Annotated in this window: 50 protein-coding genes (2 of these 50 cut by a window edge); 12 read left to right on the top strand and 38 right to left on the bottom strand. The window is 62.8% G+C overall.

Annotated elements, in window-relative coordinates:
• The 3 genes from trxB to KF691_05175 form a co-directional block, all read right to left on the bottom strand.
• On the bottom strand, positions 1-262 hold the beginning of the coding sequence (trxB, locus tag KF691_05185; protein ID MBX3388830.1) for a thioredoxin-disulfide reductase. It extends 722 nt beyond the left edge of the window; only the first 262 of its 984 coding nucleotides appear in the window; the start codon lies at positions 260-262; the stop codon falls past the left edge of the window.
• A complete protein-coding gene (locus tag KF691_05180; GenBank protein ID MBX3388829.1) occupies positions 259-1,809 on the bottom strand; it encodes a hypothetical protein in 1,551 nt (516 codons plus the stop codon). Before KF691_05180 ends, trxB begins: the two co-directional genes overlap by 4 nt.
• Positions 1,810-1,900: 91 nt before the next feature.
• On the bottom strand, positions 1,901-2,869 hold the full coding sequence (locus KF691_05175; protein ID MBX3388828.1) for a sigma-70 family RNA polymerase sigma factor: 969 nt from the start codon (positions 2,867-2,869) through the stop codon (positions 1,901-1,903).
• 357 nt (positions 2,870-3,226) lie between these two features.
• Between KF691_05175 and KF691_05170 the strand changes: the two genes are divergently transcribed.
• On the top strand, positions 3,227-4,066 hold the full coding sequence (locus KF691_05170) for a UvrB/UvrC motif-containing protein (protein ID MBX3388827.1): 840 nt from the start codon (positions 3,227-3,229) through the stop codon (positions 4,064-4,066).
• A 36-nt stretch (positions 4,067-4,102) separates the two neighbouring features.
• On the opposite strand, the gene KF691_05165 is transcribed toward KF691_05170, so the two are convergent.
• The 7 genes from KF691_05165 to KF691_05135 form a co-directional block, all read right to left on the bottom strand.
• Entirely contained in the window at positions 4,103-5,953 is a 1,851-nt protein-coding gene (locus KF691_05165) for a cation:proton antiporter (protein MBX3388826.1), read from the bottom strand.
• Positions 5,950-7,863, bottom strand: a complete 1,914-nt coding sequence (mnmG, locus tag KF691_05160) for a tRNA uridine-5-carboxymethylaminomethyl(34) synthesis enzyme MnmG (GenBank protein ID MBX3388825.1) — start codon at positions 7,861-7,863, stop codon at positions 5,950-5,952. Before mnmG ends, KF691_05165 begins: the two co-directional genes overlap by 4 nt.
• Positions 7,864-7,890: 27 nt before the next feature.
• The gene (locus KF691_05155) at positions 7,891-8,856 is read right to left on the bottom strand and encodes a DnaJ domain-containing protein (protein ID MBX3388824.1); all 966 of its coding nucleotides are present in this window, start codon (positions 8,854-8,856) and stop codon (positions 7,891-7,893) included.
• Between the two features lie 99 nt (positions 8,857-8,955).
• Positions 8,956-10,176 (bottom strand): FKBP-type peptidyl-prolyl cis-trans isomerase, encoded by a 1,221-nt coding sequence (locus KF691_05150; GenBank protein MBX3388823.1) that lies wholly within the window; start codon positions 10,174-10,176, stop codon positions 8,956-8,958.
• Between the two features lie 104 nt (positions 10,177-10,280).
• Positions 10,281-11,249 carry a malate dehydrogenase gene (gene mdh / locus KF691_05145; protein ID MBX3388822.1) on the bottom strand — a complete coding sequence of 323 codons (969 nt, stop codon included), beginning with the start codon at positions 11,247-11,249 and terminating at the stop codon, positions 10,281-10,283.
• Positions 11,250-11,306: 57 nt separating this feature from the next.
• On the bottom strand, positions 11,307-12,071 hold the full coding sequence (locus KF691_05140) for a hypothetical protein (protein ID MBX3388821.1): 765 nt from the start codon (positions 12,069-12,071) through the stop codon (positions 11,307-11,309).
• 90 nt (positions 12,072-12,161) lie between these two features.
• The gene (locus KF691_05135) at positions 12,162-12,851 is read right to left on the bottom strand and encodes a hypothetical protein (protein ID MBX3388820.1); all 690 of its coding nucleotides are present in this window, start codon (positions 12,849-12,851) and stop codon (positions 12,162-12,164) included.
• Between the two features lie 252 nt (positions 12,852-13,103).
• Here KF691_05135 and KF691_05130 point away from each other — a divergent pair, with 252 nt between their 5' ends.
• A complete protein-coding gene (locus KF691_05130; protein MBX3388819.1) occupies positions 13,104-13,775 on the top strand; it encodes a flavin reductase family protein in 672 nt (223 codons plus the stop codon).
• On the opposite strand, the gene KF691_05125 is transcribed toward KF691_05130, so the two are convergent.
• The 3 genes from KF691_05125 to KF691_05115 form a co-directional block, all read right to left on the bottom strand.
• A complete protein-coding gene (locus KF691_05125; GenBank protein MBX3388818.1) occupies positions 13,770-14,441 on the bottom strand; it encodes a hypothetical protein in 672 nt (223 codons plus the stop codon). The two genes, KF691_05130 and KF691_05125, sit on opposite strands and share 6 nt — an antisense overlap.
• 67 nt (positions 14,442-14,508) lie before the next feature.
• On the bottom strand, positions 14,509-15,930 hold the full coding sequence (locus KF691_05120) for a hypothetical protein (protein ID MBX3388817.1): 1,422 nt from the start codon (positions 15,928-15,930) through the stop codon (positions 14,509-14,511).
• Positions 15,931-16,025: 95 nt separating this feature from the next.
• Complete coding sequence (locus KF691_05115; protein MBX3388816.1) at positions 16,026-17,258, bottom strand: glycosyltransferase; 1,233 nt, start codon at positions 17,256-17,258, stop codon at positions 16,026-16,028.
• Positions 17,259-17,460: 202 nt separating this feature from the next.
• On the opposite strand from KF691_05115, the gene KF691_05110 reads away from it, so the two are divergent.
• From KF691_05110 to KF691_05095, 4 genes are all read left to right on the top strand, one after another.
• A complete protein-coding gene (locus KF691_05110) occupies positions 17,461-18,222 on the top strand; it encodes an NAD(P)H-hydrate epimerase (protein ID MBX3388815.1) in 762 nt (253 codons plus the stop codon).
• Between the two features lie 75 nt (positions 18,223-18,297).
• On the top strand, positions 18,298-18,768 hold the full coding sequence (locus tag KF691_05105) for a bifunctional nuclease family protein (GenBank protein MBX3388814.1): 471 nt from the start codon (positions 18,298-18,300) through the stop codon (positions 18,766-18,768).
• Positions 18,765-20,099, top strand: coding sequence for a tRNA pseudouridine(13) synthase TruD (gene truD / locus KF691_05100; protein MBX3388813.1), 1,335 nt, complete (start codon positions 18,765-18,767; stop codon positions 20,097-20,099). The genes KF691_05105 and truD overlap by 4 nt, the downstream gene beginning before the upstream one ends.
• Entirely contained in the window at positions 20,096-20,761 is a 666-nt protein-coding gene (locus KF691_05095) for an HAD-IA family hydrolase (GenBank protein ID MBX3388812.1), read from the top strand. Before truD ends, KF691_05095 begins: the two co-directional genes overlap by 4 nt.
• 11 nt (positions 20,762-20,772) lie before the next feature.
• Here the strand turns inward: KF691_05095 and KF691_05090 are convergent, their stop codons facing one another.
• The 5 genes from KF691_05090 to KF691_05070 form a co-directional block, all read right to left on the bottom strand.
• Entirely contained in the window at positions 20,773-23,133 is a 2,361-nt protein-coding gene (locus KF691_05090) for a thioredoxin domain-containing protein (protein MBX3388811.1), read from the bottom strand.
• A gap of 54 nt (positions 23,134-23,187) precedes the next feature.
• Positions 23,188-24,192, bottom strand: coding sequence for a hypothetical protein (locus KF691_05085; GenBank protein MBX3388810.1), 1,005 nt, complete (start codon positions 24,190-24,192; stop codon positions 23,188-23,190).
• A gap of 109 nt (positions 24,193-24,301) precedes the next feature.
• The gene (galE, locus tag KF691_05080) at positions 24,302-25,327 is read right to left on the bottom strand and encodes a UDP-glucose 4-epimerase GalE (GenBank protein ID MBX3388809.1); all 1,026 of its coding nucleotides are present in this window, start codon (positions 25,325-25,327) and stop codon (positions 24,302-24,304) included.
• A gap of 72 nt (positions 25,328-25,399) precedes the next feature.
• Positions 25,400-26,503 (bottom strand): prolipoprotein diacylglyceryl transferase, encoded by a 1,104-nt coding sequence (gene lgt, locus KF691_05075; GenBank protein MBX3388808.1) that lies wholly within the window; start codon positions 26,501-26,503, stop codon positions 25,400-25,402.
• 21 nt (positions 26,504-26,524) lie between these two features.
• Entirely contained in the window at positions 26,525-27,310 is a 786-nt protein-coding gene (locus KF691_05070) for a TatD family hydrolase (protein MBX3388807.1), read from the bottom strand.
• A gap of 64 nt (positions 27,311-27,374) precedes the next feature.
• Between KF691_05070 and KF691_05065 the strand changes: the two genes are divergently transcribed.
• Complete coding sequence (locus KF691_05065) at positions 27,375-28,307, top strand: NAD(P)H-hydrate dehydratase (protein ID MBX3388806.1); 933 nt, start codon at positions 27,375-27,377, stop codon at positions 28,305-28,307.
• 23 nt (positions 28,308-28,330) lie between these two features.
• Here the strand turns inward: KF691_05065 and KF691_05060 are convergent, their stop codons facing one another.
• The 8 genes from KF691_05060 to KF691_05025 form a co-directional block, all read right to left on the bottom strand.
• Positions 28,331-28,945 carry a type II secretion system protein gene (locus KF691_05060; GenBank protein MBX3388805.1) on the bottom strand — a complete coding sequence of 205 codons (615 nt, stop codon included), beginning with the start codon at positions 28,943-28,945 and terminating at the stop codon, positions 28,331-28,333.
• Positions 28,942-31,812, bottom strand: coding sequence for a hypothetical protein (locus tag KF691_05055; GenBank protein MBX3388804.1), 2,871 nt, complete (start codon positions 31,810-31,812; stop codon positions 28,942-28,944). The genes KF691_05060 and KF691_05055 overlap by 4 nt, the downstream gene beginning before the upstream one ends.
• An 86-nt stretch (positions 31,813-31,898) precedes the next feature.
• The gene (locus KF691_05050) at positions 31,899-32,570 is read right to left on the bottom strand and encodes a prepilin-type N-terminal cleavage/methylation domain-containing protein (GenBank protein MBX3388803.1); all 672 of its coding nucleotides are present in this window, start codon (positions 32,568-32,570) and stop codon (positions 31,899-31,901) included.
• Positions 32,571-32,639: 69 nt separating this feature from the next.
• Positions 32,640-33,866: a type II secretion system F family protein gene (locus KF691_05045; GenBank protein ID MBX3388802.1), complete on the bottom strand. Its 1,227-nt coding sequence runs from the start codon at positions 33,864-33,866 to the stop codon at positions 32,640-32,642.
• Between the two features lie 114 nt (positions 33,867-33,980).
• Positions 33,981-35,036 (bottom strand): PilT/PilU family type 4a pilus ATPase, encoded by a 1,056-nt coding sequence (locus tag KF691_05040; protein ID MBX3388801.1) that lies wholly within the window; start codon positions 35,034-35,036, stop codon positions 33,981-33,983.
• Positions 35,037-35,235: 199 nt separating this feature from the next.
• A complete protein-coding gene (locus tag KF691_05035; protein MBX3388800.1) occupies positions 35,236-36,165 on the bottom strand; it encodes an SGNH/GDSL hydrolase family protein in 930 nt (309 codons plus the stop codon).
• 70 nt (positions 36,166-36,235) lie between these two features.
• A complete protein-coding gene (gene rnhA, locus KF691_05030) occupies positions 36,236-36,742 on the bottom strand; it encodes a ribonuclease HI (protein ID MBX3388799.1) in 507 nt (168 codons plus the stop codon).
• On the bottom strand, positions 36,739-38,658 hold the full coding sequence (locus tag KF691_05025) for a glycogen/starch synthase (protein ID MBX3388798.1): 1,920 nt from the start codon (positions 38,656-38,658) through the stop codon (positions 36,739-36,741). Before KF691_05025 ends, rnhA begins: the two co-directional genes overlap by 4 nt.
• A 77-nt stretch (positions 38,659-38,735) precedes the next feature.
• Between KF691_05025 and KF691_05020 the strand changes: the two genes are divergently transcribed.
• Entirely contained in the window at positions 38,736-41,813 is a 3,078-nt protein-coding gene (locus tag KF691_05020; protein ID MBX3388797.1) for a hypothetical protein, read from the top strand.
• Position 41,814: 1 nt separating this feature from the next.
• Here KF691_05020 and KF691_05015 read toward each other — a convergent pair whose 3' ends face one another.
• The 4 genes from KF691_05015 to KF691_05000 form a co-directional block, all read right to left on the bottom strand.
• Positions 41,815-42,774 (bottom strand): NADPH:quinone reductase, encoded by a 960-nt coding sequence (locus tag KF691_05015; GenBank protein MBX3388796.1) that lies wholly within the window; start codon positions 42,772-42,774, stop codon positions 41,815-41,817.
• 74 nt (positions 42,775-42,848) lie between these two features.
• On the bottom strand, positions 42,849-44,360 hold the full coding sequence (locus KF691_05010; GenBank protein ID MBX3388795.1) for a sigma-54-dependent Fis family transcriptional regulator: 1,512 nt from the start codon (positions 44,358-44,360) through the stop codon (positions 42,849-42,851).
• Positions 44,361-44,387: 27 nt separating this feature from the next.
• Complete coding sequence (locus tag KF691_05005) at positions 44,388-44,924, bottom strand: crossover junction endodeoxyribonuclease RuvC (protein ID MBX3388794.1); 537 nt, start codon at positions 44,922-44,924, stop codon at positions 44,388-44,390.
• A gap of 30 nt (positions 44,925-44,954) precedes the next feature.
• The gene (locus KF691_05000) at positions 44,955-45,563 is read right to left on the bottom strand and encodes a riboflavin synthase (GenBank protein MBX3388793.1); all 609 of its coding nucleotides are present in this window, start codon (positions 45,561-45,563) and stop codon (positions 44,955-44,957) included.
• Positions 45,564-45,781: 218 nt separating this feature from the next.
• Between KF691_05000 and KF691_04995 the strand changes: the two genes are divergently transcribed.
• Both KF691_04995 and purH read left to right on the top strand, forming a co-directional pair.
• Positions 45,782-46,972 (top strand): PQQ-binding-like beta-propeller repeat protein, encoded by a 1,191-nt coding sequence (locus KF691_04995; GenBank protein ID MBX3388792.1) that lies wholly within the window; start codon positions 45,782-45,784, stop codon positions 46,970-46,972.
• A gap of 30 nt (positions 46,973-47,002) precedes the next feature.
• Complete coding sequence (purH, locus tag KF691_04990) at positions 47,003-48,607, top strand: bifunctional phosphoribosylaminoimidazolecarboxamide formyltransferase/IMP cyclohydrolase (GenBank protein MBX3388791.1); 1,605 nt, start codon at positions 47,003-47,005, stop codon at positions 48,605-48,607.
• Between the two features lie 20 nt (positions 48,608-48,627).
• Here purH and KF691_04985 read toward each other — a convergent pair whose 3' ends face one another.
• From KF691_04985 to gluQRS, 3 genes are all read right to left on the bottom strand, one after another.
• Complete coding sequence (locus KF691_04985; protein MBX3388790.1) at positions 48,628-49,881, bottom strand: serine/threonine-protein phosphatase; 1,254 nt, start codon at positions 49,879-49,881, stop codon at positions 48,628-48,630.
• 115 nt (positions 49,882-49,996) lie between these two features.
• Positions 49,997-50,527 (bottom strand): DUF192 domain-containing protein, encoded by a 531-nt coding sequence (locus KF691_04980; protein ID MBX3388789.1) that lies wholly within the window; start codon positions 50,525-50,527, stop codon positions 49,997-49,999.
• On the bottom strand, positions 50,524-51,543 hold the full coding sequence (gluQRS, locus tag KF691_04975; GenBank protein MBX3388788.1) for a tRNA glutamyl-Q(34) synthetase GluQRS: 1,020 nt from the start codon (positions 51,541-51,543) through the stop codon (positions 50,524-50,526). The genes KF691_04980 and gluQRS overlap by 4 nt, the downstream gene beginning before the upstream one ends.
• A 95-nt stretch (positions 51,544-51,638) precedes the next feature.
• Here gluQRS and KF691_04970 point away from each other — a divergent pair, with 95 nt between their 5' ends.
• Together KF691_04970 and KF691_04965 are read left to right on the top strand one after the other, a co-directional pair.
• Positions 51,639-51,980, top strand: a complete 342-nt coding sequence (locus KF691_04970; GenBank protein MBX3388787.1) for a 4a-hydroxytetrahydrobiopterin dehydratase — start codon at positions 51,639-51,641, stop codon at positions 51,978-51,980.
• A 403-nt stretch (positions 51,981-52,383) separates the two neighbouring features.
• On the top strand, positions 52,384-53,022 hold the full coding sequence (locus KF691_04965; GenBank protein MBX3388786.1) for an HNH endonuclease: 639 nt from the start codon (positions 52,384-52,386) through the stop codon (positions 53,020-53,022).
• 3 nt (positions 53,023-53,025) lie between these two features.
• Here the strand turns inward: KF691_04965 and KF691_04960 are convergent, their stop codons facing one another.
• The 5 genes from KF691_04960 to gyrA all read right to left on the bottom strand — a co-directional run.
• Positions 53,026-53,730, bottom strand: a complete 705-nt coding sequence (locus KF691_04960) for an ABC transporter ATP-binding protein (protein ID MBX3388785.1) — start codon at positions 53,728-53,730, stop codon at positions 53,026-53,028.
• Positions 53,731-53,924: 194 nt separating this feature from the next.
• Positions 53,925-54,281: an STAS domain-containing protein gene (locus KF691_04955; GenBank protein MBX3388784.1), complete on the bottom strand. Its 357-nt coding sequence runs from the start codon at positions 54,279-54,281 to the stop codon at positions 53,925-53,927.
• 51 nt (positions 54,282-54,332) lie between these two features.
• Positions 54,333-54,686, bottom strand: a complete 354-nt coding sequence (locus KF691_04950; GenBank protein ID MBX3388783.1) for an STAS domain-containing protein — start codon at positions 54,684-54,686, stop codon at positions 54,333-54,335.
• A 10-nt stretch (positions 54,687-54,696) separates the two neighbouring features.
• Positions 54,697-55,779: a PilT/PilU family type 4a pilus ATPase gene (locus tag KF691_04945; GenBank protein ID MBX3388782.1), complete on the bottom strand. Its 1,083-nt coding sequence runs from the start codon at positions 55,777-55,779 to the stop codon at positions 54,697-54,699.
• A gap of 40 nt (positions 55,780-55,819) precedes the next feature.
• Positions 55,820-57,671: the 3' portion of a DNA gyrase subunit A gene (gene gyrA, locus KF691_04940; protein ID MBX3388781.1), read on the bottom strand. Its footprint extends 917 nt past the window's final position; the window shows 1,852 of its 2,769 coding nt (coding positions 918-2,769); the start codon falls outside the window, past its right edge; its stop codon occupies positions 55,820-55,822.

The raw sequence follows: 57,671 nt of genomic DNA, 5'->3' as shown, positions 1-57,671 counted from the left end.
GCGTGCCGAAGTGCTCGGCCTGCTGCTGGAAGAGCGACATCATCTCGGGGCCGGCGACTCCTTTCGGAAATCCCGGGTAATTCTCGACATCCGTTGTGAGCATCAACTGCCCCCCGGGGAGAACCGGACCCGGATCCTGCTTGGGGATGCCGACATACACGAGCGGCTCCAGCTGCGCCCGCGCGGCATAGATCGCCGCGGTCCACCCCGCCGGCCCGCTGCCGATGATCACGACCTTTTCGACCCGGCCGGATTGGTTCACTTGAGCTCCCCGATCTCGCTGAGGTATTGGCGGTACAGACTCAGCTCGCTCGGCCAGATCAGGTAATCAACATCGGGTGCGATTTCGACCGTGTTCTGCACGCGCTTCGCCCAGCCCTTTCGGTTGTCTGCACCCCAGCTGTAGATGACGGCCGTGTCGTTTTTCAACTTGACCGAGAAGTTGTCGCCGTTTTCCGTCACGATGTTGATCTCGTGCGGCGGAGGGGTGACGTTCGGATCGACAACCTGATCTCGGATCGGCACGAAGTATTCAAGCGGAGGCCGATTGCCGCGGGCGAGTTCGGGATTGAACGGATCGATATCAAGCCTCGTCATCCATTCGGGGGCCACGGACGACAGCCTCGGCGGGAACGCCCCCAAGGCGTAATAGGTCCCGACGATCGCCAGGGCCGCGCGGGTCCCCACCATCTCCGTGCGAACTGCCTGCCTGAGGTTGAACAGTTTCGACATGTCCGGCACGGTGGCCTCGATGACGGCAAAGGTTGCCTTGTCGAGCTTGTTCCGCTCGAACTCGAGGGCGTTGAGATTGTGGAACCAATCGAGCGGCCAGCGCTGGGTGTAGTCCTCGGAGGTCTTCCGAATCTCTTCGATCGTCGCAGCGCGATCGGCGTGCCCCGCACCCGCGCTCTTCCATTCGGCGGCCTCGCTGAAGAGCCTCAACGGCTGCTCGGACGAAGTCAGCGTCGCCATCGTCGTCGGGAAGGTTTTCTCGTTGATACCGCCCTTGGGAGTTGTGACGATCGCGACGGTTTGCTCGGCACCGATGAGGTCGCCGATCGGAAAGAGAATTCGATCGGTCCGAGCCTCGCCCTTCTCATCCAAGGCGTTGATGATCGCCGCGATCTGATCGCGGGTTAGAAGCCGCTTACCCCGGAAATCGACGTACGCGATATCGCGGATGCGTTCGAGCGATCGCACCATCGTGTCAAGGCCCCAGCGTGCTTCGCGAAAGAATTGACGGTCGGCGAGCTGGCGGCCGAGAATGACCACACGCCCCATCAACTTCACCGCGTCGAAGACTTTTCCTTCGGCTTGGAGCCGCGTCGCCTCGATGTTGGCCAGAATGCACAAGTCGGTCAGTTTCGGGAGGTAGAGAAACTGAGCCGCGGCCAGGAGCGGCGGGTCACCGAGTTCGGTGTACATCTTGGCCTTCACGATCGCCGGCGTCACGGCGGCAACGCCGTACGGCTGACCCCACGCCATCGGGGCTCCGCTTGATTGCGGCTCCGTCGCTTTCATGAGGGCCTCGATCGCCGCGCGTTGGGGCGGCTTTTCCGCCCATTCCACCGCCTCTTTCCACCCTTGCATTCCGGGAACGATCAAACGGGCACGCTGAATATCGCGGACACCATCCGGAGGCGCCTCCATCGCCATAAGGGCGGGAATCAGAATGGTGTCGCTGCGCTTCGCCGACGAAATATTCGCGTAGAGCGCGTTCACCCGCGAGACGTAATCCTGAGCCCGTGCCAGCGGCACCGCCAGCGCCACGGACAATGCCAACAACATCCGTACGAGTCGAGTCTGCATGAACCGATCGTAGCCAAAGGCACAATCGTCCGCAAAAAACAAAGCCGGGGCCTTTGCCCCGGCTGTTTGTTCTCATGTTGGAATCTCGTGCTCAGCCCGCGCGGCTGCCTTCAAAGCTCGAGGCCGAAAGCCGAACCTGACGGGGCGGCGCAGCCTCGTCGCGCCGGCCGGCTTCCCGCTCGCCTTCGCGGAAATACCGGCTGGGGCGCTCGTCGTTCAAACGCTGATTCAGCTTCGTTAAGGCTTCATCCACGATCTGGCGGACACGCTCGCGGCTGATGCCGACTTCCTCGGCAACTTCCTTCAGCGTCAGCGGCTCGCAGCCGTCAAGGCCGAAGCGCAACCGCAGAATACGGGCCTCGCGATCGTCGATCGTTTCGAGCAGCCGACGGAGCGTCTCGAGCTCGTCGTCGCGCAGAATGTTATCGTGCGGTGTTGAGTGGCGCGAGTCGGCGAGGATGTCGCTCATCTTGAGCAGATCGCCGTCGATGTCACGCGCGTCGCCGCTGGGGCTCTGGAACGCCTTGACCGCACGCTTGATGACGCGGAGCTTCTTGACCGGGAGGTCCATGGCCTTCGCCAGATCCTGCAGGCTGGGTGGATAGCCCAGTTCCTGCTCGAGCTTGCGGGCCGCGAGCTTCCACTTGGCGATCAGTTCCACCATATAGGCGGGAACATGCACGGGCTGCGTCGCGTTGACCAGAGCACGCTTGATCGCCTGTTTGATCCACCATGAGGCGTACGTGCTGAATCGAGCGCCTTGGGAAGGATCGAAGCCTTCCACCGCTCGAAGCAGGCCGATGTTGCCTTCTTCGATCAGGTCGGAAAGCGGCAGGCCTCGGTTCGAATAGTTCTTGGCGATGGCCACAACGAGGCGAAGATTCGCGCGGATCATCCGCTCGCGCGACTTCGGGCAGTTTTCGTTGATGATCGCCCAACCAAGTTCCTTCTCCTCGTCTGCCGTGAGAAGCTTGGTCCGATTGATTTCCTGAAAATAAACGTGCAGGTCAGATTGGACCTGAACAGAACCCTGACGGGTTCTTGCAGTACTTCCTGCCACTGTTCTACCACCTTCCGGGGCACCACACCCCTCTCGTCCACTCCTCGGCCCGGCCACACAAGCCCGGGCACACCACACAGAAGGCTACGCAAGGACACCGACAAAGGTTGCAATCGACGTTGAGCATCGAAGACATCACCTCGTTCTGGTTCTTTGCGCAGCTCCTCCTACTTGAACCATGACACAGACTGCGCCAAATGCAAATCCGGCAGCCAGAAAAAGCGAAAATTTTCACCAAACCGTGCAGCCCGACCTGCCGAAATCACCGGATTGTTCTTCGTACACCGTCTTCACCCTATCGAATTTCGAACATCCCGGAGGTTTCAGGACTAGATTGCTAGGGTTGCCTTGTTCCCGATGAACCACGACCTCAGCAAACTCCTCGAAGAATGGGCCTACGAGCCGGGCTCGATCAACGCCCGCCTTATTCAGGGCGACGATGGCCAGCCCCGGATCCAGATTCGGGTCGACCTGGGGATTCTGCAGATGTACCCCACCGGGCGCCCCGACGGCGAACGCCCCCACGGGTTTCCGAGCCTGCTCGAGTACTTCGAGGCCCAGCTCGACTCCAAGGCGGAAGAGGAAGAAGGCGCGACTTCCGAACGCTTCTCGCTCGATCAGGAGGATTGCCGCCTGCTCCGAGAAGAAGCCGTGCAGTACTACCACCGTTACCTCGCGCTGCTCGCGCTCGAAGACTTCGAGGGCGTCGTCCGCGACACGACGCGCAACCTCCGTGTTCTCGACCTGTGCGCGACGCACGCGGAAACCGAAGCCGACCGCAGCGTTCTGGAGCAGTTTCGTCCTTACATCCTGATGTTGCGCGCCCGAGCGATGGCGAGTCAGGCCCTGAAGGACAACGAGCCCAAAGCCGCGGTCTTCGCCATCGATCAGGGACTCGAATCGCTTCGCCAGTATTTCTCGAGCGTGGGACAGCCGCAGATGTTCGACGCTTCGGCGGAAGCCGACATGCTGCGCGGCATGCGCGAATCGCTGGTGCCCAAGTTGCCGGTCAGCCAGCACGCCGAACTGCGCACGCGTCTGGCCGAAGCGATCGAAAACGAGAACTACGAGCTCGCGGCCATTCTTCGCGACGAGCTCAAAATGATGGGCAAGACCGCGACTCCGCTTCCGGCGTCGGCAACCCCCGAGCAAGGCAGCAAGCCGCCGGACGAGAAGAACGACAAGCCGGCGGAGTAGGACAAGGGCGCTTCGCGCGCTCCATGCCCGGGAAGTTCAGGCTGATTGAGCCTGAGGTTCGAGGCCGGGGCCGCGGCGCTCTTGCAGCTTCTCGAAAATTTGCTTTTCCATGGCGTCGGCCGTCACAACTTCTTCGACGACCGCGTGATCCGCCCCCGCTTCGTACGCGCGGAACGCGCCGCTCAAGAACCCGGTGCGGCAGGCGATAAACGTGGTCGCCGAGAGCCCGCGTGCGATCGCGATCGCACGGAGCGTCGATTCATCATCCGGGATCGTGATGACCACGGCGTCCGCCTCGCGAGCCCCGGCGGCTTCGAGAACCTCCGGGTTCGTGATATCGCCGTACAGAATCGAGCGCCCCAGCCGTCGCTGCCTGCGGATTGTCTCCGGATTGAGTTCGATGACGGTGTACGGGACTTTGTGAACATCGAGACGCGCCGCAAGACTCCGACCCACCGGCCCGAAGCCGGCGATGATGACATGGCGCGCGTTGATCGTTTCGCGCCTATCGCCATCGCTGTTTGCGGGGGCCGCGGCTTCAGTCTTGATCCGAACGCTGAACCGACGATTCCACGGAGGCGGCCCAACCCTTTGCATCCGGGTCGCGAGCGGGTGCGCGTACGCGAACAGGAATGGCGAAAGGATGAGCGAGAGCACGACGACCGCGATCAGGGCGCCCATCGGTCCGCCCGAAATGATCGGCGATGGCGACGTCTGCCCCGCCGCGGCGAGCAGCACGAGGCTGAATTCTCCGGCGTTGCCGAGGTAGATCGCCGTGATGATGCCGAGCGGCGCCGAGCCGCCGAGCGCCCAGACGGCAACCCAGTTCACGAAGATTTTGATCGCCATCAACGCGACGACGCCCGCCGCGATCGGCCCGAGATACGGGATGATCTCGTGCACGTGGATGCCAAGGCCGACGGTCGTGAAGAAAATCGCCATGAGCAGATCGCGGAGCGGCTCCAATTGCCCGGCGAGCTGCGTTCGGTAGGGAGTGAGCGCGAGCAAAAGACCCGCGAGGAAGGCTCCAAGTTCCGGGCTGAAACCGAGCAAGCTGGTGGTGACCGCCGCCGCGAGCGCGATCGCGGCCGAACTGACGAGCACCAGCTCCTTTGAGCCCACACCTGATTTCCCGGTCGAGCCACGGGATCCGATATCCGCGAGGAATTCGAGCACGATGGGGAGCGCGTACCGCCCGATCATCAACAGCAGCGTGACGCCGGCGAGACCGATGAGCACCGAAAGACCGGTCTTCGCGAAATCGGGCGGCGTCATCTCCGCGCCGTGGCTTGAACTCGCGGCGTTCCACGCGGCAACCGCCGGCATCAGCCCGAGCATCACAATCGACAGGAGATCCTGAGCGATCGAAACCCCGATGCACAGACGGCCGTGGGTCTGGTGCAATTCGCGCCGCTCCTGCAAGACTCGAAGCACGACGGCCGTGGAGGAAATCGACAGCGCCATGCCGACGGCGAGCGCTGCCGGTGCCGAAAGTCCGAACAAAACACCGGTACCCCACAGCACGAGCGCCACTGTGAGCGTCGCGGTCAGACCGAGCCCGAAAACCGAGATCATCGAACGTCTGAGCGAATCCAATTCCAGTTGCAGTCCGATGGTGAACATCAGCAGCACCGTCGCGAACTGGCTGATGTTCTCGACTTCTCCGAGTCCGATGTCGTAGCGCTGTCGGATCGCTTGCGCGAGGATGGAGACGAGCGCTCCGGCGATGATGTAGCCCGGAATGATCTGGAGCCGCAGCCGGCGAAAGAGCGTCGCGACAAGGGCCGCAGTCACCAGGATGACGACCAACCCCACAGCGGTGTTGCCGTGCGCCGCCTCGGCGTGGACCGCTTGCTCAGCAAGCAAAAAGGCGCTGCCGGCGATCAAGCGGTCACCTGTCCCGCCTGATCTCCAAGAGCTTTCTGGCGTTGCACGAGCACGGCGAGAAGCGTCACGTCGGCGGGCGTAATGCCCTCCAGCCGGCTCGCCTGGCCGAAAGTCTGCGGACGAAACTTGTCGAGCGCCAATCGCGCTTCGGTCCGCAGGGGTGTCAGCGCGCTGTAGTCGATTCCTTCCGGCAAGCGGCGTCTCTCCATTTCAAGGCCTCTTCGGATGTCTCCCTGCGCACGCTCGATGTACGGCGCGTAGCGCCGCTCAGCGAACACCGTTTCCCAGACTGATTCGGGAATCGAGCTATCCGTTCCGTTGGCCGTGAGCAGGCTCATCAGTCTGATCGCGTCGAACTCAGGCATCCGTACGAGTTTCGCGAGCGGCTCGCCGTTCACGGAGGTTTTTTCAACCTGCTCGTCGACCCGGCGGCGGTGCGCCGCTCTCTTCTCGAAACGGCGCCAGCGCGTTTCGCCGAGGTCTGTTGCGAGCAAGCCCAATTCGCGGGCAACCGGCGTGAGACGATCGGCGCTGTTGTCCGCCCGCAGAATCAAGCGGTGCTCGGCGCGGCTGGTGAACATCCGGTACGGCTCGACCGGCGTCTTGGTCACAAGATCATCCATCAGCACGCCGATGTACGCCTGCTCGCGACCGAAGGTGAATGGCGAGCGTCCGAGCGCGCGCAAGGCGGCGTTCAGACCCGCGACGAGGCCCTGTGCCGCGGCTTCTTCGTATCCGCTGGTCCCGTTGATCTGCCCGGCGAGAAAGAGGCCCTCGACGAGTCGTGTCATTCCGGTCGACGCGATCTGGTGCGGGCGCACCATGTCGTACTCGACCGCGTAGCCGTAGCGGTAGATTTCTGCGTTCTCGCATCCCGGCATCGAGCGAACGATTCGGTCCTGAACATCGGCGGGGAGGCTCGTTGAAATGCCGTTGCAGTACACCCAGTCGTCGCGAAGCGACTCGGGCTCGAGAAACACGCCGTGGGTCGACCTCTCGGCGAATCGCACGACCTTGTCTTCGATCGACGGGCAATAGCGCGGACCTACCGACTCGATCTGTCCTGAGTACATGGGCGCCCGGTGCAGGTTCGCCCGGATGAGTTCATGCGACTCCGCCGTCGTCCGCGTCTGGCGGCACTCGATCTGCGCGAGAACCGGGAAGCGCATCAGCGACGGCATCATTTCATACGCGTGATCCGACCCGGAAAGACCCGAGAGATCGCTGAACGGAATCGGCTTGCAGTCGCCCCGAGCCGGCTCAAGTTCATCCCACCGGATTGTGCCTCGCTTGAGCCGGGGAGGAGTTCCGGTCTTCAGGCGTCCGAGCTCAAATCCGAGCGAGCGGAGCGCGCCGGAAATACCGACGGCGCTCGCTTCTCCGTAGCGTCCGCCTTCAACCTTGCTCTCGCCGGTATGCATCAGCCCGCGCATGAAAGTTCCGGTCGTGAGAACCACGGCAGGGGCCTCAAGCCGCTCGGCCCCGACGCGGATGCCGCGAATCTCTCCGTTTTCAACAAGCAATTCATCGACCGTGCCTCGCACGACTTGAATTTCGCGGCGCGAAGCGATCATCGCCTGCACGCACTCTGCATAAGCATGCTTGTCGCACTGTGCGCGCGGCCCTCGCACCGCCTGTCCTTTACTTGTGTTGAGAACCTTGAACTGGATACCCGTGGCGTCGGTCGCGAGGCCCATCAGCCCGCCGAGCGCGTCGATCTCGCGGACCAACTGGCCCTTGGCAAGCCCGCCGATCGCCGGATTGCAGCTCATGACACCGGTTTTCGACGGGTCGATCGTGACAAGCGCGACGCTTTGTTCGGCGCGCAGCATGTTTGCGGCCGCCCACGCCGCCTCGACACCGGCGTGACCGCCGCCGATCACGATGACCTGGAATCGCCGCTCGCTCATCGGGCCAATCGTAGGTGAAGCGCCCGATCACTCCAGCCGCACATTGCCCTGTTTGGCGCCGATCCGACGAATCGCTTCTTTCTCCTGATCGTCGAGCGACTCGGGCTTGGGAGTCACGATTCGCACCACGGCATAGAGATCGCCGGGGTCTCCCTTCGAGGGCTGGATTCCCCTCCCTCGCAGCCGAAGCTTCGCGCCGCTCGATGTACCGGGCGGCACGCGAAGCTCCACCGTTCCGTCGAGTGTCGGCACGCTCACGCTCGCTCCCAGGGTTGCCTCCGCGATATTGAGCTGCAGGTCGAGCGAGAGGTCGTTTGCCTCTTCGCGTCGAAAGATCGGATGCCCGCCGACGCGAATGTTCAATACAAGATCTCGATCGCCGGCCCCTTTGCGCATACGCACCTGTTGCCTGTCACGAACCCCGGCGGGGATGTTGACTTCGATTGTTCTGGACTTGCCATCGAAATTCAGACGCAGTTCTTCCGGCCCGCCCTTGGCGGCGCCCATGAACGTCAAAAACAACTCGTGTTCGAGCGGCTCGGGCTCCGGCGCCTGACGCGGGCGGCCCTTTGCTCCGCGCCCACCGACGCCCGCGCTGCCTCCGAATGGGCCGGCGCCGAACGGATCGCGCGTTCTGCCGCCTCCGAAGAACGTTTCGAACATCGAGCCGAGTTCTTCCGGATCGATATCGACTTGATCAACGCGGACATGCTGCCCGCCTTCCCACGGCGTGCGCGGGCCCGACCCGGGTGTGCCTGCTTCGGCCGCGGCCGAACCCGGCACGACGCCGAACTGGTCGTAGTAACGGCGCTTCTTTTCGTCGGAAAGAACGTCGTACGCCTCCTGCACCTGCGTGAACTTCGCGCCAGCGTCGGCGGACTTGTTCACGTCGGGGTGGTACTGGCGCGCGAGCTTGCGGTACGCCTTCTTGATTTCGTCCTGCGAGGCCGACTTGGCCACACCGAGCACGCTGTAAAGATCTTGATCGCTCATCCCTTGCCACAATCCGAGGTGTGCGCGAGAAGTCGCGCGGCAAAACGATAGTCGGCCGGGCGAGAGGCCCGGCCGACCATTGATGGACATCAGCTTGGCTTACTTCGGCTGCGGATTCGCGGGCTGCGGAGGAGTCTCATGGATCGGCTGGCCGTCTGGGCCGATGCGTTCGAGCCCCTTGATCGTTCGCGGATCTTGCCCGCCCACGGTTGTCGGGATGGACACGTCCTTGACGGTCGGGTCCTTCAAACGCATGACTTCAAAGTCAAAGTAAAGATCCGCATAGGGCGGGATGCGCGTACGCATGTTGCCGTACTCGCCGTATGCCTGTTCGTACGGGATGTAGACGCGCCGGATCGTTCCGACGTTGGCGCCGAGCAGAGCCTGGATAAAACCGGGAATGACCTGCTTTTCCGTCACGTAGAACGACAAAGGGTTCGGGGGCTGACGATCGAGCGAGCTGTCGAAGCGGAAACCATTCGGGAGGAACCCGAGATAGTGCACCGTGATCTCGTCGCCCATTTCGCACGAGCGCGAGTCTTCTCCGCGCCGATACTCGATCACGAAAACGTTTCCGTCGCGGGTGAACGTCCGAACCGGTGGCTCGAACTTCTTGAATTCGAATTTGCGGTCGTTCTTGGCGCCCCAAACAACCTGTCCCTTGCTGTCGAAACCCTTGTCGGCCGTGACGATCCGGTCGGGCGTGATTGTCGCCTCGCTCGTCATTTCGACCGCGCCAAGATGACCGGTCGGATACGGATACGGGCTCTTGCCGGAATAGCCGTCTCCTTCAGCGGTCAGATCGAGGTCGATGGTCGCGACGAGATCCTGACGCGAGACCGGGGGAAAGACATCCGGATTGGCCCAAAGGCCCACGAGTGCGCCACCAATCTGACGCCGCGGCTCATAGGTGCGAAGACGAAGACCGTCGCCGTGGCGGTAGACCTGGTAGAAGGCCTGCCGGTACGGCGCTTGGAGGGCGTCAACGCGTGCCTGCTCGACGTAAAGGAGATCCTTCATGTCGGGCGAGCGGCAGGGCGCGACCATCATGGCGACTTCCACAGCCTCTTTCGGATCTGCCCCTTCCGGGAGCGGCGCCGTGGACTTCCAGCTTCCGATCAACATCTTCGCGACCTTCTCGATCTCCGGGTCGCTCCACGTGATCGGCGGCAGCGGCTCGCGAACCTTGGTCGGCTGCGCGGGAGCGGCCTCCGGCGCCGGCGTGGCGGGCTGGCTGTTCGCCGCGGGTTCGTCCGCGACAGCGAAACCGCCCATCATGAGAAACGTGGCGGCCATGGCCATTTTCGAATGCTTGTTCATCCGGGTCTCCTGAATCCTTCCAGCGCGTTCGTACTTGCTTTCGTTCGGCGAGCCCGATCGAAAAATTCAGCCGAAGTTCTCGGACAGCGTCCGGAACCCGGTTATCACGCCAGTTCGGGGAACAACTTCCGCACGACGCCAACCAAATCCTTCACATGGCTGATCGACTCGTCCATGAACTTCTTCTCGGTCGCGTCCATCTTGAACGACAAGATCTTCTCGACGCCCCCGGCGCCCAGAACGGCCGGAACGCCGACAAAGTAACCTTTACCCTTCTGACCGGGAGCGACGCCGAATTCATCTTCGCAGTACGCGGCAGACGGAATGATGCGCTTCTTGTCCTTCACGATCGCCTCGACCATGTCGATCGTGCCGCTGGCGGGGGCGTAGAACGCGCTCGTACCCATGAGTTTGACGATCTCGCCGCCGCCGACCTTGGCGCGCTCGACCGCCGCGTTGATTTTCTCCGCAGGCAGAAGATCGCTGATCGGAATTCCGTTCACGCTTGTGAGGCGCGGCAGCGGGACCATGTCGTCGCCGTGGCCACCGAGCAGGACGCCCTGGATGTCCTCGACGCTGACGCCAAGCTCCATGGCGAGGAACGTCTTGTAGCGAGCGACGTCGAGCGCGCCGGCCTGACCGATGACGCGGTTGGCGGGGAATCCGGTGACTTTCCACGCAACGTACACCATCGCGTCCAGCGGATTACTCACGACGATCACGATCGAGTTCGGCGCGTATTCCTTCACTTTTTCGGCCACCGACTTCACGATACCGGTGTTCACCTGCACGAGATCGTCGCGGCTCATGCCGGGCTTGCGGGGAAGACCGGCGGTGATGACGACGACTTCGGAACCAGCGATGTCCTTGTAGTCGCTGGTGCCGATGATCCTCGAGTCAAAGTTCTCGATCGGACCGCAGCAGGCAAGATCGAGCGCCTTGCCCTTCGCGACTCCTTCTTTGTCGGGAATGTCGAGAAGGACAATGTCGCCGAGTTCCTTGGCGGCTGCCCAGTGAGCACAGGTGCCTCCGATGTTGCCCGCACCGATGATCGAGATCTTCGAACGACGCATAGTGCCTCCGCGAAAGACCGCGACGAACAGCGCGGCCGGTTGAAAATTGGGGGGCGACTATAGGGAACCGCGCGTGTTGACGACCTCGCTCGTGCCCTCTCGGCTCACGTGGACTTGGCAGGAATCCCGATCCGCCCCGGCCGAATCATCGATCGGAATCAGGATTTCGGCGCCGACCCCGGCTTTCCCCTGCGTCGCTGCGACCTGGAATGTTCCGCGAGAGTTCGATGTTTCGTAGACCTGTCTCATTCGGCGTACCCGACCCCACAAGCAGCCGGGCAAGAGTGCGCCAAGATCCAGCAATTCTTCTTTCGCAAGCGGCCGTCCGTATGCGGGACCGACGAAGAGAACTGGCAAGCCCGCGCGTACACGCTTTGAAACCGGTGCCGCGACCATCGTGCCCTGAAATCTTCGGCGCTCGCGCCAATCGCGGAGCGGTTCCGAGCCGACCGGCATTTGAAACGGATCGGATTCGGGAACATATTCGTATCCCGCTTCGTGCGTCGCACGCAAGGCTTTTTCCGCTTCGGCGACGACGTGCGCTATCTCTTGCGGCATTGCGTCCGGTCGCCAGATCGACTCGATTTCGGCGCGAAGCGTTCGTGCGATGAGTGCCGCGCGATCCTGACCGGCGCGGTATTCGTCACCCGGCAGGCAATCCATATGCTCGAGCGCGTGGGCCAGTGCCTGAAGTCCGATGATCGCAGGGACGCTCCTGCGCAGCAGCCCCAGATTGCCGGTTTTCGGCAGCGCGCCGGCGCTTCGGGCGAAATCGCTCCACACCGCCAGCAGGCCGGACCATGTCGTCGCCCTGGGATCCATTCGCAAGCGAAGATAGCACGATTGCGCGACCCAAAAACGAAAAGGCCCGCACCGAAGTGCGGGCCCTTGAAAAAATCCGCAGACACTCAATCAGGCGCGACGGCGGCGGGCTGCAACCAATCCACCGAGACCGAAGAGGGCCAAGCTGCCCGTCGACGGAACGATCTGGCCGCTGACCTGAGTCGCGACGTTCTGCATGTCGACGTCGGTGAAGAACGCACCGCCGTTGAAGATCAACTGCGTCAGGGCGCCGGTGTACGGCATGGGCGACGGAAGGTTGGTATTCCAGTTGGTGCTGGAAGCATCGGTGCCCGTGAAAATCGCGTTCGGCGTGATCACGACGTTGCTGAGCGTGCCGTTGAACGCAATGCCGATCGTCGGCTGGAGCGACCAGAACCCGGAGAGGTTGCCCGCGACGGTGTTGCCGAGCGCGTCGGTCGCGACGAAGTTGCCTGCACCGAGGCCGGTCGTGGCGCTCGTGCGGGTGAAGCTGATATTGATCATGAAATCAGCGAACGTCGCGAGGCTCTTGAAGCCCGCAGCGAACTTCGACTGACCCGCTCCCGGGACCAAGCGGCTCACCGAGCCGTCGGTCTGCAGGCCGCCAACGCCCTGGTCAACGGCGACGGCGGAGAAATTGCCTGCATTCAAACCGGCAGCCGTGTAGGTGCCCTGCAGGTTGTTATAGCCGAAGGTAACGAGAGTGGTCGCGGCCTGAGCGACGCTCACCGTTCCGGCGGCAGCAGCCGCAAACAAAGCCAGAGTCTTGACTTGACGCATCTTTTTCTCTCCTCCACTCTCAATTGAGGGTGTCGATAACGACACCCAATACGGGCTCTCTCGTACCCGCGCGAGCAGTATCGCAGGTACACCACGGGGTTTCAAGGAGAAAATACTGCTCCTAGATCAACATGCCTCAGAATCCAGACAATGCAAACAGAACAGAGTTGGGGCCGAAAGAATTTCGCCGCTCAGACTCCAAACGACATGGTTCTCGGGCCGGTTTTGCCGGTTTCACCCATAAACTCGCCGGTGACGCTTGCAGAACCCCGTTTTATTGATCCCTTGCAACTCGAGCCTTCGGAACGTTACAAGTTGCTGATTGGAGGAGTACTACCCCGCCCAATCGCGCTCGTGTCGTCCATGTCCGTGAGCGGCGAGCTCAATGTCGCCCCCTTCTCGTTTTTCTGCGGCGTGGGCTCCGATCCGATGACGCTCCTGTTCTGTCCGGCCACAAGGCCCGACGGTGAGGACAAAGACACGCTCCGGAATGTCCTGCCAAGATCTGAAGGTGGTACGGCGGAGTTTGTCGTCAACGTGGTTTCACATGCGCTGGGGCGGAAAACGGCAGCGAGCGCCGAACCGCTTCCATACGGGCACTCCGAATTCGAATTCGCCGGTCTGACCCCCGCGCCCGGCCGCCGCGTCAAGGTGCCCCGAGTCGCTGAATCCTTGCTCTCGTTCGAGTGCGTCACGCGCCAGGTCGTCCGAACCAATCCGGGTGTTCCTGCTTCTGGAAATATCGTGATCGGAGAAGTCGTCGGCGTGTGCGCCGCGCCGGGACTCATCAACGAGCGTCATCACGTCGATCCCGTGATGCTCGATGCGATCGGTCGGATGGGCGGCATCACATATGCAACAACTCGCGACCGACTCGACATCCCACCCGGTGCCGCGGCGTTGAAATCACAACCCGAGTCATGAAGCTTTGGCGGCCTTCACGCGCGCCGCGAGCGCGGCATCGATCAGCTGGCCGGTTCGCTGCACACGGTACGCCTCGCTTTGCCAAATGCTCCCGGCGCTCGGCGGAACGTCGATCGAGACGCCGCGCGGCGCGAACTGTTCACGAGCCGATTGCGACGAGGGCTGACTTGCCATCGCCTGCGACAAAGGCTGATTCGCCATCGCCAGCGGCGAAGACTGATCTCGAGCGCTCTCGGGTGCGGCGGACAGATTCACCCGATTATCGAGCGACTTGACTGGCATCGCCAGACTCTGCGGCTGACCCGCCCAATTCGAAGGCATTTCTTCGGGCGAAAGCGGACGCGCATTGGCGGGCAGTCCACCGAGATAGAACGTCGTGCCGGCGGGAACAGTCGGCATCACCATGCCGCGAAACGACGTGTAGTTCGAGCGCGGAAAGACGGCGACGGTCGCGCCGTTTTGCCGGGCAAAGTACTTTTTTCCGTCGATCTCGACTTCGTACACACGATCAAATCCGGATGGCTGGCGCAACCCCGGCGAGAGCACGCGACCCGGACCCGAGAGCGGGCCCATGTCGGCGACGCCCTGCTCGACGGGCTTCAGGGCGGGTTGGCGAGAATCCTGAGCCCGGCCCCAAGCCCCAAAGAGCCCGAAAACAGCGAGCAAGGTGGCACTTCTGCATTTCACGCGGATACCTCTATCGGCTATGAGATCAGGGCTCTTTGCCTCAGCGTTACTTGAAGGTTACTCGCACCACAACAGACAGTGTTTCTTCCGGGCCCAGGCTGCTCAGATCCTTTCCCGAAGCCTGCCAGCGATAGATCGCGTTCATGAGCGGATCGTCCACGTTCGGATTCCCCGTCGCCGAGCCGTTGATGAATTCCGCCCGCTTCACGCGACCCGTTCGCTGAAACGAGATGCGCACGAGCGTATCGCGAGGCGGCGCCGTGAGCAGAGTTGTGTTCGTGAAATCGGCGCGACGCGTGCGGATGTTCAACCCTCGACCCGCCTGCACACGGCCGTCGCGCATGGGCGTTTCGACGATCTCTTTCGTGAAAGCTTCGGACTCGCGATCGGATCGAATTCCCTTTTGCTTCGATTGTCCGCCGGTCGCGGGGGTGGGCTGTGAATCCGGAGTCGCGTTTGACGACGGGGCTGCTTCACTGGGAGAAACTTCCTCATTCGAAGTTGGCGCCGCGGGAGCCATATCTTTCGACGGCGACGTTTCGTCGCGCTCTTTGAGGGGGTTCGCCGCCGCGACTTCCTTCACTTCCTTGTCTGCCTCACCTTTCTGATCGTCGGCGCTCATTTTCGCCGACTCGTTTTCGCGGACTTCGCCTTCTCGCTCTTCACCGGGTTTGGCTTCGGGCTTTTCCGGCTTGTCGTCTACGACTCCGTCGGGCTTGGGCGCCTCGACCGGCTTGACCGCATCCGGGCGGGCACCCTCAACTGATTTCTCAATCCCCGCGCGCGGAGCGAGCGGATCAGGATTGTCAGACTTTTCACCGGCCTGCCCAACTGTGGGAGAGGCTTGAGCGGGTGCACTGCGCGCCGGGGCTGGCGCTGCTTCCTCTGCCTTTTTCGGCGTCGCGTCTTCCGCGAGTTTTTCTGTTGCGGGCTTTTCTGCCGGGGCCTTCTCGGCCTGGGGCTGGTCCGGGGAAGGCGGGTGCAGATCCATCAGGTCCGGCGGCTTCGACGCGGCGGGCGATGCGCTCGAACTTGCTGTCGGCGCCGTTTGACCCGAACCTGGGGTGCCCGGGCTGCCCGGCGAAGCAGCCCCGGGGTTGCCGGGATCAAGAGTCATCGCCGCCTGATTGGTTTCACCCTGACGACCCGAAGGCGAGTCGCCTTCCAAGAAACCGAGCCAGGTATCGCTGTCGATTTGCGAATTGTCGATGCCGAATTTCACATCGCGATCCTGAGGTTTTTCCTTCGGGATCGGTGGCGGTCTCGTCGGATCCTCGGGCGGCTGGGGCTGCTCCAACTGGCGCAATTGATGGGGTAAGCCGGTCACCGGCTTGAGCGAGGCCAGCGAGACCCGAACATGTGATGGGTCGATTTTGACGTGCTGGAGCCCGATCAGCGCAGCGATATGCGCGCAGGCCGAAATCGCGAGCCCGATCAGAAAAGACGTGTTTGTCCGGCTCTCAGCCATCGTGTGCGGAATAGGGCGAGAACGTGATCTGCAAAATGGTACGCGTCGGATCGCCCGAGAGGTTCACCCGAATATCGCCCAGACTCCCGCTTCGATCATCGCGCCGGCCGAACGTAACTCTTTCCCGCCCATCCGGTTGGAATGCCGGTCCGCAGGTTTGCCGCGGCACGCCGCAGGAGCGCAGCGAGTTGCAGGCTGCCGACGGGCCACCAGAGCAAAATCGCGACGCGCTTCCACCAACGAGCAACGCCTCCAAGGACCAGAAAGCGATGGATCGCGCCGGCCCACACGACAAGCCCGAGGATTGCAACCCCGGCGGAAATCGCAAAGAGCCACGGCCACGGCGAAAGGCGCTGCGCCAGCACGACCAGCGAACCGGCCAAACCAAGCAAACAACCAACCGGCTCGAGGAATCCGCGCACGGTGGTTCCGATCGACCAGTTGCGCAGCCGGCGCGGTTTGCGCTTGGCGGCTTCGATGAATATCCGAGTCCAGCCGCGCTCGAACGCGATCGGATCTGGATACATCCTGCACGTGAGCATGCGGCCCGCGCGGATGACGTGCACTTTGAGCTTCTCGCGCCACAGCGCCCGCGCCATCGCAAGGTCTTCCAGCAATTCTTCGCGGAATGCCGCGTGCGTGCCGATCGCTTCGTACGCGCTCCTCCGGATCAGGATGAATTGGCCGTTTGCAAACGGCCGGCGCCGGTGTTCGCGGCTGGCTTTTCTGGGGGGATAGCGCACGAGAAGTTCCATTGAGGCCGGCGCCTGAATCCGGCGCTCAAAGCCCCGATCGAACGTCAGCGTGCTGAGCAGCGTGAGTGCATCCAGCCCGCGGTGTTCGAGCAGGTGAACGCACGAACGGATGCAGGTTCGATCGAACACCGTGTCGGCATCGGCGAACAGGAGCAGTTGATCGGGCGCGAGCGTGCGGGACACGAGCGCCGAATGGATCGCGTGCACTTTCCCGGCCCAGTCGCGCGGGCACTCCGAAACCTCGACAATCTCAAATCGTTCATCCGAATTGATCGTGTCGAGCGCGACGGAAAGCGTGTTGTCGGTGCAGCGATCAAGCGCGAGCGCCACGCGAAAATTGGGGTAGTCTTGCCCGCGCAAGGAAGAGATCAGTCCGGCGATGACGCTCTGCTCGTTGTGCGCCGGCACCACCACGATCACCGGCGGGTGCGGCACACCGATGCCGATGCCGTCTTCGGCGCTTCCCAGCGCCGCTTCGGTTCGATTCATCGCGGCGAGCGCAAAGCCCCACCAGAGAATCGCGCCGACCGCGGGCACCGCCAGCAGGCCGGCAATTGTGATATGGAACCACATGCCCATCCCACAGAGCCTAGCAGGCTGTTGAAAAACTCCAACCAGTCGCAATTTCGAACCGCCATCTACCCTCGCGACCCGGGTCTGAGGGCCAGAAAGTTGTCTGCAATGCGTCGGCGCAGTAGGCACAATCAGAATTTCAACAGCCTGCTAGCGGTGCAAAGTGAACGGGGATTTGCGGGCGCGTTACGCTCGGAGCTCGATGCAAAAGTCACATCGCCGTTCCGCCCCACGCCTGGTTGTTCTCTCGACGCGCGCCGCGCGCGATATCGACCGCCGCTGCGCAGCGCATTTCGGCATCTCGACGCTCGTGCTCATGGAAAACGCGGCGGTCAACGTCGCCGCAGCGGTCCAGCTTCTGACGCAAGAAATGAAGGCTCCTCGAGTCCTGTTCGTCGCGGGAACCGGGAACAACGGGGGAGACGCTCTCGCGGCGGCACGACACACCTCGAACTCGGGCGCGGAGGTTTCGATTCTTCTTGTCGGGAATCCGGCAAGGCTTTCGCCCGAAGCGGCGATTCAATACAAGACGTGCCGCGCGATGAAACTCCCGATCTCGATCGCAAAGCACGCGCTCGAGCCCGCCCTGCGCTCAGCGCGGATGCACCTGGGCCGATTGGTGCCCGATGTGGTCGTCGACGGGCTCTTCGGCACCGGACTTTCGCGGCCCGCCGAGGGAAACGCGCAATTGGCGATCCGTGCGATCAACGATTTCGCAAAGCGCGGATCGCGCGTTTTCGCGATCGACATCCCAAGCGGGCTCGACGCGGGAACCGGCAAAGTACTCGGCGATGCCGTTTTCGCGGACGTGACGGTGACTTTCGTTGCGCTGAAAGAGGGGATGCTTATGCCGGAGGCGATCGAACATCTCGGGCGAGTGATTGTTGCCGACATCGGCGTGCCGCGGGTCTTGATCGAGCGTCTGGGGCGCAGGGTCGGCGGGGGCCGCTCCGCGAATAAGTGAAAGCGCGTCTGGTGGTGCGATTTGACTTCGCCCCGGCGGCGACCACGATTGAGCATATTGTGTCCCGGAGGCGGTATGGCCGTTCGCATGGAATTGAGCCGCATCCTGATCCGCGAGCTGAACGACATGCAGCTCATCGAGTTGCGGGAGGTCGCGCCGGAAGGCGCGGATCAGTCGGACGTTCGCTCGTTCCCGATTGTCATCGGGCTTCCCGAGGCGACGGCGATCGAGCGCCGGCTCAAGGGGATCCAGATCAAGCGTCCCCAGACACACGACCTTCTCGCGAACGTGATCGGCAACATGGGCGGCGAGCTGGTGTCGATCACGATCAACGATCTTTCCGATCACACATTCTTTGCGACACTGGACGTGAAGTCGGGGGATGGACAGATGCTCCACATCGACAGCCGCCCGAGCGACGCGATCGCGCTCGGTGTTGCCGAGGGCGTTCCGATTTATGTCGAGGAGCATGTTCTCGAGGCGGCGAGCAAGGACCCCGAACTCGAGTCGCTGGATGACGACTCGAGCGAAGAGGACGACGAGTGAGCGACGCGCCGCAGCCTCCCCGAACACAAGTGCCGGATGGCGATCCGCACGTCGCGCCGGTCGTATACGTCACGTCAGATATTCCCGGAGTCGGGGGCGTAATCAAGCAGCGCCCCGAAGACTTTCTGGTTGACGAGACCGCGGCGTATCAGCCCTCGGGCGCCGGCGAGCACATCTACCTCTACGTTGAGAAAAGGAATCTCTCGACTCTGGAAGCGGCGCGGATACTTGCTTCGCACTTCGGGGTCGCTCCGGATTCGGTCGGCTTTGCGGGCATGAAAGATCGCGTGGCGATCACGCGGCAACTCTTCTCGGTTCACGCCCCCGGCAAGACGCCCGAAGATTTTCCTCAGCTCGTGCACGACCGATTGCAGATCCAGTGGGCCGACCTGCACACCAACAAGATCCGGCTCGGTCACCTCACGGGGAACCGGTTCAGCATCCGCATCCGGAGCGCCGGCGTCGGCCGGGTTCGAGACGCCAAGGCGAGCCTCGACCGTCTGGTTGCATTCGGACTGCCGAACCGGTTCGGACCGCAGCGATTCGGAAGAACGCTGAACAATCACCTGATCGGGCGCGCGTTGATCTGTGCTGACTTTGACGAGGCGATCAGGCTGCTGATTGCGCCTGAGCGTGCGACGACGCCGGCGCATACGAAAGCCAAGGAATTGTTTCTGGCCGGAAAATACAGCGAAGCGCTCGCGGAATTGCCTCACACTTCCTACTCCGAACGGAGCGTGCTTCGCGCCCTTTCGAAGGGCGTTCGGGCGTCGCGGGCGATCAAGACGCTTGATCGGTCCACGCTGCGGTTTTTCCTTTCCGCGTTTCAATCCGCCGCATTCAACAGTGTCCTGGACGAGCGGCTGCGAGCCGGAACACTGAACGAATTGCACGCCGGCGATGTTGCGTTCAAGCACGACAGCCGCGCTTGCTTCGACGTGGACAGCGCGGTCGCATCCGATCCTTCGACGCCGGAGCGGCTGCGCGCATTCGAAATCAGCGCGAGCGGACCGATGTGGAGCGGGAAAATGAGGCGCGCGGGTGGAGCAACGGATGAAGCGGAATTGCGATCGCTCGAGAATCTGGGAGTGACAATCGCACAACTTCAGTCATTCGAAAAGAGCGCCGGGCAACTGATCGAGGGAGCCCGCCGGCCGCTACGGGTTCCGCTGACTTTTCCGGAGATCGAAGCGGGATCGGACGAGCACGGCGAGTACATCCGCGTGGCGTTCGATCTGCCGCGCGGAGCATTCGCAACGGTCGCGCTCGAAGAAATCATGAAAGCCGGGCGCGCCGGCGACGCAGAGCCATCGGACGAGGAGGACGAGTGAGCGTTGCTTCGAGCAACATACGGTGTGTGTGCTTCGATTGGGGCGGCGTGATCCTGCGTTTCTGCCGCAGTTTTGAAGAGGGTGTCCGCGCCGCGGGACTCGATCTCCGAGAAGGCGCGATCGCGCCGGAAGCGATTCTCGCACGCCGGGGCCTCGCAAATCGGTATTCGCGGGGCGAGTTGACCACGGAGCAATTCCTTGCCGAAGCGTGCCGCGCGACTTCGGGCATCTACTCGGAGGCGGAACTCGAGCGGATCAATCACGCCTGGCTGATCGAGGAATACCCGGGTGTGGACGCGATCGTGGATGAGTTGAACACGTTGCCGCAACTCGAGACGGCGCTGCTCTCGAACACAACCGCGATCCATTGGGAGCGACAACAGCCCCACCGCTCGCTCGCGATTCCGCACTTTCCGACTGCAGCCAGGCTGCGCCATCGACACGCAAGCCACCTGCTCGGGCTTCTCAAGCCGGACGACGCGATCTACGCGGCATTCGAACGCGAAACCGGCTTTGCGGGAGACTCGATCGTGTTCTTTGACGATCTCGAAGAAAACGTGCAAGCGGCACGGGCGAGGGGCTGGTGCGCGATTCGCATCGACCACGCGGGCGACACGGCTGCCCAGATCCGCGCGGCGCTACGCGACCTTCGAATTCTCTAAGTCCGCACCACTCAAATTCGATCAATCGCAATATCGAGTTCGGCCGTTCGGGGCTGCAGACACTCTGTGCCGCTGCATGCCTGGAAGGTCACTGCCAACAGAGGCTTGCCTTTCCACTCTCCATCGAGTTCGACCGCGACTTCGAATTCGATGCGGCCGTCGTACACCCGAGGCGCTCCGATCACCTCGCGCGCGACCGTGTACGGCGAGCCCGCCGGATAATCGGCGTACACCCTGATCCCGCTTCCGCCCACCGTGTGAACGCGCAGCGGCAGCAAGCCTCGCGCTTCGGACTTGGGGTCATCAACCCACGGATCCCCCGCGATGACGTGATAACCCTCGGCAATCTGGAGTACGAGTGTCATCGAGGCCGGCGTGTCCGGCCCGACCGCGAGCCGTTCCTCGGAGGCATAGATCTCGACGGGCGTGAAGCTCTCTTCTCGCTCAGTTTTCTGCCCCGGTGCTCCGCGCATCATCGCTACAAGACTGGTTTCTTTCCAACTTGCATCGGTCAGGACTCGAAGGAGCGCTCGCGCCGCGCTCGCGATTCCCAGCGGCATCTCAACGAGCGGAGCAACGATTCCGGAGAAGAGACCGGCGGCGCGATCTTCCCGCCGGAGTGAGAGCAGATTGTGGAATTGCACCGACGTGCCGCTCGGTATCGCACCGTCATGCGTGGATCTCGCTCGCACAAACAGATTGCCCGCCCCATCTTCAACATCAAAGTAGACGCCCGCGCCGTCAGCAAACAGCTCGTGCGCTTTCTCTGCGAGGCGTGCCGCGGCATCGCCGAACTTGCGGGATTCCGCCGAATCCGGCACGGCCGCCGATAGTTCGAGTAACCCCGCAATCACAAACGCGTAGTCCTCGAGATAGCCGGCGCCGCTCGATGTGCCAAGTCGCGTTGAACGCGCAAGCCTGCCGTCCGACAGGACCATGCTGTTGAGGACGAAGTCCGCCGCGGCAACCGACGCGGCGACGAACCGCGGCTCCTGCAGCGCCGCGCCCGCAGTCGCTAGTGCGCCGATCATCAACCCGTTCCATGAGGCGAGGACTTTGTCGTCGAGGTGCGGCTGGCGGCGGGCCGCGCGGATCGTTCGAAGCCTTTGCCGAATTCGGCCCAAACGGGCGTGAAACTCATCCGGTTCCATTCCGAGTGTTCGCGCGACGCGATCGGCCCGGTCGCCCAGCCGGAGAACGCTGCGTGCGGGCTCGCTTGGATGGTGCGGATCTTTGAAATTCGGGCCGGCATCCATCGACAGCACTTTGGTCGCGAACGCCGCGTCTTCAGCATTCAATGCGGCGCGAACGTCATCGAGCGTCCACACGTAATTGAGGCCTTCGCGCCCGTCGACCTCGGCATCCTGCGCGGACGCGAAACCGCCTCCGGGCTGCGACATCTCGCGCAGCACATATTCGCAAGTCTCGCGCGCGATCCGCGCGTATTCACCGTCCGAGTAGGCGAGAGAAGCTCGGGCGTAAACGCGCGCGAGAAGCGCATTGTCGTAGAGCATTTTCTCGAAGTGAGGCACGGTCCAGTGCGCATCCACGCTGTAGCGATGGAAGCCGCCCCCGAGATGGTCGTAGATGCCGCCGATCATCATCCGGTCGAGCGTGAAGCGGAGCGACTGGTCGATCGCGTCCTTCGTCGCCGGCGATCCCGAGTTCTCGCGTGCATCGAGCAGAAGCTCGAGAAACACCGGTTGCGGAAACTTCGGTGCGCCCCCGAACCCACCCTGATTCCGGTCGAACATGCGGAGCAGGCCCGAAACAGCTTCGGTGACAGCGCCGACGCCGTCAATCGACCCCACTGCCCGCACAGGCTTCATGCGTTCTCGAACGATCCCCGCGATCTGCTCCGCCTGATTCAGCACCTCATCGCGTTGTGTCTTGTAGGCCTCGCTGATATTGACAAGCACCTGCGGAAAGGCCGGCACGCCAAGCCCCGGGCGCGCGGCCGGAGGAAAATACGTGCCGCACCAAAACGGCCGGAGCGAGCCCGGTTCGAGGAAGCAATTCATCGGCCAGCCGCCGTGACCGGTCATCACCTGCGTCGCGGTCATGTAGATGTCATCCACATCGGGCCGTTCCTCGCGATCGACTTTGATGCAAACAAATCGCTCGTTCATCACAGAGGCGATGGATTCATTCTCGAAACTCTCGCGCTCCATGACATGGCACCAGTAGCAAGTTGAATAGCCGATGCTGAGAAAAATCGGCACGTCGCGGCGCCGCGCGGCTTCAAAGGCTTCGCCTCCCCACGGGTACCAGTCCACCGGGTTGCGGGCGTGCTGGAGCAGATAGGGGCTGGTGCTCGCCGCCAGCCGATTTTGACGGCGCGATCCGGCCGTATTTGGGCTCGAAGATGTCATCGCTGAAGTGTTGGAGCGCCCCCGAGATGAGGAAGCGCTCGAAATGGAGAAGCGCTAGCGCTTCGAAGCGTTGGGACGGCCCAGGGGCTTAACTACCAGCGTGATGACGCTGCGGCCTTCGAGGGCATCCCGCCGGGCGAGAGCCGCGACGCCGCTCTCGGGTTGGTGGCGGCCGCTGAGCTCTTTCCGCGGCACTCCCGTGAGTACTCGCATCGCGGTGAGCCCCGAACGAAGAACGGCATCAACGGGTGCCGCGGTCAGCGAAAGGGTCATCGTTGCATCGATCAGCCGCACCTCGTCGTCGCCAGCATCCGACGCCATGTCTTCGCGGAGCGCATCAAACTCCATCGAATACGCGCGGGCCGCGTGCTCGATTTCGGCGAGCGAATCGCGATCGAGCGGCTCGGCGCTGTCGCGGTAGAGGTCGCGCACGGCTCCCGAGAGGGCCTCGCGCAACTCCGACAGCGGCTCGTGCAGCTCCTTGCGGTAGATCATCAGCCGCCGCGCGTCGGCCTGCACCACGCCGGGAATCGCGATCGTGACGACCCGCCGGCACAGCTTTTCTTCGGCGCGCTGAGCGACCGAAGTCGGATGGGCGCGCATGACCATCAAAGAGTTGCGGCAGGCAAAGCGATCGAGCGCGGCGCTCATGGGCAGGCTGACGCCGGGGTCCGGTCCGCCCTTCAAGAGGTCGTGGGAAACGGCGTCGAGGTATCTCTTCTCGTCGTCGAAGAGATCTTCGTGCAGCAGCGCTCGAAGCGGCGTGAAGCGGTCGTCGTTTGCGAGCGCGCCGAATACATGGTGGATGTCGCCCGAGGCGTCCGTATCCCGAAACGCCGAACAGACGACGCCGGATTCCCACAGCGGCGTGCTCCATCGCCATGAATCCATGAAGCGGAGATAGCCGGGAGACATCGTGACAGCGCGCCCCAAGCTTTCCCGATCAGAGCCGGAAAGCGGCGAAGGAATGAACGTCACCACGCGCTCGGCGAGGAGCAATGCCGCCATCGCCGGCGGTTCCTTCGTGGTCAGGTGATATGGACTCAGAACGACGTTCATGGATGGCAATTCAACGCGGCCACGCAGCGATCTTCGACAATGCAGGCGGAAAACTCGTGCGAATTCGGCAGAACTTCGCCCGGGTGCGCCGCGTATCGGTTCGGGTGGATCAGGCGCGGTAGCCGCGCGGGTGGGCGGAGAACCATTTCCACGCCGTCTCGACAATTTCTTCAAGTTTTGTAAAACGGGGCGACCACCCGAGCCGCGCGCTGGCGTTCATTGGGTTCGCGAAGAGTTGTGCCGGATCGCCCTCACGCCTGGGCGCGGCCTCCACCTTGATGGTGCGACCGGTCACGCGCTGTGCCGCGTCGATTATTTCTCTGTTCGAGATGCCCCGCCCCAAGCCAAGATTCAGCATGACCGTTTCACCCGGCGAGATCCGCTCCAGCGCTCTCACGTGCGCGTCGGCAATGTCGCAAACATGCGCGTAGTCGCGTACGCACGTTCCATCCGGAGTCGGATAGTCGGTCCCGAAGAGTTTCATGCTCGGCCGATCCGACATCGCGGCCCGCAGCACGACCGGGAGCAGATGCAATTCGGGTTCGTGATCTTCGCCGAGTTCGCCGCGCGGCTCGCAGCCCGCGACATTGAAATAGCGAAGGCACGTGAGCGCTGCTTTTTCACCGTCCATCGCGAGCGCCGCGACCACATCCTGCAGAATCTGTTCGCCGATGAGCTTGGTGCGCCCGTACGGACTGAGCGGCGCGAGTGGCGCGGATTCATGAAGAGGGATCAGGTTCTCCGGCGGCTGCCCGTACACCGAGCAACTCGACGAGTACACGATGCGCGTGACGCGGCGCTTGCGGATCGCCTCCGCCAGCGGGATCATCGCCCCGACGTTGTTGCGGTAGTACAGCACAGGGTCTGCGGCGGATTCTCCGACGTTCGCGAACGCCGCAAAGTGCATGACGGCATCGACGCCTCCATCGAACGCGCGGTCGAGTGCCGCGGGATCGCCTGTATCACCCTGAATGAACGCAAGCCGACCCGGCGCCCGTCGCGCGAGAATCTCAACAGCGGCTTTGTGTCCGCGCGAAAGATTGTCGAGGATGCTGACCGAATGTCCGGCATTCAGAAGCGCGTCGCACGCGTGCGATCCGATGTAGCCCGCGCCTCCTGTCACCAGCACTCTCACGTTGCTTCACTCCCATTACACGCCCAAGTGGCCCCTGTCCATTCTCTCTATCGACAGAATCGAGGCCTTTTCTCACACCGTTGACGCTCTCTTGCCCCAGCCCCCGACGTATCTGGTCGGCGACGAGCGTCTCGCAACCGCGAGCGACCCGGCGAGCAAGAGGAGCCCTGCGACGATCATGAGCACGCTGAGCCATTGGCCGCGGGACAGACCCAAAACCCTTTGCACGGTCAGCTGTGCGTCGGGCAGACGCCAGAACTCCGTCGCGACGCGCAGAACGCCATAAATAATCAGGAACCACGAAGCGACAACGCCGGAAACTCGGGGCTTTCGCCAGATGAGCATCAGCGTTACCCAGAGCACGATTCCCTCGGCGAACGCCTGGTAGAGCTGCGACGGATGGCGCGAGGAGATGACCGGCGCGAGTTCCGCAGCAACCCGCCGGCCCGCTTCGCCGCCACGCTGCAATTGGTCGAGCACGCGCTGGTACGCCTGCTCGAAGCCGTCGGTCGGTAGCGCGTGCTTCAGAATGAGGGTGTCGAGCGCGTGCTGCTGCTCGATCGTGAGCGGCGGCCGGTGCCCGCCCTGGCTCATCGGCGTCGAGAGCACTTCCTGCGGAAATTGAACAGTCCACCAGGGGCCCTTCTCGCTAGGCATCGCCACAACCTTGCCAAGCAATTCGCCGTTGATGAAATTCGCGATCCGTCCGAAGAAGAGTCCCGGCGGCGCCGCGACCGACATCACGTCGAGCACGTGGAGCATCGAGCACTTGCCCACAATATTGCCCGATTGACCTCTGAAACCGCGCGAGATCCACCAGCTCGCGATGATCACCCCCGCGATGCCGCCGTGGCTCGCCATGCCGCCCTTGTTGAGCGCAAAGAGCCCCCACCACGGAAACGAAGAGGAGAAGTTCGTAAAGAGCTGCGGGTCGTAAAATAGCGCGTAGCCGAGGCGCCCCCCAACCACCACTCCGAGGATGAGCCATGTCATCGCGTCGGCAACGCGGTCCTTCGGAATGAGGATCAGGTTTCGTGCCGCGAGCGTTCGCATGAACAGATACGCAACCAGAAAACCCGCGGCATATGACAACCCATACCAGCGCAGCCCAAATCCATCGGAGACTTTGATCGCGAAAGGGCTGAGATCGTGCAGCCAGGAAGCCAGCGTCGGCATTGGCCGAGAGTGTAGCGAGCGCTACTTCGCATCGACGCCGTAGAAACGGCGGCTGTTCTCGTTGATCTGCCGGTGGAACTGCTCCCAGTCTTCCGATCGCGTCGCCGCGACAGATCGCGCCGTCACGCTCGACATCCAGGGCTCGCACGGACGCACCCCGCGATGCGGATCGGGCGAGAGAAACGGTGCATCGGTCTCGATCATGATGCGATCCGCCGGAACCAGCCGGATCGCCTCGCGCACGTCCTCGGCATTGCGATACGTCGCGACGCCTGTGATCGATACCATCGCGCCAAAGTCGAGAAGAGCACGCATCTCGCGCGCCCCCCCGGTAAAGCAGTGGAAAACGAACTTCCCGGGGTCGAACGCCGCGCGCTTCAAGATCGGAATGAGATCATCAAACGCCTCGCGGCAATGCAGCACGATCGGCTTGTCGAGCCCATCCCTCTTCCACTTCGAAAGGTGCGCGAGCTGCGCCTCCAGCACCTCGCGCTGCAGGCTGCGCACGGGCCTGTCGTAGTGATTGTCGAGTCCGAGCTCCCCCCACGCGACGCATCGCGGCGAGGATGCCACACGCTTCAGGTTCTCCCATTCGTGCGGCCCCTTGTCACTGTACAGCGGATGGACTCCCGAAGAGCACCAGACATTCGGGAAAGCCTCCGCGATCTCGAGCGCCTGCAGGCAGTCATGGGTCGTCGTCGAAATCGTGATGCAGCCGGTCACGCCGTGCTCCGCCGCTTTCGCGAGCACGCTCGGAATCCGCCCGCGAAAATCCGGGAACGTGAGATGACAATGCGTGTCGATCACACGCTCAGCGTAGGAGAACCAGACCCCTCGACTGCATCGCGCGCGCACGAACTAAACTCGGTCGATGACCACACCGCATTTGCCCAAGCTACCCGCACGAGATCCGCACGGACACAAGGGGACCTTCGGCACCGTCGCCCTGATCGGCGGGTGCGCCGACGACCGCGCCCGCATGATCGGCGCGCCCGCGATCGCATCGCTCGCGGCACTACGAGCCGGCGCGGGGCTCGCACGCGTGCTCTGCCCGTCGCCGATTCTGAACGAGGTCATCGCAATCAATCCCTCTGCAACCGGCGTCGCGCTCCCGACAGGGCCCGGAGGCGCTCTCGTGCCGCACGAAGCCGCGGAAGTCTTCGACACCTACACCCAGAGCGCCGACTCGATCGTCATCGGCCCGGGCCTGGGTTGGAATACCGGCCCGCTCGATCCGCTCGCCGAAGGCACTCGCGCGATCGTGCTCCGCGCCATCCTCCACGCCGACGTGCCGCTCGTGATCGATGCCGATGCCCTCACCGCGCTCGCGGCAACTCCCGACTTCGCCCGCGACTTCCGCGCCGCGGCAATCCTGACTCCTCACCCCGGCGAGCACAGACGCCTCGCGACCGCATTATCGCTCCCGCTCGCCGGCGACGACGACGCAAGCCGCCTTGCCGCGTGCGAAGCGCTCGCACGGCGCATCGGTTGTATCGTGGTTCTCAAAGGGGCCGGCACGGTCGTCAGCGACGGTCAGCAGTCGTGGAAGTGCGAGCACGGTCACGCGTGCCTCGCGACCGCCGGAACAGGCGACGTACTGAGCGGTCTGCTTGGCGGCCTGCTTGCCCAGCACGCAAAGCCCGCAGCCCGCCCGCGTTTATCGCTTTTCGAAGTCGCCTGCATCGGCGTGCAGGCGCACGCGCTTGCGGGAGAATTGTGGGCGAAGGAAAATGCGCAGGCCGGGCTCGTCGCAAAGGAACTCACGAACCTGCTGCCGACCGTGCTCGACAGAATGCGAAAGTGAAACCGGACGCGGGAGGGATTTGCTTACTCTTCGATCTCGAGCTTCCGCGGCATCACGCTCGAAACCAGCCGGATCGTCGGCGCCGACAGTTCTGTATGCAGCTGCGTGTCGTTGGTGTCGGCCGGCTGAACTGTCAGATCAAGCGTGGCGCGCCGCAATCGCGGGCCGATGTCGTATTCGAGCGTGAACTTGACGTCGGTGACTCCCTGCAGCAGCGGCTGATCTTGCGTATCGGTCAGCGTTTCGTTCACGTATGTCTTCTGCACCATGTAGAGCGTGTAGGGCCCCTGCTCTCCGGTCTTCGGGTCGCGACGCTCGACACGCACGATCTTCTTGGTCAGCGTGTTCTCGTCGTAATACGACACGAACTCGAGAGAAGTGCTGATGACGGGGTTCTGGCTCTTCGCGAGCACGTCGGCCGGATACGGGCCGAACTGATCGCCCGTGCGGACCATGGTGAGCAACCGATGCATCACGATGCGCGAGACGACGTGCGTGGAGGCTGCGTCGGTCGTGAACTTGTACGCGCGGAACGAAGCGTGCAACGCGGTCATCGTCGCGGCGAGCAGCGTGCCGGTGATCGTGAGCGCGATCAGCATTTCAACGAGGCTGAACGCGCGTTGTGTGCGGGGCTTCAAGGCTTGCCCTCCCTGTACGTCAGCGGCAGCGCGGTGAACTGCAGCGGGAGCATAATGCCGTCGGGCAGTGTCATCTGCGGGTTGAGCCGCAATTGAATCCGCCCGTAGCCGTAGAACGGAACCGCTGTGGCGCCCGCGTTGATCTGAGCCAGCGTGGGAGTGGCGGGCGGAACGAGATCGGGCAAGCCGTCGCCGTTCAGATCCCAACCCACGATCCTCTGGCCATTGACGATCGGCAGGGTGGAAGGATCGATACCTTCCTTTTCGCCGTCGGCCGCCCCGAAATAGCCGACGCTGAGGTTGAAGTCCGCCGGGTTGCCGACGGCGTTTCCGCCGACGTCGATGAGCGGCGCCACGCCGGGCTGAGGGTTGAATGTCATCAGCAGAGCTCCGTCGACGGTGACGTTGCCGCGAAGGTCCATGAGGCCCGCGATGATCGCACCCTGGAGATGGATGTCCTGATCGGGCGGCGCGTTGAAGTTTCCGACGTCGACGGAGTAGTTGGGCAGGATCATGCTGCTCTTGTTGATTTCGGCGAGCTGCGCATCGGTCGGGTTGTAGTTCGGATCATCGGGCGCCGAAGGGTTCTTCGTCGTGAACTTGGTCTTGCCCGTGAATTGCACCTTGTTTCGGATGTTGGTGAAGACAGTCGGATTGTCGCTCACGACCGAGCCCACGATCGTGCAATCGTGAAAACGGACGTTGTTGCTCAGCGGCTTGGTGTTGACGATGCGCTTGCCGCCGACGACGAGCGGGTTGGCGAGCGCCGAATAACCGGTCGTGAGCGCCACCTGATCGGAAGGAATGTCCGCCTTGTCGAGCGGAGTCGAAGCGATGAGCAGCGCCTGATTGGGAGGAACCGCGGTCGATGGGAGCATCGTCGGATACTTGGTACCCGCGTAGACCGAACGTGCTGGTGAGACACCCGGGAAACCGTCTCCCTGAATGGTCATCAATCCGTAGCTGGACCACAGCGGGTGAGTGTTATCCACAGTTGTTTTCACCAGCGTCACGCCGATGAAGGTGCAGTTGACGAACAGCGCGTTCGTTCCGACAGGAATGACCGGGCTCTTGAACACCATGTTCTGGTAGACGGGTCGGTAGTAGATGTCGGTGCACGACGGCGAGTTGAAGGGCATCTTCTCCCAATACGCGGTCGTGTAGTTGTCGGGGCGCCCGTCGTTGTCGTTGTCGGGGTCGAGCCGCTCGAATCGCGGGCTCGTGGACGAACGAGGCTTGAGTTCGACGTACGTCGCAAGCGATGCGGCACTGACGCCGAGATTCGTCGCGACCTGCGTGTTGAACGCGGTCCCGTTCGCAAGGGTTGCCAACACGGCTTGTTGCGCGCTGAACACCGCATCCGAAGGATTCGGGAGAATATTGTCCGAGGCGCCGAAGGTCTGCGCTGCTTTGCCGGCGCCGGGAACGATGGAGCCTTGCACCTGATTCGCGACGGCGCCCTGCGCGGCCGTCCAGGCCGACTGCGTGGTCTTGTAGATCACTCGGCCGCCCACCTTCGCGTAGCGGTCCTTCTTGTCGATGTAACCGTCCCGCCATCCGAGCGTGACATCGTCCATATCCGCGATGGTCTCGCCCTTGTCCCACTTTCCGTTCAGATTCGCGTCGTTGTAGCCGTAGACGCCGTTGACATTCCGATCAGGAATCGCGGAATCGATGAGGAGCGCGAGGTCGTCGTCGAGTGTGAATTCCGGCGTCTCGCTCTCCGCGGGCGTGCCGAGTGTCAGCGCCTTGGAAAGCGCGAGCCGTCCGTCGCCGTTCTTGTCAAAGTGCTTGACGAAGATGGAAAAGTCATCGATGTACCCGTTGTCGAGGATGTCAAGAAACGCGTTACTCGCTTTTCCGCTGCCGTCGTAGTCCTTGCTGTTGGACGGAATCCCCAGCGATTCGATCGGGTGATTGACGCGCAGGCGGTTGTCGCCGTCGGTGTCGTACGCGACGACGCCGGTGAAGAAATCCTTGAGTTTCAGGTCGAGAATCGGATCGATCCCAAGAAAATCGGAGCGCATTGTCAGCGGCTCGCCGTTGGGCTTGTCCACCTGTGTAAACCGGCAGCCCAGATCGCCGCTCACCATCACGTTTCGCCCGAGCATCACGCGCGTCGGGCTCACGATCGCCTGCTTGACGCGCTTGCTGAGCTCGAAGTCCTGCATGATCGTTCGGGAGAGCGGCTGGCCCGCACGCGTATAGCCGAAGTCAAAGCCGGTCACGATCGCGCGGACCGTTCTGCCATCCACCAGCGGGGCGTACGTCACGGAAAACCCGAGCGTGGGTTTGCCGCCGGCTCCCGCCGGATCGACGCCGACGACCGGCGTGTACAACCAGCCGGTCTTTGCGTACACGGCCTGGTCCGCGCCGCTGATGGCGTTGCCGAGTGTCGGCTGCGAGACTCCCACGCCCGTCACGACGTTCTGATCGCACGCGTGACGATTGGCGACCGCCTGGGCAATCCCTGACGGGGTGGACGATTCGGGGTACGAAGTCAGGGGAGACTGAACCTGCACGGTGCCGGCGTTGCTCGTGTTGCCGTTCCACAGTTCCGAAGCGAGCGAGCCCGTGATATCGCTCTTGCTGATGATGAAGCGCTGCGCCGCCTCGTGCAGGCGCGCGGACGCGATGGTGAGCCCGGTTTCGGCGGCTCCCAGCGCGCGGACCACGTGCACGTGGGTCGCGGCCGTACGGATGTTTCCCTTGCTGGCGATCGCCATCGCGGCCGCGAGCGAACCGAAGAGGATCAGAAACATCATCGCGAGAATCGAAGCGACGCCCCGCTCACGCGTCGACGATCTCCTTTGCTTCATGCGAGGAGGCCGCTTGCTCGTCGATCGGATTGTTGAGGTCGGTTTCATGGATTCGGTCCTGCCTCGACTTGCCATCTCGCGCCGCAAACGGGAAAGGATTGCCGCGGGTTCTGTCCGCGCAATCTCGAAACTTGCTACGGCGTAATCCAGATCAGCCGGGTCACCTCAACCGGCTGCGTGTCGTACGTGTCCTGGTGAGTCACAACCACAGTGACCCGGAGCGGAAACTGATCGATCGCGACGCCCGGGTCGTTCCCCGACGGCGAAACGAAATAGCCCTTGGAGCGCACGGTCGCGAAGTTCAGCGGGTCCACTTTCTCGACCGTCACCGATTGCGCCCAGCCTTCGAGAGCCTTTGGCGCGCCGTTCCCGTCAAGCTGCGCGACGCCGCTCGAGTCGATCATCGGAACCACCGTTCCGTCCGCCGAAACCGGCCCCGGCATGTTTCCGTCGCGCCCGAAGATCTTCCCGTCGAAATCTGTGAGGCAGTTGAAGTCACGCACGATGATCTTTTCGGATCCGGCGCCCCATCCGATGACGGTGTTGTTCGCCCCGCCGCTCAGTCCGAGCACCGGATCGTACTTCGGTAGGTGCCGCGTCAGCTCACGCACCTCGTTCGCCAGCAGCGCGCCGGTCGCGGCGCGGCTAGACCAGTTGTTCTGCTCGATGAACGAACGCTGCGCATCGATGAACGCGAGAACGCCGACGCCGATCACGATCAGCGCAAGGCTTGTCTCGATCAGGGTGAATCCGCGCCGTCTGCGCGGGCGATTCGATCGAGTTGCGAGAGATCGGGCGCTGCGCATGGCGGAGTGTCTCCCTCGCCGCCGCACGCGCGCCGTGCGTGCGGCATTCCTCCATGAACTATCGGATATTCATTTGACGATCTGGCTCATCTTGAAGATGGGCAGGATGATTGCCATGGCGATGAATCCGACAATGACGCCCATGACGAGGATCATGATGGGTTCGATAAGGCTTGTGACGGCCTTGATGTTGTCCTTCAGCGCCTTCGAGTAGAACACGCTGATCTCGTCGAGCACCTCGCCGAGCTTACCGGACTCTTCGCCCGCCGCGATCATCTGGCTCACCGCCCGCGGCAGCAACGGATCCTTTGTCAGCGTGCCGGTGATCTTCTTGCCCTGCTTGACGTTGGAATAGACCTTCTTCCACATCGCGTGGTAGAGCTGATTGCCGCTGATCTCGCCCGTGATCGCCAGCGTGTCGAGCATCGGAACGCCCGCGTTGATGAGCTGCCCCATGGTCTGGAGCGAGCGGCTGATGTAGAGCGAGCGGAACATCGAGCGCACGATCGGGATCGTCAGCTTCAGCTTGTCCACCCAGAAGCGCCCGATGTCCGTGCGTGTGAACGCGAAACCGCCTCCGAGCACAATCGCGAGGCCGGCGAGCAAGTAAGGCCAGTTCGCCACGATGAACTTCGAGAAGTTCATAAGAAACGTCGTCGCCCACGGAAGCACGTCTTCCTTGCCCTCGAACACCGCGTAGAACTTCGGGAGCACGAACGTGAGCAGGAACACCGTCACGGCGACGGCGAGCGTGCCGATGACGCCTGGATAGATCGCGGCGCCAACAACCATCTTGCGCGTCTCGATCTGCTGGGCGATATAGCCCGCGATGCGGTCGAGCATCTTCGCGAAGCTGCCCGACATTTCCGAGGCCCGCGTCATGTTGATGTAGAGCGGGTTGAACAGCTTGGGGTGCTTGGCGATCGCTTCCGAGAACTGCTTGCCCGCTTCCACGTCGTTCTTGAGGGTGATGATCACCTTCTTGAATCCCGCGTGCTGCGTCTGCTCCGCGATGCCTTCGAGAGCCGAACGGAGGTTGATGCCGGCGCGGATCATCACCGCGAGCTGCGTCGTAAAATCGAGCACATGTTTCTGTGTCGGCTTGCCCGCGTTCAATTCACGGAACTTGTCCAGCAGATTTGCCGCCTGCTCCGTGCCCATCGCCGCCGAAACGCTCAACACATGCGAACCCTGGTTGCGCAAGATCGCCGCGGCACTCGTCGCGGAGTCCGCCGCGACCACGCCGGAAGTGATCTGACCCTGGGCCGTTCTGACTTGGTAGCGGTAGTTGGGCATATTTGAAGGGCACTGGGAACTAGCCACTAGGCACTAGTACCGGGTGAACGCGAGTTTCGAACAGGCCGCCTGGCTTTCCTAGTGCCAAGTGCCTGTTGCCAAGTGCCTGCTCCTTTACGCGGCCAACTGACGATCCAGCTTGTCCGGGAACGCGGCCTGCGCGATCGCGTCGTCGCGGCTGATCATCCCGTTGAAGTAGAGCGACGCGATCGCGGTGTCGAGGCTGCACATGCCGATCGCGCGATTGGTCTCGATGACGTTCGGAATCTCAAAGGTGCGCGCCTCGCGAATCAGGTTGCGAACGGCGGGCGTGCAGAGCAGCACCTCGACGGCGGGCACCATGCCCGGCGCATCCGTGCGGCTAAAGAGGGTCTGGCTCACGACCGCCTGCAGCGTGTTCGAAAGCATCGACCGAATCTGATTCTGCTGACCGCCCGGATACATATCGATGATTCGCTCCACGGTCTGCGAAGCGTTGACGGTGTGCAGCGTCGAGAGAACCAGGTGGCCCGTTTCCGCCGCGGAAATCGCCAGCGACGTCGTCTCGAGATCTCGCATTTCGCCGACGAGAATGATGTCCGGGTCCTGACGCAGACAGTGCTTGAGCCCGCTGCCGAACGAGGGCATGTCCTGACCGAGTTCGCGCTGCTCGATCACGCACTGCTTGCTCTCGAACTGGTATTCGACGGGGTCTTCCAAGGTGATGATGTGTTTCTTGTAGCGCTGGTTCATCGCCTCGATCATCGCGGCGAGCGTCGTGGACTTACCCGAACCCGTGTCGCCGGTCACGAGTACCAGCCCGCGCGGCAGATACGTGAGCCGCGCGATGACTTCCGGAAGATTCAGCTTCACGAGCGCCGGAACCTTCGTCTTGATCGAACGCATCGCCAGGCCGATGACGCCCCGCTGCATGTGCGCGTTCACGCGGTAGCGGCTCAAGCCTTCGACGAGGTACGAAAAGTCGGCGTCCTTGACTTTCTCGAACGTCGCCTGCGCTTCCTTCGACGCCATCTGGCGGAAGAACTTCTCCGCGTTCTCGGCCGAGATGACCGGGAAATCCATCTTGGTCATCACCTGGTGGATGCGGCACATCGGCGGCTGACCGGCGATCAGGTGCACGTCGGAAGCGTCCGCCTCGAAAGCCGTCTTGAGAATCGTGTTCAGGTCCAACGGATACCTCCCGCGCGTGGTGTGCGGCGCGTGGAGAATCCGCGCCGTCTGCAAGATCGGTCCGTGCGGGTCGGGGCTTTGGGGGCTCGCGCTCGGAGGAACGCCCTATGGTCGGCGCCCGCCGCGCGAGCGGCCCAGACGGATTAAATGGAACCTCCATTCGGGTGGTCTTCGGCCGCGAACGCCGCGGGGATACCCGCTACTTTCCCTCACCCGGCATTGGTGATGAAAGCAGCTTCGCCGCGATCTGGAAGTAGAGATCCGCGAGAAGAGTTTGCCCTTCCGGCGTGGGATGAATGTCGTCCTGATAGACTTTGCTCCCCTCCCGGGCTGGCGCCGCCAGGACGGACGAAGTCAGAAACACGGGCGCGCCCTCGGATTCGGCGACAGCGCGGAATGCGTCAAGCCCTTCAACGGAACGTTCGGAGAGCTCGGCTTGCGTGCTGTGCAGAACGACACCGATGGGGATCGACCGGCTGCGCGCAAAGTCGAGAATCGCTCGCGCCGCGTGCAGCGAGGCATCCGCTTGCTCCATGGTGTGAGCTTGCGGCGGCGCGGCCGGTCGAAAATACCGGGGAATCACGTAGCGGAACACCAGTTCGCTCAGCGCCGACTTCGGACGAGCGGTGGGATTCTCCACCCCGAGCGGCGCGAACGTCGGCACGTCCCACGCGTCGTGGCTGCTCCACACGACGATGATCGCGTCGGCGTCGAAGTCACCGAAGCGTTCGAGGTACGCGAGTTCATTGGGCGGGCCCCAGCTGCCCGCGGAAATGTTCGCAACCACGACCGGTCGGCCCGCGGCCTTCGAAAGCTTCTGCGCCAGTTTCCACGTCGCGGTGTCCTCGTCCCGCATCCACGCGCCGCCGTACACAACGCTGTCGCCGACAACGAGGATGCGCAGTTCATTCGAGTCCGTCTTCTTTTCGGGAAAGTCCGGCGATCGCATCGACCATGGATTGATGTGAATCGGGTGACCCAGACGCCGGTACGTTCCCGGCTTGTTGAGATACTCGATCTCCGAATCGCGAACGTACAGAGGCGGGTCGCCCAATCCGAGAAAATAACGGGCGTAGATCTCGCCTCCGACGGTCGCGACGATCATGAAGAGCAGAACGCGCACGAACACACGGCGTGATCCGTCTCTTCGGCGCTTTCGGTGAGGAACAAAGGTCACGACGCAATCCTTGTGTCGCCGATCATCCTCGGACGAGCGCTTCCCGCGCCGCGACGGCGAGCTGATCGCAGCGTTCATTTTCCGGGTGTTCGTTGTGCCCGCGAATCCAGTGAAAGCGGAGCTGGTGCGTCGCCTGGAGCGCGTCCAGTTCCTGCCAGAGATCGATGTTCTTGACCGGCTTCTTGTCGGCGGTGCGCCAGCCCCGTTTTTTCCACGAGGCCATCCACTCCTTCAGGCCGTTGAGGACATACTGCGAATCGCTGTACAGATCGACGAGCGAAGGCGACTTGAGCGCTTCGAGCCCGCGGATCACCGCCATGAGTTCCATGCGGTTGTTGGTTGTTTCTGCTTCGGCACCCGATGCTTCGAGTTCCTTGCTTGAAGCCGGATGCTTGAGCACGAACGCCCAGCCGCCGGGCCCCGGGTTTCCGGAACACGCGCCATCGGTGTACAACTCGACGTGCGATCTGGAAGGAGCTTGCGAGTCGCCCCCTCCATCTTTCGAGCCTGGCGGCTTCTTGCTGCTCACAATCCCGACCCCAGCAAGGAACCGATCCCTGATCCTCCGGAAGCAAAGAAGCGCTCGACACTGAGGTCGTGCGCCTCGTGGTACGCCGGACCCAGGTGCGCCCAGTCAAAGTCCCAGCTCCGCCGATCAACCGCGTTCCGCAGCGCAATCCGCTCGCGCCGATCGAGGCGGCAGAAATCGAGCAGTTTCGCGCACAGCTCCGCCGCCGAATCGTGATAGGCCCTCCCGCGTCGCCGGAGCACCGTCAGCCCCCACTCATCGTGCCCGAGGTGATGCTCCGCAACGTAGCGTCCAAAGCCGGCAAGATCGCTCGTCACGCTCGGAACACCCATCGCGATGCACTCGAGCGGCGTATACCCCCACGGCTCGTAGCTGCTCGGGAACAGGCCCAGGTGACACCCGCGCACAAACTGGTCGTACTCGATTCCCCACAATGGATTCGCCGGGCTGATGAACTCCGGGTGATACACGATCTTGACCGGGTCTTCCGGACGGTTGATCAGCCCCATCTGCCGAATCTGATTGAGGACCGGATCGTCCGCGTCGCTCTCGAGAATGTGCGTCACCACCATCGGCAGGCAGTGCTGCTTCATCGCCTGCTGCGTGCGACGGTAGCGGAGCGTCCAATACTCGTCGACGAGATCGTCCAGCTTCAACTTGCCGCCCGCCGCCGCTCGGGTGTAGAGCTTGCTCTCCACACCCTGCGTGATGTTCTGACAAACTGTGCGCAGTTCATTCATCACGCCGCGCTTTTCGAGTGCCAGCGGATTCAGGCTCCGGCTCGGCTTGCTCGTCACGATGAAGAAGACGATCGTCTTGTCGATCTTGTGCGCTTTCATCTCCGAATTGAGTCGAGCGAGCGCTTCCAGGCACAGATCAAAGCCTTTGTTTCGCGGCTCGTACCGGCCCGACGTGAAGAAGTAGAGCGTCTTTTCGAGATCGAACGAGTAGCTGGGGAAAAAGTGCCCCATCGTGAACTGGTGAATGCGATCCTTGAAGCTCGCGTGCATCTGCTGCTGTTCGTGCGCCACGTTGTAGCGCTCGACATTGAGCCCATTGGGAAGCACGACATCAACAGGGCGACCGAGCAACGCGGAACATTCCTCGGCGGTCACCGCCGAGACGGTCGTGAACACGTGCGATCCGTGCGCGCACGCCCGCTCGATTTTGTGCTGCGTGACGATGTTGTACTTCCGCGCCGCCTCGGCGTCGTTCACGGCGTGGAGCTTCTCGTAGAAATCGTCCATCCCCATCGCCATGAAGCGGCCGAGCAGCGTCGCGTGCGTGGTAAAGACCGTCGCGACCGGCAAGTTCTGCCGCCGGATCATCGGGATCGCCAGGCCCGCCATCCACTCGTGAAAATGACCGATGAGGATCCGCGGCGTGGTCTTCGTAGTGCGCGAGGCGCCCGCCGAAGTCGCGCGCTGCTCGCAGAGCGCCTCGAACACACGACGCACGGCGTCGGCGAAGGTCACCACCCCGTCTATCAACCAATCGGTCCCCGGCGTTTCGATCCCGTGATGCTCCCAGAGCGAGTACTTGATCTCGCCCAGTTTCCAGTTTGGCACCCAGTGTTCGATGAGAAGCACCCGTGGCCGGCCCGGAATAAGCCAGCGCCCGTGATGAACCTTCAGGCCCTGGCCCGCGAGCTGCTCGATCGCACGCCCGATCCATCCGCCAGGGGCGACCGGCTCGAACTCGACGCTGGCTTTGTGCTCGTTGTACGGGCCAATGAGCGTGTAGCGGTCACCCCAACGCTCCATCATCAGCGGAACTTTGGACCGAATGACCTGGTAGATGCCGCCGACCTGGTTGCAGACTTCCCACGCCGTCTCGAAGAGATAGGCTCCCTCGCTTTGACGTGCGACATCGGTTTCGTCCGTACCTGTCGCAGGGTTGGTCGTGGTTTCGGCCATCGGCCGAGAGTCTAGCCGATGCGAATCTTCGCGCAACGCTTTGCGGAAACCGAGCCCGCGTTTCCTACGATCGCGCCGTGAGCCACACCGCACCCGCCTCATCGCACGCGCAAGTTTCGCCTTCGGCCGGTGTCCGCGTCCACCGAGTCGAGGTGTGGTCGAAGAACGCTTCACTCGATGCCCGAGGCTCTCAGATCGCGCGAAGTGCAAACGCGATCGGAATCCAGTTGGAAACGGCCTCAACCGCGCGGGTCTACCTCATCGAGACCGATGCGACGATTCAAGAGATCGAGCGGATTTCCAGGTGCCTGCTGACGGACCCGGTCACCGAGCGCTCCGTGATCGGCGCGACTCATGTCGGCCCCGGCGCGTGCATGGTTGAAATCCATCCTCTCCCCGGCGTGATGGATCCGGCAGCGCAATCGGTCGAGAGCGCCGCGCGCGAGTTGACCGGCGATCGGCGCCGGCTTCGGGTCTCGACCGGCACTCGCTACGACCTGATGGGCCTTCCTCGCGCGAAAGAGCGTGAACTCGCCGATCTTCTCGCGCGCCGTTTGCTCTTCAACCCCGCGATCCAATCGGCGCACTCCGAACCCTTTCTGCCCCGGTCTCTTCCGGCCGGTCACTCCTACACCGCCAAGATCGGCCGCATCGCCATCCGCGAACTGAACGACGAACAGCTCCAGAAGATGTCGCGCGAGGCGCACCTCTTTCTCAGCCTCGACGAGATGCTCGCCGTGCGCGACGAATACCGCACCCTCGAGCGCGACCCGACCGATATCGAGCTCGAAACAATCGCGCAGACCTGGTCCGAGCACTGCGTGCACAAGACGCTCAAGAGCAATATCCGCTATAGAAGCGGCGAAGTGACAAAGGGGCAAAGTGGCAAAGGGGGCGAAGACCCGCTTCGACTCGAGGGACGTCCCGGCCACACTGTTCACGCCGATGGCTCGGTCACGATCGCAAACCTGCTGAAGTCGACGGTTGCCGCGGCAACGCACGAGTTGATCGCGGCAGGAATCGACTGGACGCTCAGTGTCTTCAAAGACAATTCCGGAGTCATTGCGTTCGACGATGCCCACGGCGTGTGCATCAAAGTGGAGACGCACAACCACCCGAGCGCGATCGAGCCGTACGGCGGCAGCGCCACCGGAATCGGCGGCTGCATCCGCGACGTCATTGGCACCGGTCTCGGCGCCAAGCCGATCGCGAGCACCGATGTGTTCTGTGTCGCTCCGCCCGACCTTTCATCGCTCCCGCCCGGATGTCTCCCGCCCAGGCAAGTGCTCTCCGAAGTGGTGCGCGGCATCCGCGACTACGGCAACCGCATGGGTATCCCCACCGTCTCGGGCGGGGTGATGTTCAACGATCACTACATCGGCAACCCGCTCGTCTTCGCGGGCTGCGTCGGGCTCATCCCGAAACATCTTGTGCACGGCGCGAGCAAACCGGGCGATCGCATCATCGCGCTGGGCGGGCGCACCGGTCGCGATGGAATCCACGGCGCAACTTTCTCGAGCGCCGAGATGGAGCACACCCACGCCGATGAGTTCGCGCACGCGGTGCAGATCGGCAACGCGATCGAGGAGAAGCGAACGCTCGATGCGATCCTCCGCGCCCGCGATTTCGCGGGAGATGGGGGCAAGCCGCTCTATCACGCCATCACCGATTGCGGCGCCGGAGGGTTCTCTTCCGCCGTCGGCGAGATGGGCGGGAAGATCGGCGCGACGGTGCAGCTCGATCGCGCGCCGCTGAAGTACGCGGGGCTCTCGTACACCGAAATCTGGATCAGCGAAGCGCAGGAGCGCATGGTGCTCGCGGTTCCCGCGGCGAACATCGCGAAGCTCAAGCAGATCTGCGATGAAGAGAGCGTCGAGATGGCCGATCTCGGAGAGTTCGGTACTCCGGGCGCGGAACTCGTTCTTCGCTATGGCGAGCTGGAAGTCGGCCGGCTGCCGATGGCGTTCCTCCACGACGGCATCCCGACGCCGACACGAGAAGCCGAGTGGAAACCCTCGCCGCCGGCGGCGCGAACCCCTTCACCGAAACCAGCTCTCTCCGTCGCTTCGTCTCTTCTTTCCCTTCTCTCCCACCCCAACATCGCGAGCAAGCACTGGATCATCCGCCAGTACGACCACGAGGTGCAGGGCAACTCCGTCATCAAGCCGCTGGGGGGACCCCTCGCGCGCGGGCCGATGGACGCGGCAGTTCTGCAACCGGTTCCATCTTCCGCGCGCGGCATCGCGATCTCGTGCGGACTCCAAACGGGAATCGGAAATCCCGAAATCGGCGGCGACCCATACCTGATGACGCTCGCGGCAATCGACGAGTGCGTTCGCAATCTCGTTTGCGTCGGCGCCGATCCGGAACGGATCGCGATCCTCGACAACTTCTGCTGGCCTTCGTGCGGCGAGGCGCGCAATCTCGCGACGCTCGTGCGTGCCGCGGAAGCGTGTTACGACGGCGCGAAGGCCTATCGAACGCCGTTTGTTTCGGGCAAGGACTCTCTGAACAACCAGCTCCGATTCACCGATCCCGCAACCGGCCAGCAACGACTGATCGAGATTCCTCCGACGCTCCTGATCACAGGACTGGCGATTGTGCCCGATGTCGCTCGCTGCGTCACGATGGATGCGAAGCGCGCCGGAAACGTGCTGCTGCTCGTCGGCGCGAACTCGGATTGCATGGGCGGCTCGCATCTCCAGCAGATCGCGCCCGAATCGATCGCGAACCCGGCGATGCCCAAGACCGATCTTGTTGTCGGACCGCGAACAGCCCGCGCGGTCGCCAAACTGATTTCTTCCGGATCGATCCGCAGCGCGCACGATGTTTCCGATGGCGGCGTGCTTTGCGCCGTTGCCGAGATGCTCATCGGCGGCTCGTCACCTCGAACGCCGCTCGGCGCATCGATTGATCTGAGCACAACCAAGATCAACCCGATCGCGGCGGCGTTCTCCGAGTCCCCGAGCCGCTACGTACTCGAAGTGGCTCCCGATCGACGGGACGAAGTCGAGCGCTCGCTCTCCTCACAAGGCATCGAGTGCCGCACGATCGGCGACCTCAATTCGACGGGCAGGCTCACGTGGAGCACCGAGAGACTGGATGCCGCGGTCGAAGACCTCGCGAAGGCATGGCTCGCGCCGCTCGATTGGTAGTTCAGGGAACGAGGATGATCTTTCCCGCGGCGCCGGGCTCGAGGATTTTCTCGTGTGCCTTTGCGGCCTGCGCGAGCGGCATCGTCTCGCCGATGATCGGCTTCAACTTGCCCGACTCCACGCCCTGCGCGATCTGAGACCAGGCCCGGTGCAATTCGGCATCGGACGTGTTGTGAAGGCTCATCCCGAGCACATCGAGATTCCCTTTCATCATCAGGCGAGGCGTGATCTCGATCTTCCCCCGATTGCCGACGATCACGATCCGGCCTTTGGGGGCCGCGATCGTCATGTCGTTTTCAAGATTAACGTTCGCGAGCATCTCGATGATGAGATCGGGCCCGCGGCCGTCGGTCGCGTTGCGGATTTCCTCGAGGTATCCCGGCTTTGAATGATCGAAGACGCGGCTTGCGCCCAGCTTGGTCGCGAGCGATTTGCCTTTGTCCGTGCTCCCAGTGCCGAGGACCTTCAGGCCGGCGGCGTGCGCCAGTTGGATTGCCGCGGTGCCCACGCCGCCCGTCGCCCCGTGGATCAGAACGGCTTCGCCCTTGGCGGCTCGCCCGCGGTCGAAGAGCGCGACCTGCGCCGTGAAATAAGGCACTCCCAAACCCGCCCCCTCTTCGAACGAGAGCGCAGAAGGAAGCGTAAACAGATGCGCGGGCTCGCACGCGATCAGTTCTGCGTACGCACCGCTGGGCGGCCGGTAGAGCACGACGCGATCGCCCACCTTGAAGTTCGAGACTCCGGCACCGACCTGTTCGATCTGGCCGCAAGCGTCGTACCCCGGAACGAAGGGGAACTGTTGAGGCCCGTAGATGCCGGCGCGAATGTAGGTATCGACCGGATTGACGCCGATCGCGCGCACGCGGATGAGGACCTGGCCCGCCGCGGGCACGGGATCGGGAACTGTCTCGTACCGGAGAACAGATGGGTCGCCAAACGAATGCACGCGGATTGATTTCATCAGAAGACTCTCCGATACGCGTGCGGGTTGGATGCGCGCCGGTTCGCGCGGGTTACCGGATGAATGCATGCTCGCTAGCGAAGACCGTATTCCTTCAGCTTGCGATAGAGCGTGCGTTCGCCGATCCCGAGCAGCTTTGCCGCGTGCTCGCGGTTCCCTTGCGTGAGGCGGAGCGTTTCGCGGATCGCTCGCTTTTCGATCGCTTCGAGACTGGTGCCGGCGAGAGACGCCCCGACCGAAGCGGAATCCGAGGTCGAGTCCGCTTCGACCGCATCGCCGACGCGCACTTCATCTGGAATGTGGCGCACGTCGAGACTGAACTCGCCGCCGGGCGGAACGTCTTCGCCGAGCGCCGTCACGACCATGTTCTGAATGACGTTGAGGAGCTGGCGCACGTTGCCCGGCCAGTCGTAACTGGTGAGTCGCATCATCGCGGCGTCGGACACTCTCGGGGAAGGCTTGCCGGGCGCCAGCTCCTGCATGAAACGATCGACGAACGCGCGCACGAGGGGCGGAATATCTTCGCGCCGCTCGCGCAGCGCCGGCAGATGCACGTGCGATCCGTTGATTCGGAAGAACAGGTCTTCGCGGAACGTGCCCGCTTTGACCATCTCGCGCAGGTCTTTGTTCGTAGCGCTGACGAACCGCACGTCGGTGTGGCGCGGCTCGTTGGAACCGAGTCGCACCACCTCGCCGCTCTCGAGCACGCGCAGCAGCTTGGCCTGCATGCTGAGCGGCATGTCGCCGATCTCATCGAGAAAGAGCGTGCCACCATCGGCGTATTCGAAAACTCCTGGCCGATCCTTGTCGGCGCCCGTGAACGCGCCGCGGATGTGCCCGAACAACTGATCTTCGAGCAAGCTCTCGCTCTGGCCCGCGCAGTTGAACGCGACGTAGCGCCCGCCCGCGCCGTTGCCGCCGCCGAGAAACCCGCCGTTGCTTTGCGTGCCCGGTGGCGCGGCGCGCTTGCTGAGCTTGTGGACGGCGAGCGCGATAAGTTCCTTGCCGGTGCCGCTCTCTCCGGTGATCAGCACCGGGATGTTGCTGGGCGCGACGGTGCGGATGGTGCGCAGAACCCTTCGCATCGGTTCGCTCGAAGCAACCAGCCCGTCGAAGCCGGCGCTGTCGGCCTGCACCTTGAGTTCGTCGTTCTGGTGGCGGAGCAGCACCGTCTCGGACGCGCGGTTGACGAGATTGCGAAACACCTCGAGATCGAGCGGCTTCTGGATGAAGTCGTACGCGCCCTGCTTGAACGCGGCGCGCGCCGTCGGTACATCGCCGTGCGCGGTGACCATGATCGTTTCCGCCGAGGGCTGCAATCTTCGCGCCGCTTCGAGCACTTTCAGCCCCGCGTCCGCGCCATCGGAAGCGACCCCGTCTTTTCCACCCGAGCCGGGCATACGGAGATCGGTGACGATCACGTCGAACGCGCCGCCCTTGAGTTCCTCGAGCGCGCCGCCGACATCGTTCACAATGGTGCAAACGTGTCCGGGCTTGCGGAGCGCATCGGCCATGACGTCGGCGTGGTCGGGTTCATCTTCGACGATGAGAACCTGCGCCGCGAGTTTTTCGCGATCTTCGGGCATGCGGAACATTATTGATGCCGACTTCGGCTAGCCAAGCGCCGGAACGGCCGCGCGGCGGGAAGCGCAGATCGCGACGGCCAGCGCGTCGGCCATGTCGGGTGGCTCGGGAAGTTCGGTGAGCCCGAGCATGGCGCGAACGGCGAGTTGGACCTGCTGCTTCTTGGCTAACCCGTTCCCGGTCACGGACTTTTTCACCATCGTCGGCTTGAATTCGAGCAGATTCATCCCGAGCTGACGGATCGCGAGCAGCAGGATGCCGCGCGAATGCCCCATCACGATCGCGGTCGCCGGGTGCTTGTAGTGAGCGAAGAGCGCTTCAACGGCGACGACATCCGGGCGGAGCCGGTCGAGCATCACGCGGAAATCGCGATCGAGTTCGGAGAGCCGAGAAGAAATGCTGTGCGCATCACCGACGCGGAATTCCACGGCGTCGCGCTCGCTCCGGCTGAGCGCCTTGCCAAGCCGGAACACGCCGGCCTCGACCAGGCTCACGGCGCCATCGACAACATCGATGCAGCCGTATCCGGTGATCCGAAGCCCGGGGTCTATCCCGACGATCCGCATCGTTCTCCTCGCACGGAGCGTATCCGCCGATCACACGCTCGCAGCGGAGTAGTTCCGAAGCCAATGGATCATCGTCTTGGCCATGGAATCGGCTTCGACATTCACATTGTCGCCCGGAGCTAGATCGGAAAGATTGGTCTTTTCGAGCGTCGCCGGGATGAGCGCGACATCGATCCAGCCCCCCTTTGGCGAGACCTCGGCGAGCGTCAGCGAGACCCCGCTCAGTGCGACCGAGCCCTTGGGGACCATGAATTCCATCAACTGCGCTCCCGGACGAATCCGCAGCCTCCAATCGGACCCGGATCGAACATCGAGGACAGTTCCGACGCCGTCCACATGCCCTTGGACAATGTGGCCCCCCAGGAACGTCGCGGCGGTCGCGGCGTGTTCCAGATTCACCTTCTTGCCCACTTTCCACGAACCGAGCGTCGTCTTCGCGAGCGTTTCCGGGACAGCGTCGAAGCTCCAAAGACTCACTGTCGCAGAAACGACGGTCAGGCAGCAGCCATCAACCGAGATCGAGTCGCCTTCGGCCGGGCGAAAAGCCCAGTCGGCAGGGTCAATCTCGATGCGCAGTCCCGGCGCCTGTCGTTTGAGCGAAACAACCCTTCCGAGGGCCTGCACAATTCCGGTGAACATGCGGGAAAGTGTCTGCAAGACTCGGGCCGGACGCAACCCGAAACGCAAAAAGTGCGGAAAGGGAAGCGAACCGGACGCGCACGCGGGCTCGACGCCCCGCCGACAGCGCTCCAACAATGGCCCCCACCCCGAAATCTGCCTGACCCGGGCGCGGCACATGCCCGGGGGGCCAAAATCTGGTAGAAGTAGCGACCTTGCGACCTCCCGAAAGAACCGCCATGGCGAATCTTCAGCTCTTCCGTTCCACCGCAATCCGACTTTTGCTTGCTTCGAGCGCCGTCGCGCTCGCTTCGTGTGCGAACAAGAGCACCGCCAAGTCGCCGGAGACAGAAGCCACGAAGACCGCGCCGGCCGCGCCCGCTCATCCGAAATCCGCGCCGATCGGTGGCTATTCCATCAGCGATGCAAATTTTCTTGAACTCGGATACCGCAGAGACTGGACCGCTTTCCCCTATCTGACCAAGCAACAGAAACTCCAGACTCTTGTTCCGGCCGGCGACCTTGTGCTTGCGCTCGAAACCGGGTCCACCGTCACCGGCCTCGAAACATCGAACGGTGCGATGCGATGGGCGAACGAACTGGCCACTCCACTGACCCGATTCGTCGGGCTCAATCGCGAAGGCGACAAGGTCTTTGCTTCGGCGGATAGCGAGCTCTTCGTGCTTTCCGCCAACAACGGGGATGTGCAGGCACGCCAAAGCTATTCGCGCGTCGTCAATACCTCCCCGATTGTCTACGGAAATCTCTGCATTTACGGAACAACGACCGGGCACGTTCTTGCACATCGAACGGATCTCGGCGTCACCGGCTGGGCGTTCCTGCTCCGCGGCGCGATCGATCACAAACCGGTCGTGGTCGGCCCGCTTCATTCGGACGACGAGATCGTTGGGGCGATTTCACAATCCGGTCAATACGTCTTTCTGAGCGCCAAGGCCGGCCGCCCGCTTGGTCGGGGAGAAATCTTCGGCGGGCTTGATACCGACCCGATCGCGGCCCAGGGCTTGATGATCGCTGCCGGCCGAGACCAGTCTCTCTGGGGTCTCCGACCCGACGGAAGCGTGGCTTGGAGAATTCGCTGCGATCAGCCTCTCACCCGTCAGCCCTCGACCGATGGGCAGACCGTGTGGAGCCAGCTCGGCACGGAAGGCTTGTCCGCCGTGGACGCATCCAGCGGCAAAGTTGTCTGGTCGAACCGAGTCGTCGAGGGATCGGTCATCGGAATCCGCGCCGGAAATCTGGTGGTGTGGAACGGGTCCTTGGTGCTTCTGCTCGACAAAGACCGAGGCGACATCATCCGTTCCTATGTCGTTCCGCAGACCGTGATGATGTTGACCGACAAATTCGAAGACGGCAACCTCTATGCTGTCAGCGACGGCGGAGTTGTGGTGCGGTTTGTGCCCCGCTCCTGATTCTCCGCATCTTTCAATCGGAGGCTCGCGATGAACGACCTTGTCACCATCCGGCGGGCCATCATTTCCGTTTCGGACAAAACCGGATTGATCGAATTCGCGCGCGCCCTGGCGCGTCGCGAGATCGAGATCATTTCGACGGGCGGAACGGCGGCGGCGCTCGAAAAAGCCGGAATCCGGGTCACACCCATAGACCAGATCACCGGTTTTCCGGAGATCATGGACGGACGGGTGAAAACTCTTCATCCAAAGGTGCACGGCGCTCTGCTCGCGGTGCGCGACGATCCGAGCCACCAGGAAGCGCTCGAGAAGCACGACATCGCGCCGATCGATCTGGTGTGCGTGAATCTGTATCCGTTCGAAAGGACGATCGCCGCGACCGGCGTTGAACGCGACGAAGCGATCGAACAGATCGACATCGGCGGTCCGTCGATGATCCGTTCGGCTTCCAAGAACCACGATTGGGTCACCGTGGTCGTCTCACCGGACCAGTACGAAGCGGTGGTTGGCGATCTGAATTCGCTGGGTGGAAAAACCAGCCTCTCACTCAGGCGCGATCTCGCTGCTGCGGCATTTCGCCGAACGAGCGCGTACGACGCCGCGATCGCGAACTACCTCGGCGGAAAAACAGCCGATACTCCCGGATTCTCTCAGAAACTGGGCCAGGAATTCTCGCTCGTCCAGGAACTTCGGTACGGCGAAAACCCGCATCAGAAAGCGGCGCTCTACGCGAACTCAAACGCCGCGACCTCGACAATTCCGCGGGCGCGCCAGCTCCACGGCAAGGAGCTCGGGTACAACAACATCGCGGATGCCGCGGGCGCACTCGAGCTTGTGCGGGCCCTGAAGATCATCGCGCCGGACCTCGCGGGGGCTGCCGTCATCAAGCACGCGAATCCGTGCGGGTGCGCGATCGCGAAGTCGGCGTTCGACGCACTCGAGAACGCGATCGCGGGCGATCCGCTCGCGGCGTACGGCGGGATCATCGCGCTCTCGGCGCCGGTGGAGCTGAAGGTTGCCGAGCGGCTCTGCCGCGACGACACGTTTGCGGAAGTCTTGATCGCGCCGTCGTTCGCGCCGGAGGCCGTCGAGGCGATGAAGAAGCGCTGGTTCAACATGCGGATCCTCGAAGTGGGTCCGATCGAGCAGTCGAAAGAGGCGGAGCTTGAGCAACGGTCGATCCCCGGCGGGCTGCTGGTCCAGACTCGGGATGCTCTTCTTGCGGCGCCCAAAGAATTCGCGCGGAAAGCCGGACCCGAGCCGAAGGCCGAAACGATCCGCATCGCTCAGTTTATGGAAGTCACGACTCGCGCCATCGCCAGCAACGCTGTCGCGATCGGCGGCCTCGATCCAAAGTCCGGCGTGATCCGCCTCTTCGGCGCCGGCGCGGGACAGATGGACCGGCTCACATCCTGCCGCCTCGCGGCACAGAAGGCCGGAGCGCTCGCCAAAGGCGCGGTCGCGTTCAGCGACGCGTTCTTCCCCTTTCCCGATGGACCGCAGGTGTTGATCGATGCCGGAGTTGCGGCGATTGTCCACCCCGGCGGCAGCAAGCGCGATCAGGAGACGTTTGATCTCTGCGAGAAGCGCGGCGTGACCTGTATCACGACCGGGTTGCGGCATTTCCGGCACTAGAAAATTCGTTCGTCGGTCGTTTATGCCGCCCGGCGCAATTGCCGGAGGTCGAGCCTGCGAATCGCGAGGGCCGTGACGTCGTCACGCTGATGGAGCGATCCTTCCTGACCGGCGATCGCCTGCGCGAGCCGGTCCATGCCTTCACGCACTCCGACATCGCTGATGGAATCAAGCAGACCCATGTGCTTGAGGTATTCACGCGGCGCGACACGCCGATCGGCCACGGGCTCATCGGCCGCGGGGAACGCCAGTTCGAAGCCGTCGGTGTAGAGCAGGAGAGTCGCGCCCGGCTGGAGCGTCACCGTTTCGTCGGTGTACTCGGCTTCTGCGAACACGCCCAGCAGCGGCCCCTGGCTTTCCAGCGATTGCATCTCTCCCCCGTGCAAGAGCAGGCTGGGCGGATGCCCTGCGCCCGCGAGACGCACCGAAAAATCCCGCTTATCGAGCACGCCGCAGACCGCCGTTGCGAAGCGATAGTTTCCTGCAGCGTGGTGGCAGAGTTCTTTGTTGAGTCCCGAAAGACAGGCCGCAGGACTGATCTCTCCGCCGGAAGCCGTACCGATCGCCAACTCGTTCAGCAGCGCGCGGGAGAGCATCATGGTGATGAGCGCCGCCGGCACGCCGTGTCCCACCGCATCCGCAATGAAGAATGCCACGCGGTGTTCATCGATTGCGCGAGCATCGAACAGATCGCCGCTGACGTAGGTCGCCGGGTGATAGAGAGACGCGAACTCGATCTCGCAGTCTTCGGGCAATCGCTGGGGGAGCAATTCCCGCTGCACGGTTGCCGCGAGATGGAGTTCTTCGTGCAGGCGATCCATCTCGCCCCGGATGCCTTTATCCATGCCGCTTCCGGAGCGCACTTCGCGCGAGAGCTGTTCGACAAACGACTGGCGTTCGCAAAGGGCGAAGACCATTGCCGCGACTCGTCCGGCGGGCTCGCGACCGCCGAGCACAATCACACCGTCCTTGTGCACGAGGCTTCGGATCGCGTGTTCGCGTGGAGTGATGACGACAGCGGGAAGACCGAGCCCGTGAAGTTGATCAAAGAACTTGGCGAGTGCCGTGGTCTCTTCATCGCCCCGGAGAATGATGAAGAGACACGAGTAGTCGTGCAGCGATGCCGTGTCCGATTCCGCGCCGAGCAGCCGGTCGAAATCCCGCCTGTCCGTCGAAGGAACTTCTTCCCCGGGCCACTCGGCCAGCACGGGCGCGAGCCAGCGTGCCGCGGCGACATCCGCTTCGCGACCGGCACAGAATGCGATCGTGGCCACGCCCAAGCAAGGCTCCCGTAGCGTAATTCTCGGCCCATGCCGGGAATTGATGCGCCCGTGGTCGTCTCATCGACCGGTCGAGGGGGTCGCTTGATCGGGGGACGGCCCGTCGGGCTCACTTTGCCTTCGACGCTAATGACGGATCGATGTTTATGAGTTCTCCGGGCTTCACGGAAAGCTTCTCAAGCATCCCACCCTGGAGTTCGATCGCGAATTGGGAGTCGAAGCGGCTGGGGTAACGCTTGAGCCGGTTTTCGTAGGTCATGGTGTCTTCGCCTTCACGGCGCGCTTCTTCCACTTTCATCGCGTGCGTCGCGGTGACGCGCCTGGAACGATCGAGAAAAATGATGTCGATCGGAATCGGGCAATCGCGCATCACAAACTCGTGCTTGCCGACTTCCGAGTCCGGAAACACGAAGAGCATCCCGCCGTCGTCCGCGATCGACGTGCGCCCGGAGAGCCCCTGGACGCGCGAGTCCTGATTGATCGCGAGTTCGAGCGTGAACGGCTTGCCGCTGATATTCACATGGGTGGTCTTTTCGGTTGTGGAGTAGGGCTCTTCGCAACCGATCGAGGCGCCCCAAAAACCGACGATGACGAAGGTTGCGGCAAGATGCAGGGAGGTGCTTCGGATGGGCTTGATCATGAGTTCGGCTTCCGGCGCGCGGGCTTTCGCAGCCATTCGTCATCGCGAGCGGTAAAGACTACATCATCCGGAGAGAGCCGGGAGAGTTCGAATCGTGCCGCGAATTCTTTCGAGCTCATTTCGTCTTCTGCATCCTCGATTCCGGACCACCTCGCCAAAAGGGCGATGATCCGCTCCGGACTGACGCCCGATGCCAGATAGGTCTCAACGCGTGTGTCGCCGTGCCTCTTTGCCAGCCGCTTTCCATCTGATCCGCGGACCAGCGGCAGGTGGAAATAGTTCGGCACCTCTGAGATTCCGAGCGCCCGCATCAGAAGGATCTGGCGTGCGGCCGAGTCGAGCAGGTCGTCGCCTCGCACGATGTGAGTGACACCTTGCCTCGCATCATCGACAACCACCGCGAGCTGGTACGAAGGCTGATTGCGCTTTGTCCAGACCACGAAATCGCCTACGGACTTCGCGGGTGAGTGCTGCTGCGGACCGGCGAATTCGTCGGCGAAGCTGACAGTGTCTTCCGGCGTGGCAAACCGCCAGTTTGCGAGAGCGCCTTCCGAGGAAAACACCGTCGGGAACGTGCCGGGCCGCCTCGATGCAGAAAAAACGGATTCACGCATTCCTTCCTGCGGCGCGGACAGTGCAGCGTCCGAGGCAGTGTCGATCTCGCCCCGACTCTCGATCGACGGATAGACCCGTCCCGAGCCCGCGAGCTTTGCCATCGCGTGTTGATAGGGCTCGAGATCATCGCTTTGGACGATCGGTCCCTCGTCCCAATCAATCCCGAGCGACTTGAGCGTCCGAAGCATCGCATCGGTCACACCGGGCTTTACACGCGGCGTGTCGAGATCTTCGATGCGGAGCACGATCCGCCAGCCTCGCTGCTTGGCGAGCGCCCAATTGATGAGAAACGTCCGAGCATTCCCGAGATGCAATGCGCCGGTCGGCGAAGGCGCAAGTCGTGTCCGTCTATGAACATGCGGCACGCCCGCCGGTGCAGACTGCACCGATAATTTCGGCATTTCTTGGGAACTGTCCGGGGGTCCGTACTCGGTCACGGGGCCACGGTACACTCGTCCCGGTGCACGCGACGGACCGCGGGCCCTTGGAGAGTTCGATGCCAAAGCTTTCAGAAGGGCAGGTTGAAGAGGCGCTCAAGGCAGTGCCGGAGTGGGGAGAGTCGGGCGACGCGATCCAGCGCACCTTTCAGTTCCCCGATTTTGTGCGAGCGATGGGATTCGTTGATCAGGTCGCTCAGACCGCGGAGCGGGCCCAGCATCACCCGGACATCCTCATTCGCTACAACAAAGTGACACTGACCCTGAGTACCCACGATTCCGGCGGGATTACTGAAAAGGATTTCGACCTGGCGAAGAAATGCGACCAATTCTTTGCCCCGTTCGCGCCGCCTCAAACACCTCCGACACCGGCGCCCGCTTCAAAGAAGCGCAAGGCTTGAACGGGTTGACCACGGCGCGAAATCCACGCGATCGTGAGATTCACAAGCCCCTTACAAACCCCCCGATCCTCGCAGTCGATTACGCTGTACAATGAGGTGTCGGCATCTCCCGCATCCCGGGCAATCCGGCGGGCGGACAGGGCCGATGGCTTCGGCGTTGTCCTACCGCGCCGGAGGCCAAGTCCGGAGCCAGGGGAGAGGGATCGGCATGCCGCATCATCACTCCAAGGACGATCGCAGACGACCCTCGCAGGACCGAAGGGCGAAGCAGTCTCGACCCACGTCGCCGTCCCAAAGCGCTCCGGAGGAAGCCCCGGTACTCGATGTTGACGGAGACATTGATCTCGCGACGTTGGCTTCCGCCGGGGGACGTTTCAATCTGGGGGGCGGAGGCGGAGCAGGAATGCTCGCGGCCGAGGGCCTGAACGCCAAAGTGCTGGTATTGAACAAGTTGTACGTCGCGGTCCGGGTGGTTTCGGCACGGCGGGCGTTCTGCCTGCTTTCGCGCAACATCGCCGAGGTCATCCACGTCGAATCGGGGAACGACGGGCCCAAGTACGTCAACTACGACTTTGAAAGCTGGACCGACGTCGCGGCGCTCCGCACCCGCTTCGAGCGCGCGGAGCACGACTGGGTGCGCACAGTGCGGTTCGAGATCGCGGTGCCGCGGATCATCCGGTTGCTCGGATACGACCGCCTGCCGGAACAGACGGTGAAACTGAACCGTCGCAACCTGTTTGCGCGCGATCGCAATACGTGTCAATACTGCGGCAAGCACTTCCCGACGGCGGATCTCTCGCTCGATCACATCAAGCCGCGCACGCAGGGCGGCACGGATTCGTGGGAGAATCTCGTCTGCGCGTGCATCAAGTGCAACGCGAAGAAGGGCGGACGCACGCCGGACGAGGCGCGGATGAAGCTCATCAAGAGGCCGGAGCGCCCGAAGCGCAATCCGCTGATCGCGCTGCGGCTTGGGCACGAAAAGTACGCATCGTGGAAGACGTTCCTCGACAACGCATACTGGTCGGTCGAGCTGCGGTAAGTCCTACGCGACAGCTTCGGATTCGTGCTCAACAAGCCGGTCTTCGCACACGAGGCCGTCGGCCAGTCGCACGACACGCTTGCAGCGTTTGGCGATGCTGTCGTCGTGTGTCACCATGATGATGGTCATGCCGATTTTGTGCAGATCTTCGAAGGTTTTGAGGATCGCCTGACCTGTCTTGCTGTCGAGGTTGCCGGTGGGTTCGTCCGCCATCAGGATCGCGGGACGTGTGACCAGCGCCCGCGCGATCGCGACGCGCTGCTGCTGACCGCCCGACAATTCGCGCGGGCGGTGGCCCAAACGGTCCGCGAGAGCCACCAGCTCGAGCGCGGCGATCGCCTGCTTGCGCCGTTCCTTCGGCGGCACGCCCTGATAGAACAGCGGCACTTCGACATTTGCTTCGACCGTCAACTGCGGTATGAGATTGAACGCCTGAAAAACAAAGCCGATTTTTCTGCCGCGATAAACCGAGAGTTCTTCATCCTCCATCGTCGTGATGCCTTTGCCGTCGAGCAGGTATTCGCCCTGCGTCGGGCGATCGAGGCAACCGAGAATGTTCATCAGAGTGCTTTTGCCGCTGCCGCTGGCGCCCATGATCGCCACGTACTCGCCGCGGCGGATGGTGACGTCGATGCCGCGGAGTGCTTCGACCATGACGCTGCCGTCGGGCTTGTAGTAGATCTTTTTGAGCGCGCGCAATTCGGCGATCGGCGGTGGGGCCGCCGCATTGGTGCCGTTGCTTTGCACGCCATCCTGCATCGTGACACTTCCTCCGTCCGGAGCATAGATACCGCTTCACCTGCGTCGGCGCCGCAGCAACCGCCAAGAAACTCTCCGGGCGAGGCTGGCTGCATCCCGCGCGACCCCCGGTTCTGGTCGTGGAATTCAAGACGAAATGTCGGCTATTCGCCCGCGCGATTCGAATCTTCGATCTGGAGTGCCGCGAGCGCCGTCATGGGATCGGGAGCGAAACGGAAGATCTTGTCCAGCCCGGTCACCGTCAGGACCGACTGCACGTCGTCGGAGAGGGAGCACAAGCGCAGCCCCCGCTTTTTCTCGCTGAGGATCTTACGGATCTTGAGAAGCGCGGCAAGATTCGAGCTGTTGACGTATGTGACGTTCGCGAAGTTCAACACAACGCTCGGGACCGCGGCGCCCTTGGCGCTCAGACGGTCGCCGATCGAGGCAAGCTCCTCCGACAACACCGGTTCGTCGGCGAGTTCGGCGATCACAATGGATTCGGACCAATCCGTGGACATGAACCGATTCTAGCAAACGGCGCCCCGAGCGTGCGGCTTCGCCAAAGCGAGTCATGTCTTGCCGACGGCCTTGAGAAACTCGGAGAGCGAACCGTGCACCTCGAAAATGCGATCGAGGCGGGTGAGCACGAGCATCTCGCGGACCGTCGGCTGTACATTGACCAAAGCGAACCGCTGCTTGCGCGCCCGGAAGAACTGGGCGAGCTGGATCAGACCACCGAGCGAGACACTGGGCATAAAGCCGACGGCCGCCAAATCGAGCGCGATCGCTTCATCACGAAAGCGTTCGCCGGCTTCGCCGACGGCGGCTCGCACGGAAGGCAGATTGGTTTCGTCCAGCACGCTACCCGTCACACGGACAACCACCGCTCCAGCGTGCTGTTCCAATTCGGTCTGATCCGCCATCCGATCCTCGCTATCCGATGCCGGCCGTGCGCTTGATGCCTCTCATGCCCATACCCATGGCCTCGGGATTGGTCGCGAAGCGCATCGCTTCGGTGCCGCTGATCTCTTCGGCCTGATACATACCCAGAATATGCTGGTCGAAGCTCTGCATTCCGGCCTCGCCCATCTGCAGGTAGTTCGCCAACTCCGCGATCTTGCCCTCGAGAATGTATCGCGCAGTAACCGGACCGCCGCGGAGCACCTCGACAGCGGGACGACGCTTCTCATCGCGGCCGGTGATCAGGCGTTGCGAAATGATCGCCTCGATCGAATTGGCGAGCTGCGCCAAGAGCAGTTTGTGTTCGTTCGAAGGAAACATGGCGATGATTCGCTCGATCGTCTGGGCGGCATTGGCGCTGTGCACCGTGGAAAAGACCTGGTGCCCGGTGTCGGCGGCGCGCAGGACGGTGCGGAGCGTCTCGACGTCGCGCAGTTCGCCCACGAGAATGACGTCCGGGTCTTGGCGCAAAGCCTGGCGGAGCGCCTGGTCGAACGATGAAGTGTCCGACCCCACTTCGATCTGCGAGACAAGCGCCTTCTTACAGGGGTGCACGTATTCGATCGGGTCCTCGATCGTGATGATCTTCGTCCGGTAGTTTTCGTTGATCAGATCGATCATCGCCGCGAGCGTCGTGCTCTTGCCGCTGCCGGTCGTTCCGGTCACCAGCGTGAGCCCGCGGCGCGCGAGCGCGATATCGCGGATGACTTTCGGCAACTTCAGCGCCTCGATCGACGGAACTACCGTCCGGATCACCCGCATCGTGATGCCGAATCGACCTCGGGTGCGAAATCCGCTGCAACGGAACCGCGTGCCGGATGAAGAGGCGTAAGAGAAATCGAGCCCTCGAAGCGCGGAAGTGGCGAGATCATCGTCCGCCATATGCCTCGGGACGATCGATTTCACAATCGCCTCCATTTCTGCTTCGCTGAGGGGCGGTCCTTCGACCAACCGGATGTTGTTGCCCAGCCGGAACATGGGCGGAGAATCCGCCTGAAGGTGAACGTCCGACGCGCCCGTCTCGATCGCTTTGCTTAAGAGGCGTTCAAAGTCCATGGCTGCCCCGGTCTGTAGCACCGGAGCTTACCACAGAACTTCAAGCCGGATCGTCGGCCGGCGGCGGGGACTCGTCGGCCGCGCTTTCGCCCGCGATGCTCTCATCGATTCTCGCGGCGGAAATGACTTTGTCGCCTTCGTGCAGGCTGACGACGCGCACGCCCTGCGTGCCGCGGCCGATCTGGCTGATGGTGTTTGCCTTCACGCGGACAAGCTGCCCGCCCTTGGAAACGACGACAACGTCGTCGCCGTCTTTGATGCCCAGTGCCGCGACCGAGCGGCCGTTGCGATCCGTCGCCTTGATGTCGGCCCGGCCCTTGCCGCCACGCGACTGGCTTCGCGCCTTCCCCTCTTCGGGTTGCACGCGGTATTCATCGACGAGTGTTCGCTTGCCGTATCCGTTCTCCGAAATGGTCAAGAGCGAGATCGCGGGATCGACGGTGATCGGGTCTCCGTCGGCGTCCTTGGTCATCGGGACCTGGACGACCCCCACCACCTCGTCGCCGTCCTCGAGTTCAATACCCTTGACGCCCGCGGCGGAGCGGCCCATGAGCCGGGCATCTTCTTCCGCGAAGCGGATCGCCATGCCCGAAGCCGTGATGAGCATGATGTCATCGGTGCCGCCGGTGAGCACGACATCGAGCAGCGAATCGCCGTCTTTGAGACCCACAGCGATGATTCCTGAACGATTGACGTTCTGATAGTCCTTGAGCGAAGTGCGCTTCACGATGCCGCCCTTGGAGCAGAACGTGAGGAAATGGCTGCCGGATTCAAAATCCTTGATCGCGAGGTAGGCGCGGGTCTTTTCGCCTTCGCGCAGCTCGAGCAGGTTGATGATTGCGCGGCCCTTGCTCGTGCGGTTCATCTCCGGCACTTCGTACACCTTCATCTTGAAGATGCGTCCGGTGTTGGTGAAGCAGAGCAAGTCGTCGTGCGTGCCCGCGACAAAGACGTGCTCGATGAAATCTTCGTCCTTGGCGTCTCCCGCGCGGATGCCCTTGCCGCCCCGCCCTTGCGTGCGGTAGGTCGCGAGCGGCACCCGCTTCACGTAACCCTGGTGGCTGATTGTGACCGCGACATCCTCTTGCGGGATGAGCTCGGCGATCGTGATATCGACTTCGGTGTCGTCGATCGCCGTGCGCCGCTCCGCGAGTTTGCCGATCCCGTAGCGGCTCCGCATTTCCTCGCAATCGGCCTTGATCATGCCTCGCACCTTGGACTCGCTCGCGAGGATCGATTCGTACTCCTCGATCTCGCCGACGAGCTGGTTGTACTCGTTGACCAGCTTCTCGATCTCGAGCCCGACAAGCTGGATGAGCCGCAACGCGCCGATGGCCTCCGCCTGAACGCGCGAGAGCAGAATTCCGCCCGCAGATTCCGCGGCACGCAGCATCTTCTTCAGCCGCTCCGGAAGCTTGGCCGAGTACGGATGGCTCGCGGGAATCTGGAACCGCCGATCCATCAGTCTCTGGATCGCCTCTTCGCGCGTCCTGCTGGCGCGGATGATGCGGATCACCTCGTCGATATCGCACACCGCGTAGATCAGCCCCTCCAACTCGTGCGCCTTCTTCTTCGCCTGGCGGAGCAGGAAGTTGGTGCGCCGCCGGATGACGTCGCGCCGGTGCTCGATGTACAAGTCGAGCAGTTCACGCAGCCCGAGCGTGCGCGGCTGGCGGTTGACCAGCGCGATGTTCATGATGCTGAACGTGTCCTGCAGGCTCGTGAATTCGTAGAGCTGCTTCTCGACCACCCGCGGATCGGCGCCTCGCTTGAGTTCGATCACGATGCGCGTGGCCGCCTCGCGACCGGATTCATCGCGAACGTCGGAAACATCGGGGATGCGATCCTCTTCCACCGCTTCGACGATTTTCTTAAGCAGCAGCTCCTGGGAA

The organism is Phycisphaeraceae bacterium (assembly GCA_019636555.1).
In the GTDB taxonomy this organism is placed as follows: domain Bacteria; phylum Planctomycetota; class Phycisphaerae; order Phycisphaerales; family UBA1924; genus JAFEBO01.
Note: the sequence above shows the minus strand (reverse complement) of the source record. Positions and strands in the feature narration are given on the sequence as shown.

Excerpts from the sequence above, each read along its gene's own strand:
- KF691_05180 (MBX3388829.1), bottom strand. The coding sequence starts at position 1,809 with ATGCAGACTCGACTCGTACGGATGTTGTTGGCATTGTCCGTGGCGCTG.
- KF691_05170 (MBX3388827.1), top strand. The coding sequence starts at position 3,227 with ATGAACCACGACCTCAGCAAACTCCTCGAAGAATGGGCCTACGAGCCG.
- mnmG (MBX3388825.1), bottom strand. The coding sequence starts at position 7,863 with ATGAGCGAGCGGCGATTCCAGGTCATCGTGATCGGCGGCGGTCACGCC.
- KF691_05155 (MBX3388824.1), bottom strand. The coding sequence starts at position 8,856 with ATGAGCGATCAAGATCTTTACAGCGTGCTCGGTGTGGCCAAGTCGGCC.
- KF691_05150 (MBX3388823.1), bottom strand. The coding sequence starts at position 10,176 with ATGAACAAGCATTCGAAAATGGCCATGGCCGCCACGTTTCTCATGATG.
- mdh (MBX3388822.1), bottom strand. The coding sequence starts at position 11,249 with ATGCGTCGTTCGAAGATCTCGATCATCGGTGCGGGCAACATCGGAGGC.
- KF691_05140 (MBX3388821.1), bottom strand. The coding sequence starts at position 12,071 with ATGGATCCCAGGGCGACGACATGGTCCGGCCTGCTGGCGGTGTGGAGC.
- KF691_05135 (MBX3388820.1), bottom strand. The coding sequence starts at position 12,851 with ATGCGTCAAGTCAAGACTCTGGCTTTGTTTGCGGCTGCTGCCGCCGGA.
- KF691_05120 (MBX3388817.1), bottom strand. The coding sequence starts at position 15,930 with ATGGCTGAGAGCCGGACAAACACGTCTTTTCTGATCGGGCTCGCGATT.
- KF691_05115 (MBX3388816.1), bottom strand. The coding sequence starts at position 17,258 with ATGTGGTTCCATATCACAATTGCCGGCCTGCTGGCGGTGCCCGCGGTC.
- KF691_05110 (MBX3388815.1), top strand. The coding sequence starts at position 17,461 with ATGCAAAAGTCACATCGCCGTTCCGCCCCACGCCTGGTTGTTCTCTCG.
- KF691_05105 (MBX3388814.1), top strand. The coding sequence starts at position 18,298 with ATGGCCGTTCGCATGGAATTGAGCCGCATCCTGATCCGCGAGCTGAAC.
- KF691_05090 (MBX3388811.1), bottom strand. The coding sequence starts at position 23,133 with ATGACATCTTCGAGCCCAAATACGGCCGGATCGCGCCGTCAAAATCGG.
- KF691_05085 (MBX3388810.1), bottom strand. The coding sequence starts at position 24,192 with ATGAACGTCGTTCTGAGTCCATATCACCTGACCACGAAGGAACCGCCG.
- lgt (MBX3388808.1), bottom strand. The coding sequence starts at position 26,503 with ATGCCGACGCTGGCTTCCTGGCTGCACGATCTCAGCCCTTTCGCGATC.
- KF691_05065 (MBX3388806.1), top strand. The coding sequence starts at position 27,375 with ATGACCACACCGCATTTGCCCAAGCTACCCGCACGAGATCCGCACGGA.
- KF691_05055 (MBX3388804.1), bottom strand. The coding sequence starts at position 31,812 with ATGAAACCGACCTCAACAATCCGATCGACGAGCAAGCGGCCTCCTCGC.
- KF691_05050 (MBX3388803.1), bottom strand. The coding sequence starts at position 32,570 with ATGCGCAGCGCCCGATCTCTCGCAACTCGATCGAATCGCCCGCGCAGA.
- KF691_05045 (MBX3388802.1), bottom strand. The coding sequence starts at position 33,866 with ATGCCCAACTACCGCTACCAAGTCAGAACGGCCCAGGGTCAGATCACT.
- KF691_05025 (MBX3388798.1), bottom strand. The coding sequence starts at position 38,658 with ATGGCCGAAACCACGACCAACCCTGCGACAGGTACGGACGAAACCGAT.
- KF691_05015 (MBX3388796.1), bottom strand. The coding sequence starts at position 42,774 with ATGAAATCAATCCGCGTGCATTCGTTTGGCGACCCATCTGTTCTCCGG.
- KF691_05010 (MBX3388795.1), bottom strand. The coding sequence starts at position 44,360 with ATGCCCGAAGATCGCGAAAAACTCGCGGCGCAGGTTCTCATCGTCGAA.
- KF691_05005 (MBX3388794.1), bottom strand. The coding sequence starts at position 44,924 with ATGCGGATCGTCGGGATAGACCCCGGGCTTCGGATCACCGGATACGGC.
- KF691_05000 (MBX3388793.1), bottom strand. The coding sequence starts at position 45,563 with ATGTTCACCGGAATTGTGCAGGCCCTCGGAAGGGTTGTTTCGCTCAAA.
- KF691_04995 (MBX3388792.1), top strand. The coding sequence starts at position 45,782 with ATGGCGAATCTTCAGCTCTTCCGTTCCACCGCAATCCGACTTTTGCTT.
- purH (MBX3388791.1), top strand. The coding sequence starts at position 47,003 with ATGAACGACCTTGTCACCATCCGGCGGGCCATCATTTCCGTTTCGGAC.
- KF691_04980 (MBX3388789.1), bottom strand. The coding sequence starts at position 50,527 with ATGATCAAGCCCATCCGAAGCACCTCCCTGCATCTTGCCGCAACCTTC.
- gluQRS (MBX3388788.1), bottom strand. The coding sequence starts at position 51,543 with ATGCCGAAATTATCGGTGCAGTCTGCACCGGCGGGCGTGCCGCATGTT.
- KF691_04970 (MBX3388787.1), top strand. The coding sequence starts at position 51,639 with ATGCCAAAGCTTTCAGAAGGGCAGGTTGAAGAGGCGCTCAAGGCAGTG.
- KF691_04965 (MBX3388786.1), top strand. The coding sequence starts at position 52,384 with ATGCTCGCGGCCGAGGGCCTGAACGCCAAAGTGCTGGTATTGAACAAG.
- KF691_04955 (MBX3388784.1), bottom strand. The coding sequence starts at position 54,281 with ATGTCCACGGATTGGTCCGAATCCATTGTGATCGCCGAACTCGCCGAC.
- KF691_04950 (MBX3388783.1), bottom strand. The coding sequence starts at position 54,686 with ATGGCGGATCAGACCGAATTGGAACAGCACGCTGGAGCGGTGGTTGTC.
- KF691_04945 (MBX3388782.1), bottom strand. The coding sequence starts at position 55,779 with ATGGACTTTGAACGCCTCTTAAGCAAAGCGATCGAGACGGGCGCGTCG.